Genomic DNA, 57,339 nt, shown 5'->3' with positions numbered 1-57,339 from the left:
TTCATCCCGGCCGGGACCGACTTCGCAGCGCACGTGGCTGAAGCCAGCAAGGACAAGCCCGCAGCGGCCATGCTCACCGAACGCATTGCCGAGGCGTACCCGTACGGTTTGCGGAGCGTCGCTGAGCAGCCCGGAGTGACGTTGGTCAGTGGCACTGCGGACCAGGACGCCTTGGCCGATGGTGCCGCTCCGGTGGTCTTCTCCACTACCGCTGCCAATGTCCTTGCGCGGCCCGAGGAACTCCTGGAGGAATGCTTCGGGCCCACCACGCTCTTGATCGAGTACGCCAGCCAGGATGAACTGTCCGAGGCCCTGGACAAGGTTCCCGGCAGCCTGACGGCAACCCTCCATGCCCAGCCAGGCGAGGACATCGAGGCGCTCGTGGAGCAGCTCAGCGGGCTGGCCGGGCGCGTACTGTTCGCCGGCTGGCCCACGGGCGTGGCAGTGAACTGGGCCCAGCAGCATGGTGGTCCCTACCCGGCCACCACGTCCCTGTTCACCTCCGTTGGGGCGACGGCGGTCCGCAGGTTCCAGCGTCCAGTGGCGTACCAGGACGCGCCGGAGAGCATCCTGCACCCGGCCCTGCACGAGTCCAACCCGCTGGGGATCCCGCGGCGCGTGGACGGCGTGCTGAACCTCAGCTAACCCAAGTAGGGGACAGCACATGCTCCACTGAACGTTCAATAGGACATGTGTTGTCCCCCAGTTGGGAGCCACGCGCGAAAGGGGCGGGTCACCTTGATGGTGACCCGCCCCTTTCTTGTTGCGTTGAGGGGTTATGGACGAAGGGTCAACGGACGACGGCGGCCGTCGACTTCCGCTGTGGGCCAGCGCTCGTCGAGGGTCAGGATCTCCAGCCCACCGTCAGTGAGCAGCACCGTGTCCTCGATCTTCACTGCGGGACCGGAGGGGTTCCACGTGAAGGGCTGGTTGACGACTATCCGGTCAGTGACTTCTGCGGTGACCCGGGGATCCCGTCCGGCATATCCTGCAGGGCCGCCCTGGTGGTGCAGCTTCCACTGGTCAGCGCCGAAGCCGTGCCGCTCGTACGCGGCCTGGATCCCGGCGAACACGTCGTTGAGGCGCGCTCCGGGAACCGTCGCACGGAAGATGTCCGCTTCCACAGCCGCAATGCGGGCCTCGGCGTCGAGCTCCTGCGGAGTGCCGGCGTCGAACGCCACCCAGCGGGTCACGTTGGCAACCAGGCCGTCACGGCGGGCGCACACCACGGCCATGGCGCGGCGGCCAATCGGCGAGTGCGTAGCCAACGGGTGTCGGAAGTCGCTGCGGCCCGCGCCGTTGCAGAGCAGGACCAGCGGTTCGGCCCCGACGGCGACGATCCGGGCAGCAAGATCGGAGACCAGCTCAAACTCGGTGGTATTGGGTGTTGCCTGCGACAGGACGTCGGTCATGGCCGTTGCGGCGTCGGTCGAGAGCCGGGCGTAGCGGGCGGCCTCGGCAGGAAGAAGCTGCTGCCGCGCGGCACGGAGCTCGGTGGCCACAGCGGCCTCGGGCAGGGGATCGCCATCGGCGGCGAGTCCTGCGGCCGTGGCATGCAGCGGGCCGTGCCAGGGAACCGTGTGAAGGTTGACGCCCTGGGGCAATTCCTCGGCGGCAATCCGTCCGGCCTCGTTGTTGAAAGTGACCAGGTGGTCCCCGTCCCGGTCCACCAGCAGGGCAGCGATGGGATCCCCGGCGAGGCTGATGTGCACGCGGCTCCCGTCCAGGTACCAGGTGAGCGCCGTATGCGTTGTCAGGAGCAGCGAATCGCGGCCCGCGGCATCGAGAATATCCAGGACGCGCCGGCGCTTGACGGCGCGATCGGCTGCGTTGCCGGGTGCGGTCCGTGGCGCGGTGCCGGTCACGGTTGTGGACTGAGCTGGAGCGGTCATGCCGATTCCCCCAAGGTTGAGATGAGTTGTTGAATGTCGTTGGTGGCCAGGAAACCGTCGGCGATGAGGACCGTGACGGTGCGGTGGACAGGATGGCCGGGTTCTGCCCGGACCGGGGTGTCCCACGCGAGGGAAAGCCCTACGCCCGGGTACCCCGAATGCCTCAGGAACCACGGGTCCGGTGCCTGCGGAGAGGCGAGGAACACCAACGTTGCGGGGTGGCCCAATCCGCCGGTGCCGTGCCCGCCGTGTGACGTGCCGGCGTCGAACGTTCCAGACCATGCCAGCCACGGCGCGACGCTCCCATGGACCGCATCCTCGCCGCGGGCATCCGCGGTCCAGATGGTGGCATCGCCCACTTTCGGCAGGCGCCAGAAGAAGCCGCCGTAGCCGCCCTGCGGCCGGCCGTTCGATCCGGGGCTGCCCAGCATCACGGAGCCACCGGTGTCCGGCTCAAGGCTGAAGTCCAGCGTCAACGCCCATGCGGACTGCCCGACGGCGGCCCAGCTCCATTGGCGTTGTTCGCGGAGTATCCGTGTTCCGTCGGGACCGATCCAGCCCAACTGCTCAGACCTCTTACCCTCGGCGTGGGCCGCGGATTCAGTGACGATGTGCCCGTGGTCGTTGCGCCACACGTAGGCTCCCGCGTCCCGGGTGTAGGTGCGGCCACCCCAGAAGTTGATGCCGTCCACGTCCTGCAATGCCACTCCGGCCCCCAGATGCCACACGTGGTCTTCGGGCACGTGGTCCGTCACGACGGTTCCGGCCAGGGTCCGGACGGGGTGCAGATAGGGCCGGGGAGACGACGTTGGCCTGATACCGGTTCCATCCTGGATGGTGGCCACAACTGTGCCGCCGAGTTCCATCACGGGCTTGTTGGAACCAGAGGCCCAAGGTGCTCCGAGCTCGGCGAACGTGGCTTGCCCCAGGGCTGCCCGCTGGATCCACGTTCCGATGCCCTCCACCACGGCGTGTGCCTCCTTGCCCTCTCCCGCCCAGGTCACGAACGCCGGATCGATGGGGGCCGGATCCTCGGCAGTGCGGATCGCCTCGAGGACGGCCACGTAGGCTCCAGTGCCGCCGAGGGGGCTCAGGAGGTCCTCTTCGGACCGGGCCGCGAGCAGGTTCTCCAAGAGGTCGGTCCTGCCGTAGCTTTCCGATCGGGCTCCCTGCGGAGTGGTGATGTCCAGCCGGTCTTCTGTGTAGGAGAAGGCCACCTGCCCCAAGGTGCCGTAGACGGTGACCACCGGGGCCGACTGCACGGGGGCGCACAGTGTCAGTGCACAGGTCAGCACAGGGCCGTGGGCGGTAGCTACCCGGACAACAGAGGTGTCGTCGCTTTCGGTGTCGTTGGCCCGGTATAGGTCTGTGTCCACCTGCCGGACATCCGCCGCCGTCGCAGCTCCGGCAAGGCGCAGTCCTGTTGCGACGGCATGGGCCAAGGCGTTCGTGGCCACACCGTCCACTACATCGGTTCCGTTGATGCTTCGCTTCCCTGCCCATCGGGAGCGGGTGAAGTAGCCCTTGGTGCGCAGCCACTGCCCGGTGGCGCTGATCCCGCGAAGTTCGCCGAGTTCGCCGGAGGCCAGCAGCCCCTGGATGGCGTCAATGGCATGCGATCCCAGGCTCTGGAAGCCCACTTGCACCAGCTTTCCGGCCTTCTGCGCAGCTGCCATCACGTCTTTGTACTGCGCCATGGAGGCTACGGGTGGCTTTTCCAGGTACACGTTGGCGCCGGCCGCGAGTGCCGCGAGGGCCAAGGGTGCGTGGGTCTGGATGGGCGTGGAGATGATGACCACGTCCGGGGCCTGCCCCGCGGCCAGGAGTTCGTCGAGGGAGGCGAACACGGCAACATCGTCAGGAAGTTGGCCGTCCCCGGGTGGCAGGGGATCTGCGACAGCCACCAGGCGGAGCCTCCCCTCGGTTCCGAGGCGCCGAAGGTTGTCCAGATGCCGTTCGCCGAAGCCGTGCACGCCCACCAGTGCGACGCGGGGCACGGGCACGGGCGGTGTTGGGCTGGTGATGGTTGCGGGCTGGGTCATGGGGTGGTCCTCGCTGAAGCTTGGGTGGGTGGTTCTGCCTGGAACTGGGTGGCGAGGAAGGCGGCAGCCTCTTCCTGCATGGCCGGCGTAAAGACATGGGGTTCGGCCCAGAAGCTGCCCGTGTACCGGCCCGGTGCCATGGCGCGCCTGAGGTGGGAATCGGCGTCGCGCATTCCGGCTTCGGGAAAGAGTTCGTCGCGAAGCCCGTATTGCACCAAGACGGATTCCACACTGGAACGCGCCACGACATCCGGCCATTCGCCCAATCCGGAGAGCCCGGGGGAATGAAGGAGCCACGAGTGTGCGTCCAGGTACGCGGGAAGCAGCGAATCGAAGGTGGTCATCATGCACGTCACCACGCAACTGCGGATTTTCGGGCTCAGGCCGGCGAGGACCATGGCCCGGCCGCCGCCACCGGAAAACCCGACGCAACCAAGCCGTCCGGTGTCTACGCCGGGGAGCGTGGCCAGGATGTCCAGGGCTACGAGGTCATCGTGGGCAACCGTCCCGGCCACAGTGGAACCGATCAGCGTGGCGGCCTTTGCCACCGTTTCTTCGTGGGCAGCTGCCGCGGCGTTGTACCGTTCCGCGTCGGAAGGTACGACGCCGGCCTCCCGCCAGAGTGCCTCCTGCCCGGCCAGCGCGTGGGCGGTCCGGTAGGCCAACGGGTCCAGGGTGAACCGTCGGCTGCCCCACATGAAAGCGTCGTGGGCCAGGACCGCGAACCCTTGCCGGGCCAGCCACGTTGCCCAGGGCCTGCCGCCGTAGAGCCGTGACCGCAAGCCGGCCGGCAGGGGGCCGAGGCTGTTCGCGGAGGAGGTGCCGGCGTCGTGCCTTGACCGTTCCGGTACGCCGGGAGGCATTCCCACCAGTCGCTCGGCGCCGTGCGACTTGATGCCGCCGTGGCAGTGCAAGGCAAGGATTCCGGGGAGTGGTCCCGTGGCATGGGAGGGCTTGACCAGCCAGGCCGATGTCCGGGGACCGAAGCCGGTTTGCCACGTCAACTTGGACGTAACCACATTGTTGTCTTCCACTTCCCAATCCACCGAGTACCCGGGATTCGGCGCGAGGGCAGGAACGCCGAGTGTTTCGGCGAGCAGCTTCGCCGCGGGGGAGTCGGGCACGTGGGGATTGTTGGCTGCCTGGTCCGGCCAGTCCTCGTAGCCGGCAATCGCACTGGGGCGTGCCTGTCTCCCGGCCAGTACAGCGGTGTCCATGGCTTTATTCGGGAACAAGTGAGTCCTGCTTTGCTGGAGCGGATGGGTGTGCGGAACCGCACGCCGGACTGCTTCAGCGGGCGGGAAATCCTGGGAAGCGCATTCATCAGAAAACGCTTTCTCAAAAATTAGCAAAAGGCTGTACATGGGTCAAGAAAACGTTTACTTTGGTACGGAGCCGCTGAACGCCGGGATCGGAATCCTGGAAAACCAGGGGGCTGCGCCGGAGCCCCCGGCGGACCCGGAGGCAGCATTTCCCAGCACGAATTCCGTGGAAGGCCACGATGACCAAAGGAGACCACATGGCCGCACAGCACCACCCCGCAACGCCGCAGGGCGTCCGGGGTCACGCAGGGAGGACGCAATGAGCGCTATTGGCGAACTCTCCACGATGACCCGCCGCAAGGGCCCCATGACCAAGGAGGAGAAGAAGGCCAACGGCCGCGACAACAAGGCCGCGTACGTCTTCCTCCTGCCGTGGTTGATCGGCCTGGTGGTCATCACCGTGGGACCCATGTTGATGTCCCTCTACCTGTCCTTCACCGACTACAACCTCCTGCAGCCGCCGGAATGGGTTGGCCTGGACAACTTTGTCCGGATGTTCAGCGACGCCCGCCTGCACAACTCACTGCGCGTGACGTTCACGTACGTCCTGGTGGGCGTGCCCCTGCAGCTGGCCGTGGCGCTCCTCATTGCACTGGTCCTGGACAAGGGCCTTCGCGGGCTCCCGTTCTACCGTTCCATCTTCTACTTGCCCTCGCTGCTCGGTGGCTCGGTTGCCGTTGCCATCTTGTGGAAGCAGATCTTCGGCACCACGGGCCTGGTCAACCAGGTGTTGGCCATGATCGGCATCGAGGGCCCGGGCTGGATCTCGGATCCGAACACCGCACTGGGCTCCATCATCCTGCTGCACGTGTGGACCTTCGGCAGCCCCATGATCATCTTCCTGGCCGGCCTGCGCCAGATTCCGAACATGTACTACGAGGCCGCCGAAGTTGACGGCGCCACCACCTTGCAGAAGTTCTGGCGGATCACCATCCCCATGCTGAGCCCCATCATCTTCTTCAACCTGGTGCTCCAGATCATCGGCTCGTTCCAGTCGTTCACGCAGGCGTTCATCGTCTCGGGCGGCAACGGCGGTCCGTCGGACTCCACCATGTTCTTCACGCTGTACCTGTACCAGAAGGGCTTCGGCCAGTTCGACATGGGTTACGCCTCAGCGATGGCCTGGTTCCTGCTGGTCATCATCGGTGCCTTCACGGCCATCAACTTCATCGCTTCAAAGTATTGGGTGTTCTACGATGACTAAAACTCAGACCATGCCCGCCACTTCCGGCTCCACGTCACAGCAACCGGGCAAGACCCCCCGCCGCCGCGAATCCCGGGGAACGCTGGCCTTCAGCCGCAGCGCCCGCATCAAGGGACTGATCAAGCACGCCATCCTGATCCTGGTAGGCGGGGTCATGATCTACCCGCTCCTGTGGATGGTGGTCTCCTCCCTGCGCCCGAACGACCTCATCTTCCGCGAACCCGGCCTGTGGCTGCAGAACCTGGAAATGAGCAACTACACCGATGGCTGGTCCGCGCTGACCCACCCGTTCGGGCATTACATGATCAACTCCGCGATCGTGGTCCTTGGCTCGATCCTGGGCAACCTGATCTCCTGCTCCATGGCCGCCTACGCCTTCGCGAGGCTCCAGTTCACGGGCAAGAAGCTGTTCTTCGGCATCATGCTGCTGACCATCATGCTGCCTTTCCACGTGGTGATCGTGCCGCAGTACATCCTGTTCTCGCAGATCGGCTGGGTGAACACCTTCTGGCCGTTGATCGTGCCCAAGCTTCTGGCCACGGATGCGTTCTTCGTGTTCCTCATGGTCCAGTTCATCCGCGGCATTCCCAAGGAGCTTGACGAGGCCGCCCGCATCGACGGCGCAGGCCACCCGAGGATCTTCCTGCGGGTCATCCTGCCATTGATGGTTCCGGCCCTCGCCACCACCACCATCTTCACGTTCATCTGGACCTGGAACGACTTCTTCGGAGCCCTGATCTACCTCACGGACCCGGACATGTTCACCGTCCCGGTCGCGCTGCGGGCCTTTGTCGACTCACAATCGGCCACCAGCTGGGGATCCCTGTTCGCCATGTCCATCGTGTCCCTGTTCCCGGTGTTCTTGGTGTTCCTGTTCGGCCAGCGGTTCCTCATCAAGGGCATCGCCACCACCGGCATCAAATAAACCTGAAGGCGCCCCGCCGAGGGGAAGGGGCCGGTGGAAGCCGGCCCCTTCCCGTCAGTAAACCCAGTTCAGAAATGATACTTGTCACACAAGATAGTGACTTGTATCATAATTCCAATGAGAAAACGCTTTCTCACACTTCCAAGGATCAAAGAAGATCGGAGACTACAGTGCCGGTATTTCCCAAGGGTGAAGCAGTCGCCCACGCAGCCGCGTCGGAGGCGCGCTCGTCGGAACCCAAGGCCAAGCGGTCCAAGCGCAAGCTTCGCGCTTCGGCCATTATTGCAGCAACCGCGGCAGCCGTCCTGGCCTTGAGTGCCTGTGGTGGAGGCTCAGAAGCCAAGAGTGCTGATGGCAAGGTTGAGCTCCGCTTCTCCTGGTGGGGCGGCGACAAGCGGGCACAACTGACGCAGGAAGCCATCAAGGCCTTCGAAGCCGAGAACCCGAACATCACCATCAAGGCCGAATACGGCGACTGGTCCGGGTACTGGGACAAACTGGCCACCCAGGTGGCCGCCAACGATGCTCCGGACATCATCCAGATGGACGAAAAGTACATCACCGAGTACTCCAGCCGCGGTGCCCTCCTGGACCTCTCCAAGTACCAGATCGATACCTCCAAGTTGGACGAAGCTGCGCTGAATGCAGGCAAGGGTCCCAAGGGCCTCACCGGCATAGCCGCGGGCATCAACGCAGCCACCATCCTGGCCAACCCCGCAGTCTTCAAGGCCGCCGGTGTTGCCCTCCCGGACGACAAGACCTGGACCTGGGACGACTTCGAGCGGATTTCCGCCGAAGTCACGGCCAAGTCCCCGAAGGGCACCTATGGTGCCGCCGCCTATGGAACGGATGAGGCATCCCTGGGCGTTTGGCTCCGCCAGAACGGCAAGTCGCTGTACACCGATGATGGCAAGCTCGGTTTCGAGCCCTCGGACATCGCCGGCTACTGGGACTTCCTGAAGGAACTGAGCGAGAAGAAGGCTGTCCCGTCGGCCTCGGAAATCGTTGAAGCAGAAGCCGCGCCCCTTGACCAGAGCGGCCTGGCTACCGGCAAGAACGGCCTGGCCTTCTGGTGGTCCAACCAGCTGCCCGCGCTGGAAAAGGCCGCGGGTGGTGAGCTGCAGATCCTGCGCTTCCCGTCCAAGACCGGCAAGGCGTCGGACACCCAGCTTTGGTACAAGGCCTCCCAGTTCTGGTCTGCCTCTTCGCGGACCAAGCACCCTGAAGAGACCGCCAAGTTCATCAACTTCCTGACCAACAACGTCAAGGCCGGCGAGATCCTGCTTGCTGACCGCGGCGTCTACCCCAACTCGGATGTCCGCGAAGCAATCCAGTCCAAGTTGGCTCCGGCGGATACCAAGGTGGTCAACTTCATCAGCGACATCCAGGGCGAACTGGGCAAGGCTCCGGCAGCCCCGCCGAAGGGTGCTGGTGCCATCCAGGAAATCGTCAAGCGCTACAGCTCCGAGGTCCTGTTCAACAGGCTCTCCACCGAAGAAGCAGGCAAGAAGGCCGTGGACGAAATGAAGTCCGCGATCGGCGCCTAGCCTTTCAGCAACGAACAGCGCCCCGGGTTGGTCAACGTGATCAACCCGGGGCGCTTTTCCGTGCGCAGGCACCCAACTGGGTCGCAGTTCAGGTCGTTCCCAGCGCTGGGAACGACCTGAACTGCGACTTAGTTGGGTGGGTCTTCCGCAATCACGGCCACGGCTCCGGCGGCCACCACGCCACTGAAGCGGGCGCCGCTGAGCAGCTCCTCGCCGTCGGACTTCACCGTTACGTCCTCCCTGCCGTGGTTGATGGCGAACAGGAAACTGCGGCCGTCAGCCGCCCGGCGGCGTGAAAGTTCGACGCCCGCACCTGCCTCGGCCGCGGACGTCACCTTGGCTTCGTCCAGGAGTCGTGCGGTCAGTGCGTCGATACCGTCGGCGTCCGGAAGCGTGGCGAGATACCAGGCAGAGCCGGCTCCCGTGGCTCTGCGCGTCAATGCGGGGACGCCGTCAAGCGGATAGTGGGTGAAGGTGGCAACGACCTCGGTGGAATCGGCTGCCCGAACGTGTTCGCTCCACACTGAACCCACTGAGCCGTCGCTCAAGGTGGTGGACGTGCCGGGGAAGAGCGGGTGGAATTCCTCGGTCCGGATGCCCAGCAGCTCGCGGAAGGCGCCGGGGTAGCCGCCAAGCCGCACGTGGTCGCGTTCGTCGACGATGCCGCTGAAGTAGCTCACCAGCACAGTGGCGCCGTCGTGTGCAGCGGCCGCTATCGAGGCAGCCGCCTCATCCGTCACGGCGTAGAGCGTGCAGACCAGGATGAGGTCGTAGCCGGCCAGGTCCACGGTGGGATGGACAAAGTCCGCCGTTACGCCGCGCAGGTAAAGCGAGCGGTGGAAGGCCCGCATGGTGTCCAGGTACTTGACACCCTGGCTGGGGTGGGAGTCCAGTTCAGCGGCCCACCAGGCCTCGTAGTCGAACACGATGGCCACTCTGGATTCGACGCGGGATCCCTTGACGGGCTCCAGCTTGCGGAGTGCTTCACCAAGATCCACCACGTTGCGCCACACGTGCGTGTCCCGGCCGCCATGCGGAACCATGGCCGAGTGGAATTTCTCGGATCCAGCCTTGCTCTGGCGCCACTGGAAGAACATGACGGCGTCGGCCCCGCGGGCCACGTGGGCCAGGGAATTCCGGAGCATTTCGCCGGGCATCTTGGGCTGGTTGTAGGGCTGCCAGTTGACGGCCGACGTCGAGTGTTCCATGAGGATCCACGGCTCTCCGCCTGCAACGCCGCGGGTCAGGTCGGCGCTGAAGGCGAGCTCGATCTCGCGCTCGGGGTCCGCTGCCACCAAGTAGTGGTCGTTCGCGATGACGTCCATGTCCTTGGACCAGTCGAAGTAGTCCAGGGTTTTCGTTGCGCTGGAGACCATGAAATTGGTGGTCGCCGGTACGCCAGGGGTCACTTCCCGGAGCACGGCGAGCAGTTCCCGGTAGTAGTCCATGAACGACCACGAGTTGAAGCGGGCGAAGTCCAGTTGCTGCCCGGGATTCAAGGTGGTGGGAGCTGCTCCGGGCGGGATGATCTCGTCGAAGGACGCGTAGTGCTGGGACCAGAAAGCCGTGCCCCAGGCATCATTGAGGGCTTCGATGGTCCCGTACCGGCGTTCGAGCCACCGGCGGAAGGCGGCCGCGTCCTCTTCGCCATGGAATTCGCCCACGTGGCAGCCGAGCTCGTTGTCCACGTGCCACAAGGCCAGGGCGGGGTGGTCCTTATAGCGTTCGGCGATGACGCGGGTCATGGTGGTGGCGTACCTGCGGTACACCGATGACGACGGCGAGTAGTGCCGTCGGGAGCCGCGATCCAGGCGGACGCCTTCCGCAGTGACGGGCAGGATTTCCGGATACTTGCGGGCCAGCCAGGCTGGTGGGGAAGCGGTGGCGGTGGCCAGGGCCACCTTGATGCCCGCTCCGTGGAGGTTGTCCAGCACGTCATCGAGCCAGCCGAAATCGTAGTTTCCTTCGCTGGGTTCCAGCAGGCCCCAGGAGAAGATCGCGACGCTCAGGAAGTTGACGCCGGCCTCCTTCATGAGATCGATGTCCTCAAGCCGGATGTCTTCGGGCCATTGTTCGGGGTTGTAGTCGCCGCCGTAGGCGATGCCGTGGACGCTGTTCCAAACGGATGGACCGCGTGGGGATTCAGGGGAGGACAAGGGGGCTCCTTTGTCTGGTTGGACGTTCTGGATGGCTGGTGGTGCAGGACGTGGTATGGCCGGAAGCTGCGAAAGCGCGTTCTTGGAAAACGCTTGCCCAGATTCCCGAATGGGGATATTGTATCGATTCAGAACGAGTGTAAGCGAGATCACTGCCACGTTGTAATGATCAAAAAAATGGGGCTTGCACCAACTGAGCAAGGAGGCTCTCATGATCAACAGAAGGAATTTCCTCACCACGGTGGCCCTGGGCACGGCATCTGCTGCGTTCCTGTCCGCTTGTGGGCAGACTTCGTCCTCCGGGCAGACAGGCTCAGCCCAGAACCCCGTCACCATTACCTACACCTGGTGGGGCAACGACGACCGTGCCGAGCGCACCCGCAAGGCCATTGCCCTCTTCGAGTCCAAGAACCCGGACGTGAAGGTGAACGGCAACTTCACCGACTTCACCGGCTACTGGCAGAAGCGGGCCACCGAGGCTGCCGGTGGCGGTCTTCCGGACGTCATGCAGTGGGACCTTTCCTACCTGCGGGACTACGGCCAGCGCAACCAGCTCCTGGACCTGGGCACCGTGAAGATCAACACCGACGCCTTCGATAAATCCCTCCTTCCTTCCGGGCAGATCAGGGGCAAGCAGTTCGGCATCCCCACCAGCACCAATGCCTTCGCCGTCTACTACGACCCCGCCAAGCTCAAGACCCTGGGCATTGCCGAGCCGGGTGCCGGCTGGAACTACAAGGAATTCAATGCATTCCTCACCGAGGTTGGCACGAAGGGCAACGGCACGTTGTTCGGCGGCACCGACTACACGGGTGTCTGGTGGATGTTCAACATCTGGCTGCGCCAGAACAACATCAAGGCCTTCACCGATGAGGGCAAGCTCGGCTTCTCCAAGGACGACCTGAAGAAGTGGTGGAACCAGGCCGGCAGCCTCCGCGGCACCGGTGCAATCGTGGGCGAGGACAAGGTAACGCAGCTGCTCCCCAAGTCCCCGTTCGGTTCCAACGTCACTGCCACCGAGGCCACCTGGGACAACTTCATGGCCGGCTACCTGGCGGACAGTGGCGCCAAGGAGCTCAAGTTGGTTCCTGTTCCCTCCGACGATCCGGACAACCTGGGCCTGTTCCTCAAGCCCTCCATGCTCATGGTGGCCAGCGCCAAGACCAAGTACAAGGACGCAGCGGCCCGCTTCATCGACTTCATGGTCAACGATCCCGAAGTTGGCCAGATCTTCAAGACCTCCCGCGGTGTTCCCGCCTCCAAGACCCAACGCGACGGCACCACCTTCGAGGGCACGGACAAGCTGGTGGTGGACTACGAGAAGTCGATCGAGAAGTACCTCAAAGACGCTCCCGAGCCGCCCATCGTGGGCTTCGGCACGCTTGAAGCATCCTTCAAGCGCATCAGCTCGGAACTGAACTACGGCAAGCAGACCGTGGACAGCGCAGCGGATGCGTGGTTCAAGGAAGCCGAAGACCTCATCAAGCAGAACGCCTGATCCAGGCCTGAACTGACGGAAGAATCCCGTGACTCAAAGCCCAACCCTGAGCCGGCGTTCCCAGGCGTCCGCTTCCCCGCAGCCGCGCAAGCCGCGGCGGCGGGGTGCGGATGCCCGCGCCGGCTACACGTTCCTGCTGCCATGGCTGCTGGGATTCATCGCCCTGACCGTTGGTCCGATGATTTCCTCGCTGTACCTCTCCTTCACCAACTACAACCTCTTTGAAGCTCCCAAGTGGATCGGCTTGGACAACTACACCACCTTGTTCCAGGACGAGCGGTTCCTGCAGTCGGTGGGTGTGACCCTGAGCTACGTGGTCTTCGGTACGCCGCTGAAGCTCGCCGCCGCCTTGGCAGTGGCCATGTTGCTGAACAGCAAGCGGAAAGGCCAGGGCTTCTACCGCTCAGCGTTCTACGCTCCTTCCCTCATTGGCGCGAGTGTTTCGATCGCCATCGTCTGGAAGGCCATGTTCGGCGACTCCGGTCCCGTGGACCAGGGCCTGTCCTTCTTCGGGATCAACCTCGGCGGCTGGGTGGGCAACCCGTCCATGACCATGCCCATGATGATCCTGCTGACGGTGTGGCAGTTCGGCGCCCCGATGGTGATCTTCCTGGCCGGCCTGAAGCAGATCCCCGTGGATCTCTATGAGGCCGCCTCCATGGACGGTGCGGGACCGGTGCGGAAGTTCTTCAACATCACCTGGCCCATGCTTTCCCCGGTGATCTTCTTCAACCTGCTCATGGAAACCATCCACGCGTTCCAGATCTTCGCCTCGGCCTACATCATCTCCAACGGTGAAGGCGGCCCGGCGGGCTCCACCCTCTTCTACACCCTCTACCTGTACCTCCGCGGTTTCAGCGATTTCCGGATGGGCTACGCCTCGGCGATGGCCTGGCTCCTGGTGATCGTGGTCGGCGTCATCACGCTGATCTTCTTCAAGACCTCCAAGTCCTGGGTCCACTACAGCGGTGATTCGAAATGACAACCATGGCAACTCCCACGCAGTCCGCACCAGCGCCGGCAGAGACCCCGGCCTATAACCCGAAGGCCGAGTCCGGCGCGGCCAGGAAGGCCAAGAGCGTCATCTTCCACATCGTCGCCCTGGTCCTGGTGGGGATCGTCCTCTACCCGGCGTTGTGGATGATTGCTTCGTCCTTCAAGCCGAACTCGGAGATCGGCGGCGGCAATACCTCGCTGTGGTCGGCCAACTTCAGCTTCGACAACTTTGTCACTGCCATGGACGGCATTGGCGGGGTCAGCACGCTGACGTTCTTCACCAACTCCCTGATCCTCGCCATCGGTGCCGTGGTGGGCACCATTCTCTCGGCCAGCGTTTCCGCATATGCCTTTGCGCGGATCAACTTCCCGGGCCGTGGCCTGTTCTTCGGCATGATGATCGCCACCCTGTTGCTGCCGTTCCACGTGGTGATCATTCCGCAGTACATCATTTTCCAGCAGCTGGGCCTGGTGGACACGTATGTGCCGTTGCTGATCGGCAAGTTCCTTGCGGCCGATGCGTTCTTCGTGTTCCTCATGGTCCAGTTCATGCGCGGACTGCCGGCCGAGCTGGATGAGGCGGCCCGCATTGACGGTGCCGGGCACGTGCGCATCTTCGGTTCCATCATGCTCCCGCTCATGAAGCCGGCCCTGATCTCCACATCCATCTTCTCCTTCATCTGGAGCTGGAACGACTTCCTGGGCCCGCTGCTGTACCTGAACACCCCGGAAAAGTACCCGCTTCCCCTGGCCCTGCGACTCTTCGTGGACCAGACCCAGAGCTCGGACTACGGCGCCATGATCGCCATGTCCGTGCTGGCCCTCCTCCCCGTGCTGGTGTTCTTCCTGATCTTCCAGCGCTACATCGTGGAGGGCGTTTCCACCCAGGGCCTCAAGGGCTAGGAGGACAGGCAATGAGCGTCATGGACACCACGGGAAAGCCCTCGAACAAGCCCGGAATTCCGGTCAACCGCTTCGCCCTCTTCGCCGAGACGATGCTGGCAGGCGTCATTGTGCTCCTGTTGTCCCTGCCGCTGGTGACGGCGCCGGCGGCCTATGCTGCCGGCGTCGTCCATCTCGAAAGGCACCTCAGCGGCAGGGACGATTCACTCAAGACCCTGTGGAGCACCTTCCGCCGGGCACTGCCCGGCAGTTGGAAGTACGGCATCACGACGGCGGTGGCCGGCGTGGTGATTGTCCTGAACCTGTTGCTCGCGCTGGTGGAGCAACTGCCGGGGCGGACGGTCATCCTGCCCGCCACCCTGGTGTTGGCGGCCGCGGGCGCCGTCCTGCTGCTGCGCACCGCGGGAAACTGGAGTGGCCCCGTGGACTGGGACGCTGCGACCCCTCCTGCCGACGCGGGTGGTGGTGAGGGGTGGGCCGCAGCCTACTCCACCGCCAAGGAAGACTCCGTCCGCGACTGGAGCGGCTCGCTCCTTTTGCTGGCTGCCCTGGGCATGTCGGTGGTCTTCGTGTGGATGCTCCAGGCGTTGTTCGTCATTGTTCCCGGCGCGCTCATCCTTGCCACGGCTGCCATCAAAATCCGCTCCTACAGAAACCGCTAGCCCGCACCCCTCGCACAGATAAGAGCTGACCGCCCCCGTGCCTTCGCGCCCGTTTCCCCAGCGTCCGCAAACCCAACAGTCCGCGCAACCGAAACCCCTCAACCCCGAAACCTGGCATTATCCCCTCAGGCACCATAACTACCGGATCTTCGTGGCCCTCACGCTGGCAAGCAGCGGGGGAGTGTGGATGCAGCGCCTGGCCCAGGACTGGTTGGTGTTGCAACTGACGGCGAGCCCGGCCGCCGTCGGCCTGGCTGTCGCCCTCCAATTCCTCCCGATGCTGGTGGTGGGTCCCCTCAGCGGCGTGCTGGTGGACCTTTTTCCCAAGCGCCGGATCCTCCTGGTGTGCCAGTCCGTCGCGGCGGTGCTTGCTGCGGGCTTGGCGGTGTGGAATGCCACCGGTGGACGTGATGTTTGGGTTGTTTATGCCAGTTGCATTGCCCTGGGCGTCACCAGTGCCATCGACGGCCCTGCCCGGCAGGTGTTCGTCAACGAGGTAGTGGGTGACCGCGGATTGCCGGCGGCCATCGGCCTGAACAGCGCCATTGGCCAGCTTGGGGCGATGGTGGGTCCGGCGCTCGCCGGCGTTGTCATCGCCCAGGCGGGACCGGCTGCCGCGTTTGCCGGCAACGCCGTGGTGGGAATCGCTGTGCTGCTGATGATCGTGGCCATCCGTCCCAACGAACTCCACCATGCTCCGGAGCACGCCAAGCCTGGTGGCGGGCGTGGCCAGGTCCTCGCTGGCTTCCGGTTTGTCCGCGCGCGTCCGCCGCTCCTGCTCACCATGCTCCTGGCGGGCCTGCTGGGTGCCTTCGGCATGAACGGTCCGGTGGTCCTCGCTGCGTTCGCTGACAGGGTGTGGCACAGCGGACCCGCGGGTTTCGGCCTGTTCAACACCGTCAGCGCCCTGGGTGCACTGGCTGGCGCGCTGCTTGCTGCGAGGATCAAGCGCTTCGGGAGGAAGGGCATCGTAGCCAGTGCCGGGCTCTTCGGCCTGAGCCAATTGGTCGCCGCGCTGATGCCCACGGAGGAATGGTTCGTGGTGTTGCTGGTGGTGGTGGGATTCATGACCCTCCTGTTCCTCACCAGCGCCGCGACGGCAGTGCAACTGGAAGCCGGAGCGCATGTCCGCGGGCGCGTGTTGGCCCTGTATCTTCCGCTCCTCCTGGGTGGCCACGCCTTGGGTGGCCTGCTCGCCGGTTGGCTGACGGAAGATTTCGGTGTGCGGACGGGACTGGTGGTCACGGGGGCCTTGGGAATGATGTCAGCGGCCGTGATTGGTGTGCTGCTCTACGTCTTTTCACGACGGCGGGCCCGCAGCGCTTGATCGCTTTGTGAACACCCTGACGGCCGAAACTCACAAAAAATACCTTGACTTGTGATGTAACGCACACCTACGCTGAGAAAGCGTTTTCTCTGACGCGCCTCTGCAAGACTCACCTGCGTTCAAGACAAGGACTCCAGATGTCGATTCGTGCACGAAAATCCTTCTCCGGCCTTTCCGTCAAGGTCGCAGCCGCCGCGGCAGCGATCGCCATAACAATGACCGGTTGTGGCGGCTCACCCCAGGCGGCATCCGACGGGACCGTGACCCTCCGCTTCAGTTGGTGGGGCTCCGACGTCCGCCACAAAATGACCCAGAAACTCATTGATGCGTTCCAGGCCGAAAACCCGAACATCAAAATCAAAGGCGAGTATGGAGACTGGTCCGGCTATTGGGACAAGCTCGCTACGCAGGTTGCCTCCCAGGATGCTCCGGACATCATCCAGATGGACGCTGCCTACCTCGGCGAATATGCCGGTCGCGGGGCCTTGCTGGAGTTGAAGGACGTTGACCAATCCAAGTTCGACCAGGCCGTGGCGGACGCAGGCAAGGTGGACGGCAAGCAGTACGCCATCACCGCCGGCGTGAATGCCCAAGTGGTCCTGGCCAATCCGGCGCTGGTCTCGGCCAGCGGCGTGGCCCTCCCGGACGACAAGACCTGGACCTGGGATGAGTACAGCAAGACGGCCGCCGACATCACCTCGAAGAGCAAGGACGGGGTCTATGGTTCCGGTGCCGTCACCGGCGATGCGCCGATGAACCTGTGGTTCCGCCAACACGGCAAGAAGCTCTTCTCCCCGGATGGCACCTTCGGTTTCGACGAGAACGACTTGAAGGGCTGGTACGAGTACCAAGCCAAGCTCCGGGATTCCAAAGCCGTCCCTCCAGCCTCGGTGATGACCGAGGATGTTACGGCGTCCGTGGACCAGCAGGGCCTGGCCACCAACCGCTTCGCCCTGGCATGGTACTGGTCCAACCAGCTTTCTGCCCTGAGCAAGGCGTCCGGCCAGGCATTGGAGATCCACCGTCCGCCGAGCACGGACGGCTCAGCCGCGGATGCCCAGCAGTACTACAAGTCATCGCAGTTCTGGTCCGCGAGTTCCCGCACCAAGCACCCGGCCGAAGTGCAGAAGTTCATCAACTTCCTCTCCAACAGCGTAGAAGCGGGCGAAATTGCCTTGGCTGATCGTGGCATCCCCGGCAACTCCGAAGTCCGGGCCGCAGTGACTCCCAAGCTCACGCCGGAAGACGCCGCCACCGCCAAGTTCATCGACGAGATATCCTCCGAACTGGGCGACGCCGTTCCCGTGCCGCCCGCCGGTTCAAGCTCGGTGATGGAAGTGCTGGGCCGCTACGGCATGGAGGTCCACTTTAACCGCCTCTCGCCTGAAGAAGCAGCCAAGAAGGCCTACCCGGAGGCGAAGAGCCAGCTGCGCAGCTGAACTCCTCCGCGAGATGGCATTTGATGGCAGTCCCCGCCGTGAACATTGTCATTAAGTGCCATCTCGCGGAACGATTACCTCAACCTTCACACCAGCAGGCGCCGAATAATCCAGCTCCAAGCCGTCGGGGGTGCGGCGCCACGACACCCGGACCGGTCCGCGCTCCGTAGGGATGGTGCCCTCGGCCCATTCCAGCCGGCATACCGGAGGTTGGATCACGACGGCGGCTGCCCCCGCCGCGGTGATGCGGACACCGAGGAGGTACTCAAAGATCTCCCGCACCACCGATGCCGACCACGCATGCGACTGGCTGTAGTCTGTGCCCTCCACGAGATCCCACGCCTCCCACGTGAAAGAGGCTCCGGCCTCCAGTTGCCTCGCCCACCCCGGCTGCGTGGCATCCGTGAGGAGGTCCAGGACAGCGTCCACCCGTCCCTCCGCCAGCAGCGCACGGAACAAGCGATGAACAGTCATGGGACCCTGCCGCATGCCCATTCCAGCCAGCCGTTCGGCGTCTTTGGCAGAGTGCTCGGCAGGGGTAAGGCCCAATGACAAGGGAAATGACGTGGCGTGTTGGGAAGCGTTCAGGCTTGGCCTGCCGTCGGCGTGCAGGCCGTCCACCATGACCCCGTCCACCCGAAGGGCGTCATTGAACCGAGCCCCAAGCGCGGCTGCCGCGGCAGCGAACCTGGCCGAGTCCCCGGACCGTCCAGCGGAGGCGCACAAGCGGCTGACGACGTCGAGCACTGACCAGGCCTGCGCATTTACCGTTGTTCGCGCGGCGCAGTCCATGTCATAACCGAAGCGTCCCGGCGCCGGCCAGTCGACGATCCCGTGCAGGTACGGTCCGGACCCTCCGCCAACGTTCGTGACCAGGCCGGCGGTCGGACCGTCGTCGGGGATGTGCCGGAGTACGTACTCTGCGGTGTCGATGAGGCAGGGGAGCAGTTCGTCCACCAGCGCCTTATCGCCGCTGTGGCGGTGGTAGTCCTCCACCCACTCGGGCATCATGAGAGAGAAATCCGGGATATCGCGCTTGCCATCGCCGTTCGGGTAGACCGCGTTGTAGCGCCCTCGCTCCTCCGGGGAGCCCCAATAACGGCCCGCCGACGCCGCGAACTCCCGCAGGGCCTTGGCAGTGAAGTGGCGCTCGCCGAACAGGGCCATAGTGGCGTAGGAAATGTTCGCAGCGTCGGCCAGGAACTGTCCCTTCTCCCGGGTAGGAGTGTCCACGAACTGCTCCTGCACGCCGTAGAGCGCCGAGTCCTTCAGTAAGGCGAACACTTGGTTCAGGACCGGATCCGAACTGCTGAAGGTTGCCTCGTCCGGGTGCCCGGCATGGATAACGACGGCGGCCACCTGCTCAAGGTCCGAGGCGTCCAGGCCGGGGAACTCCAGGTAGCGGAACCCCAGATGGACGGCAGCCTCGTAGCGCTGGGGGCCTTCAGTTTGGGTGTAGGGAAAAGCCATGTCCGTGTTTTGGCTGGCCGTCTTTCCGTGGTCCACCCGGCCGTCCTCCAGCAGCGTGTAGCCTGCCCGCATCATGATGGTCCGGCCACGTACACCGCTCCCGAATTCCACCACTGGACGTCCCGGCAGGACTCTGCCGAAGTCCGCCACGGGCGTGCCGTCAGCCGCCGTGCGGATCCCGACGGCGGACACCTGGTTCCGGACAACCGTCGCGTAGTTGGGGTGCAGCACCGGAAAGTCCGGGACAGGGTGCTGCCCCAGCGACAGCGCGGGGGACCAGTCCTCCGGTGCGGGCCAGGACGTGGCGTCGTGATGCTCGATCGGATCGCCTTCGTCGTTGCGGTACCCCGCTTGCCCGTAAGGGCCTTCGGCGAGCAGCCACTCGGGGCCTGTTCCAAACACCTCCCGGGTGCCGTCGTCGTACTCAACGCTCACTTGGGCCAGCAACCCCGGGCGGCCGGCAGCCCGTCCCTGGCCGGGTCCGTACCAGTGGGCCAGCGCCTCTATGATGGCCGAGTCAGTGTCCTGCAGCGCGTCGGTGACATCAACGGCGTCGTAGAACTGCTCACCGGGATAGCCGAAACTGGTGGTTTCCAGGCAGGGCACACCGTTGATCGAGAATCGCGCATGATGGCAGGCCGCAGCGTAAAGGCGGGCCCGGACCACCCTGCCGGACAGTCGCCGGGTGGTCTTGGCCAGCGTCCACTCGTCCGGTTGCCGGTGGGGCGTACTTGTTTGCCAGGTGTCCAGTGCGTCCGGTGACGTGAAGTCTGCCTCCAGCACGGTGGTGCCCGCAGCATGCACCGTCAGTGAACGGTACTCTGCCTGGCTGCGGGGTCCTTGGTGGAAGGCGATGCCGGTTCCTTGACCGGCATGGCGGGGTGCGCGCGCGGCCAGCACCTGCTTTCCGTCAATGACGACCACGATCCCCTCGCCGTCGTCGGTCACGGTGAGGTCCTGCCAGCCGTCGGCGGGAGTCGTTCCCGCCCGCGACGCTGCTGCGGCTTCGAAACCCTGGGTCTCGGCCACCGGTTCCGTGGAAGGCGCGGCGGCGGCTCCGATCTCCCAGCCCGGTGCCTGCCTGAGCAGTGCAGCGCCTTGGGGCTTGAGCTCAAGGAGCAGGCCGTTCCCCGCGCTATCGCTGCGGAGGAGGATCCCCGCCGTACCCAATCGGAGGCGGAACCGCGCCTCGACGGTGGCCGGTCCCTCGGCTTGGACGGGCCACGGAGCGTGCGGACTGCCTGCTACGCGCAGGAAGCCGTCCATGAGTTGCATCGGGGCGCGGCCACCGGGAGCGCGGTGGATCCAGTGGGCAGACCAGCCTTCTCCGGTGGCGCCGAGGCCCGTGCTGAAGGCGGCCGGGGGAGAGGCGGCACCCGTGACGCCCCCGGCATCCGTTAACTGCACGGTCCAGGTGTAGTCGGAGTCCGGAGCCAGGTCCTGCCCTGTGTAGGGGATGTGGTGTTGTTGTCCGGACAGGACCTGACCGGAATCCCAGACCGTGCTGCCCCGGTTGTCCATGACCTTGATGCGGTAGCCGGTTTGGACTGCGTCCGGTGACGCTGCCGCCAGCCGCCAGGCAAACGTCGGCGTGGCTGGGGCGGTGAGGCAGCGGGTGAGGCCCTGGACTGTGGGGCGGGTGGCCGTGAGTACTTGGGCCGAAAACGCGTTCACCGTGTTGCCACCAGGGCCTGTATTTCTGCAGTTTCCAAGGATCCGTCGCTGATCCACACAGGGATGGTCCGGCTCAGCGTTTGGCCTGCTTTGAGTTCCACGGGTGAGTCCCAGGCAAGGGCCGAGCCTACGGCCGGGTACCCGTCCTGCCGTACGAACCACGGATCAGCCGACTCTTGTGGCGCCCCGAAAACCAAGGTGACAGGTCCGCCGTCGAACGCTCCAGCCCACGCCAGCCACGGCGAAACGGATCCGTGCACGGCCACTTCGCCCTCGGCTGTGGAGGAAAAGACGCGCGGCTGGCCGTTGACGGGAAGCCGCCAAAAGAATCCACCGTAGCCACTGCCGGCGGCACCATGGGAGCCCGGGCTTCCCAACGTGGCATCAACGACGGCGGTCAGCTCGGTCCGGATGTCCAGCCGCCACGTGCGGTGGTCAACGACGGAACGCTCGTAGGTGCGCTTCTCGGTGAGGAGGGTGGTGCCGTCCGTGCCAATCCACTCAAGATCAAGGACCGCGTTGTCCTGGTGGCGAACGCTGCGTCGGACTTCGATCCGACCGTGGTCCTCGAGGTCCACGTACCGTCCTGCCGTCCGCCGGTAGCTGCGGCCGCCCCAGAAGTTGGTGCCGTTGACGTCCTGCAGGGCGAAGCCCGCTCCCAGGTGCCAGGCGTGGTCCAGCGGCAGGTGGTCGGTCACCACGATGCCGGACTGCGTGGTGACGGGGTGCAGGTAGGGGCGTGGAGACAGGCCGCTGTCCAGGGCGGTCCCGGTCCGCAGCGTAGTGACTGCATTCTTTGCTGTCTGGAACAGGGGTTCGGTGCCGGCTTGGTCACGGGTGGCCCAGGGGAGACCCAGTTCTGAGAACGTGGCATTTGCGATTGCGGCGCGTTCCAGGATCCCCTCGATGCCCGGGATCACTGCATGCGCTTGCTCGCCCGTTCCTACCCACTCAATATGCGATGCGGGAATGGCCGTGGGTGCCTCAGCCGTGCGGATGGCTTCGAGGACCCGCATGAAGGCGCCGCTGTGGTCCAACGGACTCAGCAAGGGCGTTCCCTTGGACAGGTGCTGGAGCAGGTTTTCCGTGAGGTCGTCGCGGCCGAAGGTGTGGGTGGTCGCACCGGCGCCCGTCGTCACGGTGACACGATCCTCGGTGTAGTGGAAAACGGCCGTCCCTTCACTGCCGTGCAGCGTGATGTACGGTTCAACGGACTCGGTGGCACAGAGCGTGAGGGCGCAGGTGATGGTCAGACCGTTCGAGGTGCGGAGCCGGATCACGGACGTATCGTCCGACTCGATCTCGTTGGCGCGGTAGAGGTCCGTGTCCACCGAAGCCAAGTCTTCGGCCTCACGGGCGCCGGCGATCCGGAGCGCAGTGGCGATCGCGTGGGCCAGCGGGTTGGTGGCCACGCCGTCCACCACGTCAACACCGTCAATGCTGCGCTTCCCGGCCCAGCGCGAGCGCTTGTAATAGGCGCGGTCCCTTACCCAACGGCCCGTCGCGGAAATGCTCTTGAGCCTGCCAATAGCCGGAAGCTCGGGCGAAGCTTCGCCCCGTGCCAGGCACGCCAGCGCTGCGAGGGCATGCGATCCAAGGCTTTGGAATCCGATCTGGACGCTGCGTCCGTAGTCGCGGGCGGCCTGCTGCAGGCTGATGAAGTCCTTCATGGACGCAACGGGCGGCTTCTCCAGGTAGAGATCTGCCGAGGATGCCAGCACCGACAATGCCAGCGGAGCGTGGGTCTGGATGGGCGTAGCCACTATGATGACGTCCGGGCTGTGGTTGCCGGCGAGCAGCGAATCGAGGTCCGAGTGCACGGCGGTGGTCTCCGGGAGCGCCCCGGGAGCCGGCGGATTCGGATCAGCCACGGCCACCAGTTCCACCAGTCCCTGCGCCGAAAGCCTGTTCAGGTTGCCCAGGTGGTGGAGGCCGAACCCATGGACGCCAACCAAGGCAATCCTGGCCGGGGCCGTCGTCAACACTGGTGCGGCCTTCGACCCTGGTGCGGCCTGCGACCCTGGTGCGGCGGTCGACCCTGGTGCGGCGGCGCTCAGTTTGGTGGATGGGGTGTCCATGGGGCTCCTCTGGTGCATGCTGCGATCTGGGGCGGCAACGAGGGCGCTGACGCCTTCGTCACAGTATTTCCGTTAGTGGGATGTTCGGCCAAGGGGTGGGCACACATTTGGCGGCAAGCGCTTTCCCGAATGTGCTCAAGCCAGTGTAACGCGGACTTCACGCAAATGTAACGATTCAATGCAACCTCTTGACTCCTTCGCCGACCGCAGCCTAAGTTGCTGGGAAAGCGTTTACTTCAGAAGTTGGCCCATCCCCGGCCTACCCCAACTGACTGGCACTTGTGGTTGCTCTGAGCCCTAAAACAACAACAACTGCGAGTTACTTGGGCCTGTTCTGCAACGATGGAGAAAGGGGGAGTCCCATGGCGTCAGGTGCGTTTGGCTTTCGGGCCTACACGTTCTTCGACACACTCCTGTGGATCGCCTGCCTCAACGTCCTCTGGATCGCCTTCACCCTTCTGGGTGGCGTGGTTCTGGGAATCGGGCCAAGTACGGCGGCAGCCCACATCCTGGTCCGAGACAAGGTCCGCGGCAATTCAGTGCCACTGTTCCGTCGCTTCGCGCGGGAGTACTTCAAGAACTTCGCCAAGGGGAACGCGCTCGGCCTGCCGGTGTTGCTGGTGGCGGCGGCGCTCGTCCTGAACTGGGGCTACTTCTCCGGCGGCCGGGATCTCGGCTCGCAACTTGCCTCCATCGCGGTCCTTCTGGCCATGCTGTTGGCCGCGGGTGCGGTCTGCCACCTCTTCCCGATGTATGCCCGCTACGAGTTGCCGTTGCCGCAGTACTTCCTTATGGCTTCCCGTTTCACCATGCGCCACCTTGCCGGGACTGCCATCCTCCTGTTCGTGACCGCCGCCGCAGTCTTTGCCTGCCGTGCGGTGCCCGGATTGCTGCCCTTCTTCGGAATCGGCGCCTGGCTGTACGTCACGGGTTGGCTCTGCGACCGCTTCTTTACCGCCAATGACGATTCCGTGGCGGCTGCCGGCAGTGAAGCGCCCAGCGTGGCGGCGGATAACCCTGCCAAGGAGGCCAGCCTTGCGTGACGCCAGCTCCCCTAAGAACCATGTCCTGCACCGTTCCCTCGACATCCAGGGGCACTCCGGCATTTCGATGGACCCCCTTGGCGCGGGCATGAATGAAACGTATCAAGACGAACATGGGCACCACCTGTGGACCATCAAGAGGTTCCATGGCGAGGCCCCAACAGACCCGACGGACACCAACCCCGAAGAAGTGGAAAAGGAACATCATGAACCGTAGAAAACCAACGCTCGCAGCCGCCGTCGTTGTTTCCGCAGCGCTGGCCCTTACAGCGTGTGGCGGAGGCGAAGCGCCTGCAGCCGACCTGAAAAGTGTCAGCATCATGGCGCCGTTCCTCGAAGCCCAGCCACCGTCGGCCGATGGCGCGGTGCAGAAGAAGCTCGAGGAATTGACCGGCAAGGACGTCAACATCACGTGGACGCCAAACTCCTCGTATGAAGACAAGATGAACATCACCCTGGCGTCGTCGGAGATCCCGCAGGTGCTGGTGGTACAAAGCAAGTCGCCGGGCTTCGTGAAGAACGCCGAAGCCGGAGCGTTCTGGGACCTCACGGACAAGCTCAAGGATTACCCGAACCTCAAGACCACCTTCCCGGAAGTCGAGCAGAACGCCAGCGTCAACGGCAAGGTGTATGGCGTGTTCCGTGCCCGCAACCCGATCCGTGCGGCCGTCATGTTCCGCCAGGACTGGCTGGACAAGCTGGGCCTCAAGGCACCTGAGACCGTGGAAGACCTCTACAAGGTGGCCAAGGCCTTCACCGAGCAGGATCCTGACGGCAACGGCCAGAACGACACCTACGGCATCACCATCCCCAAGTGGGGCGCTCTGGGCACCAACAGCCCCTACGACATGATCGAAACGTGGTTCGGGGCGGGCAACCGCTGGACCGAACGTGACGGCAAGCTGGTTCCGAGCTTCGAAACGGACGAGTTCCTGGAAGCTGACCGCTTCATCAAGAAGATGGTGGACGAGAAGCTCATCAACCCGGACTTCGCCACCTTTGACGGCACCAAGTGGAACGAGCCGTTCTTCAACGGCAAGGGCGGCATCATTGTGGACGTCGACTCCCGGGTCAGCGTGCTGATCAACCTCTTCAAGCAGGCAAACCCCAATGATTTCCAGAACAAGGTGGGCTTCGTTGGCAGCCTCAAAGGTCCGGACGGGGAGCTGCACGCCCACCCCACCGACGGCTATTCCGGCTTCCTGGCCATCCCCAAGTCGAGCGTCCGCACCGAAGGCGAGCTGAAAAACGTCCTGCAGTTTCTGGACAAGATGAACAGCAAGGAAGTCGCCGTGCTGCTGAACAACGGCATCGAAGGCGTCAACTTCGCCGTCGAGGGCAACCTGGCCGCGACCATCAAGCCTGAAACGCCCGAAGGCAAGGTGGTCAACACTGACATCAAGAGCTACGCGCAGCTGGGCACCAACGTCACGGGCAACAACTTCTACGCCATCAAGCAGCCTTCCGAGTACGAACAGAAGGTGTTCGATGACCGCGTGAAGGTCATGGCCGAGGACGTCAAGAGCGCCGTGTACAACCCGGCCGCTGCCTTCGTTTCGCCCACTTACGTTGCCAAGGGTGCGCAGTTGGACAACATCGTGGCCGATGCCCGGATCAAGTACCTCGCCGGCCAGATCGACGAGCAGGGCCTGAAGGACGCCATCAAGCTGTGGAACACCAGCGGCGGTGACAAGGTCAAGGAAGAAATCAACAAGCTCTGGCAGGACAACAAGAAGTGACAGCGCCCGTCGTTGAGACCAAAGCTCCGGGGCAGGCGGCCACACAGCCGCCCGCCCCGGCGCGGCGGCGTGGCTTCGCTGTCCACTTTGCGCACTACAAGTGGCTCTACCTGCTCCTGCTGCCGGGAGTGCTGTATTTCGCGATCTTCCGCTACGGGCCCATGTACGGGGTCTCGATCGCGTTCAAGGATTACGTTCCGTTCCTGGGAGTCAACGGCAGCCCGTGGGTGGGGTTCACCAACTTCACGGATTTCTTTGCCAATCCGGACTTCCCCAGGCTTCTGGCCAATACCCTGATCCTGGCCTTCCTGAACCTCGGCATCGCGTTCCCGCTGACCATCGTTCTGGCTTTGCTGCTCAACGAAGTCCGGCTTTCGATCCTCAAACGCACCGTCCAGACCCTCGTGTACATTCCGCACTTCCTGTCCTGGACCATCGTGGCCTCGCTGAGCTTCCTGCTCTTCGCCTTGGACATCGGCCCGTTGTTCCAGTTCGTCAATGGCCTTTTCGGGACCAACGTGGATATCCTCTCCGACCCCAACTGGTTCCGCCCCCTGATCGTGCTTCAGGAAATCTGGAAGAACACGGGTTGGGGAACCATCATCTTCCTTGCTGCATTGGCCACCGTTGACCAGGACCAGTACGAAGCCGCCGTCATCGACGGTGCCGGCAGGTTCCGCCGGGTCTGGCACATCACGCTGCCCGGAATCCGGTCCACGATCATCGTGATGCTCATCCTGGCGATCGGCCAGATGCTGAACACGGGCTTCGAGCAGATCTACCTCATGACCAACGCACTCAACCGCAGCGTGGCCGACGTCTTCGATACCTACGTTTACTTCGTGGGCATCACCCAAGGCGCGTACAGCTACAGCACCGCCGTCGGGCTCTTCAAATCCCTGGTGGGCATCGTGCTGATCTTCGGCACCAACTGGCTGTCCAAGCGGTTCAACCAGAGCGGACTGTTCTAATGAAGATTCACAACACCCGCGGCGGCCGGGTCTTCGATGCTGCCAACTATGTGTTCCTTAGCTTGATCGGGATCATCACCCTGCTGCCGTTCGTGTATGTCATGGCAGGCTCGTTCGCGACGGAAGCCGAAATCACGCGGCGTGCGTTCTTCGTGTGGCCCGAGCAGTTCACGCTCGGTTCCTACGAATACATCTTTTCCACACCCGCGTTCACCAAGGCCCTGCTCACCACTGTCCTGGTGACACTGGTGGGCACGCTGATCCAACTGCTGCTCACGGTGACCATGGCATACCCCTTGGCCAAGCGCGGGCTGCGGGGCCGGAAACTGATCCTTTCCCTGGTGGTTTTCGCCATGGTGTTCTCGGGCGGCATGATCCCCACCTTCCTGCTGGTGAAGGACCTCGGCCTGCTGAACACGTATTGGGCCCTCATCCTTCCGGCAGCGATCAACCCCTTCAGCCTGATCATCATCAAGAACTTCTTCCAGGAGCTCCCGGCGGAGCTGGAGGAATCGGCCAAGATGGACGGGGCCACGGAGATCGGCATTCTTTGGCGCATCCTCCTGCCGCTGTCCAAGCCGGTGCTGGCAACCTTCGCCCTGTTCTACGCCGTGGGTATCTGGAACGACTTCATGTCACCCCTGCTCTACCTCAGCGACAACAACATGTGGACCCTGCAGATGTACCTGCGCCAGGTGACCGCGGCCTCGGACCTGCTGGGCACGGGCAACGTGGATCCCACGTACATCCCGCCCGAACAAGGCGTGAAGTTCGCGGTGATCGTCGTGGCCACCCTGCCCATCCTCATCTTCTACCCCTTCCTCCAGAAGCACTTCGCCAAGGGCATGCTGATCGGCTCGGTCAAGGGCTAAGACTCAACCAAAGGAAACCATGAAGATCCTCCTCGCCGGCGACTCCACTGTTGCCGCGTGCCCCAGCTTCGAGTATCCGATGAGCGGCTGGGGTGCCCACCTTGCGCCCGAAACCTACTGGTGGGCGGCCGTGCACAATTACGCCAAGGGCGGCGCCACCACCGAATCGTTCCGGGAAGAAGGCCTGTGGCACCAATTGCTGCACCAGGCCGTCCAGGGAGATCTGGTACTGATCCAGTTTGGGCACAACGACCAGAAGCGTGCCCACCTCGCCGCCCGTACCGGCTACGCGGAGAATCTCCGGCGCATGGTTGCCGAAGTCCGCTCCAAAGGCGCCGTCCCGATGTTGTGCACATCGGTGGAACGCCGGCACTTTGAATCCGGAGTGCTGCAGGAGACGCTCGGCGAGTTCCCCGCCGTCGTGCGTGAACTCGGCGGCGAGCTGGGGCTGGAGGTGATCGACCTCAACGCCTGGACCCGCGCCCTGTACCAGGAGTTGGGGGAGGAGGGCTCCAAGGAGCTGTTCTTCCATTTCGCGCCGGGAGAGCACGCACACTGGGCCGGCGGGTTGGAGGACAACACCCACTTCCACCAGAAGGGCGCCCGCATGATCGCCGCCCACGTGGCCGGGCAGTTGGAGTCGCTGGGCTATGGCTTGGCTTCTTCGGTCCGTTCGGGGGCTTCGGCTTGAACGTGTTGTACCGGAACCCCTTGCGGGGGCCGGAAGATGTGGCGGACTGGGTCGCTGAGGGACCGGTGGCGGCAGGAACGTACGACGGCGGCGGGCCGGGGGCGGCATCGGCGGTGGCCAGCGGTGCCGCTGAAGCAGCGGGCGCTGGCGTTGCAGCAGGGGGCAGCGCGTTGCTGCTCTCCGGCACGGTGGACGCGGACGAATTCGGCGACCACGCCCATTGGACACTGTGGTGCCCCCAGGAATTGCCGGACCGCGTCCGGATCAGCTGGGACTTCCTGCCGGTCGAGGAACCGGGCCTTGCCATGGTGTTTTTCTCCGCCCGGGGACATGGTGGCGAAGACCTGTTCTCCCCAAGGTTGTTACCGCGCACCGGCTACTACCCGCAGTACCACTCTGGAGACCTCGATGCGCTTCATGTCTCCTATTTCCGCCACAAGTACGCCTCCGAGCGGGCATTCCGGACGTGCAACCTGCGAAAGAGCGCCGGGTTCGAACTCGTTGCACAGGGGGCCGACCCACTCCCGCCCGCCGAGGACGCGGACGGGTTCTACCGGGTGGCCGTAACCAAGGACGGGCCCCGGGTGGCCTTCTCCATCAACGGGCTCTCGTTGTTCGACTGGGTTGATCCGTCCGCCGGGCACTTGTCGGGCGGGTACTTTGGAATCCGGCAGATGGCGCCCCTGGTGGCGGCTTACCGCAACTTGCTGGTTGAAGCTCTGTGACAGCCACCACCCTGCCATGACGTAGGATGTCCTCACCTTCCGCAATTCTTACCCTCTCCCTGGAACGGACCATGCCACTCTTTGACCTTCCCCTCGACCAACTCCGCGACTACACGTCCGGCGCCTTGCCGCCTGCCGACCTGGACAGCTTCTGGGACCGGACAATCTCTGAAGCCCGGCTGTTTCCGTTGGACGCCGTCTTTGAGCCCGTTGACAACTACCTCAGCGTCATTGACACCTTCGACGTCACGTTCTCCGGCTTCGGCGGAGACCGGATCAAGGGCTGGTTGCACGTCCCGGCGCACCGCGACGCCGGGGAGCGCCTTCCCGTGGTGGTCGAATACATCGGCTACTCCGGCGGCCGCGGACTGGTCAACCAGAACACCCGCTGGGCCCAGGCCGGCTACGCACACTTCATCATGGACACCCGGGGCCAGGGTTATGGCGGCGTTTCCGGAGACACCCCGGACCCGCACCCCTCTGCCGGTGGGGTGAACTATGCCGGCCTCATGACCCGCGGCTCCGGCCACCAGGATGAGTACTATTTCCGGCGCGTCTACACCGACGCCTTCCGGGCGGTTGAAGCGGCACAGCAGCATCCCGCCGTCGACCCTTCCACAGTGATCCTCACGGGCGTCAGCCAGGGCGGCGGCATTACGGTCGCCACTGCGGGGCTCACAGCCGGAAGGCTCGACGGCGTCATCGCCGCGCTGCCGGATGTCCCCTTCTTGCAGGACTTCCCACGTGCGATCGATATTGCGCCGCGGGGGCCATACCCGGAGATTGCCTCGTTCCTTGGGCGGCACCGCGACCGCTACGAATCCACGCTGGCGGTGCTGAACTATTTCGACGGCGTCCACCTGGGCCGTGCTGCCACCGTCCCGGCGCTGTTCTCTGCCGCGCAGATGGACGATATCTGCCCGCCGTCCACGGTGTTCGCCAGCTACAACAACTACGGCCTGGCCGGCGGATCCCCGGAGAAGGACATAGAGGTATACCGCTTCAACAACCACGAAGGCGGGCAGGAACACCACTGGATTAAGCAATTGCAGTTCCTGCGCAAACTCTTGTCATCATAACGGACACGATTTGCCGGGTTTGATCCCGCGCGGTTATGGTGTGGCTATGACTAACCGTTGGTATGCGTATTTTTCGTTGGCTCTGGAGGGGCCCGCGTCTAACTGACACGCATCCAACTTTCCTTCAGAGCCAACAGGGCAGAGATCATTCTCTGCCCTTCGCCATATCCGGCGGGTTCTGAAAAGGGGCCCGCTCCGCATCCCGGACAGGACCCAGAAAAATGACCAGCATCGCCCCGGAAACTTTGACCGCGGACAGTTCGCAGCCCGCCACCTCGAACCTTCGCGTCGCCCGCTTCGAGCCGCTTCCGGCACCGCAGGACCTCATCGCAGAGCTGCCGCTGGACGCCCGCTCAGCTGCCGTCGTCGACCGTGGCCGTGACGAAGTCCGCGCCATCATGGACGGCGTGGACGATCGCCTCCTGGTCATTGTGGGGCCATGCTCAATCCACGATCCCAAGGCCGGCCTCGAATACGCCCGCCGCTTGGTGAGCCAGGCCGAGAAGCACAAGGAAGACCTGCTGATCGTCATGCGCACGTACTTCGAGAAGCCGCGCACCACGGTTGGCTGGAAGGGCCTGATCAATGATCCGCACCTGGACGGCAGCCACGACATCGCCGCCGGCCTGCGGGCAGCCAGGGGCTTCCTGAAGCAGGTCACATCCTTGGGCTTGCCCACGGCCACCGAATTCCTTGAGCCCATCAGCCCGCAATACATGGCCGACCTCGTCTCCTGGGGCGCCATCGGCGCACGCACCACCGAAAGCCAGATCCACCGCCAGCTCGCCTCGGGGCTTTCGATGCCCATCGGTTTCAAGAACGGCACCGACGGCGACCTCCAGGTGGCCATCGACGCGTGCGGCGCCTCTGCTGCCGAGCAGGCCTTCCTCGGAATCGACGACGACGGCCGGGCAGCTTTGGTGGCGACGGCCGGAAATCCTGATACCCACGTGATCCTCCGGGGCGGACGCAAGGGGCCGAACTACTCCGAGGCCGACGTTGCAGCTGCTTCATCCAAGCTCGCGGGCAAGGGGCTGAACCCGCGGTTGATTGTCGACGCCAGCCACGCCAACAGCGGCAAGAGCCACCACCGCCAGGCCGAGGTTGCGCTGGAAATCGGCGCGCAGCTTGAGGCTGGTGCCTCTTCCCCCATTGCCGGGGTGATGCTGGAGAGCTTCCTTGTTGGTGGCGCGCAGAACCTTGACGTTGCCAAGCAGTTGGCGGGGGAGCAGGAGCTCGTCTACGGCCAAAGCGTCACGGATGCCTGCATGGAATGGGACGTTACGGCTTCCGTGCTGGAGCAGCTCGCAGCCTCGGCCAGGAAGCGCCGCCTGGCAACGGCGGAGTAAGCGTCCATTGGGGCCGCAGCAACGACGGTGGCCGTCAGGAATTGCTGACGGCCACCGCTCCCCTAGGGGATGTTGTGCCAGAACAGGCGGACAACATCAATCGCCAAGCGAATGATGTTGACTACCAGATTCATGGCGCCCCATGGCTCCTCCCGTTTCCGTTTGGATGACATGCCGGCACCCCCTCCCAGTGGGTGGGATGCGGCGCGCACACAGGCGGAGCAACCGACGTTGCGCCCGACGCGCGCAGGGCCATACACTCAAAGTGTGGCGTTTGAGGGTATGGCCTCTTACCGCATCAATGAGCGCACCGCGCTGAACAAGGACCCGATTGCCGTCGGGTCCATTGTTTTTAACGGCGCACGGGCGGCTGCCCGATGGCATCAAGCGTAGCGGTGGCCGCCTTCTACTTTGAGGTCCGGATTTCGGCCTGTGCATAAGGCCCCAGCAAGCGGGAAGTGTAGTCCCACTTTTCCAAACTGCTTTCACATTGGCCCCATCAGCCTCTAGAGTATCTAGCACATGGTTGTTTGATGGCTCAGCATCGGCACACCGCTCTACTGGGGGTGTCCTACTGTCTGAGAGCAAAGGAATATGGGAAATGTCCGCAGAGACTAACTTCTCGAACGCGCGTTTCATGACGGTGGCTGAAGTAGCCGACGTCTTGCGTGTTTCCAAAATGACTGTGTATCGACTGGTTCACTCAGGGGAAATGCCCGCCGTCAGGTTCGGCCGATCCTTCCGGGTTCCGGAAGAGGCCGTTGCCCAGTACCTCAAAGGTGCTGTTGTGGACGGGCAATCGGAGACCGCCTGAGTCCTGCCAAAGTCCGCTGGTTGGTCGATGGTCATTGGGTGCCCCTGTGAAGCGGTACCCTGTTAAGGAACGTTTTACGTCATTGTAAGAATCTGTCAGTTGTACCGTCTGCTGCTTTGTCCGCGGATCCGTTCCAACAGACAGGACCTTCATCTAGTTTGTAAGGAACTTTCGTGGGTTCAGTTATCAAGAAGCGCCGCAAGCGTATGGCCAAGAAGAAGCACCGCAAGCTGCTTCGCAAGACTCGCCACCAGCGCCGCAATAAGAAGTAGAGATACTTCATCAAGCGTGAATGCCCGTTGCCTGCAAAGGCGGCGGGCATTTCTGCACCCCCGGACGCTCTCTCACCGAATCCCCCCAAATTCCAAACCGTCGCTCACCGAACGCCCGTTTGGGGCGGACGCTCTCTCACCGAACGCCTGTTTGGGGCGGACGCTCTCTCACCGTCCGGACGCGAAACCGGATTCGACCGACGGATCCGTCCACCCGGTTCGGAGTGCCTTCTTGATTCCGACTATTGCCTTGGTGAAGCCGTCCGCCAGATCGTCCTTCCCGAAGACAAGCACTGTCCATCCCGCCGCTTCAAAGGCTCTATCCCGGCGTCGATCGCTAAAGATCTGCTCCTCCGAAAGGTGATGTCCGCCGTCGTACTGAATGGCCACGCGCCGTTCCCGAAAACCAAGGTCCGCAGACGGCGAGAATGGATCGTTCAGGCGAAGTCGCACCTGCAAGTCCGGCTCCGCGATGCCAGCATCGAGCATTGCCAGTCGAAGCAGGGACTCAGTAGCGGAGTCGGCTCCGACGCGCATCAGATCCAGGGCTTCACGGGCGCGCACCACTCCTTGAAGATTCTTATGCCGTGCTATCAGCGCGCGAAGGTCATTGATTGATGCAAATGGGGTGTCCCGGCCTTCGAACTCGGGCCGGGGAACGCGAATGAGCTGATCGCCGACGCAAACGAGTTCCCTCAGGGGCAATTGGCGTGCCAAGTCCAGCCAAGTTCGGGGCCTGGTGCTCATCCACATGCCGTGTTCGAACTCGATTTCAGAGTCGTCGACAACTACCGTGTGTCCGATAACACCTCGCCGACGAACTGACGGTAGTTTCCGGGGCTTGCTGAGGTGTAACTCATTCGAATCGGCCAGCCATGGCGGCAAGTAAAGGCCTTGGAGCCGCGCCGCTGTTATGTGCGAAATCCAGGCGCCCGGACTCGCGGACGACAGGGACCGAGCCGCGGAGGCTAAATCGAACTCCCAGTCCGAAGGCCTGAAGATTCCCTGACTGACCCCCTCGATCGAACTCCGTTTCCAAAGCTGCCGCTTCCCTACGCCGAACGCCTTGGCTTGGTTGAGGGTAAATGGCGCCGAAGCCAGTGCCTGAGGAAAGGTCGAGGGTTTTTGCATACGGGCATTCTTGCCCAGAAGGCACCCTGCCTGCAGAAGTTATCCACAGGCCGCCGGGCGTTGGCCTCCCGTGGTGAGAGAGGGTGCGGCCGGTGGGGTGGTTCGGTGAGAGAGCGTCGGTGGGGAGGGGGTGTTTGGTGAGAGAGCGTCGGTCGGGAGGGGGTGTTTGGTGAGAGAGGGTTTTAGCGGGGGCTGCGGAAGCGGCTGAATCCGCGCCACAGGCCGTAGATGGCGCCGCCCACGGTTGCTGCCTTCAGTCCGAGGGTGGCTGCGCGGCGGCCCGAACGGAAGTCGTACACCGGCCAGTTGTTCTCGCGGGCGTGCCGGCGCAGGCGGGCATCCGGGTTGATGACCACGGGGTGGCCAACCAAAGTGAGCAAAGGGATGTCGTTGGCGGAGTCGCTGTAAGCCCAGCAGTGGTCCAGGTCCAGGCCCTCACGGTCCGCAACGAGCTGGACGGCCACAGCCTTCGCCGGGCCGTGCAGGATGTCGCCCACGAGCCTGCCCGTGTAGGTGCCGTTCTCGATCTCGCCGACGGTTCCCAGCGCGCCAGTCAAACCAAGCCGCGTGGAGATGACGGTAGCCACTTCGATGGGAGTGGCTGTGACGAGCCAGACTTTGCGGCCAACCCGCAAGTGCTGTTCGGCCAGTGCCTTGGTGCCGGGCCAGATCCGCGACTCGATCATCTCGTCGTAGACCTCTTCGCCCAGCGCTTTGATGTCGTCCACCGAAATGCCCGCAGCCAAGGTCAGCGCTGAGTCACGGACCGCATGGACATCTTCCATGTTCTCGCCACGCATCACGAACTTGAACTGCTTCCACGCGAAGCCCGCGGCCTGCGACAGCGTGAAGGCCTTGCGTTCGTACATTTTGCGGGCCACGTGGAAGAGGCTGGCGCCCTTCATCAGGGTGTTGTCGACGTCGAAGAAAGCAGCCTCGCCGGTGTGCTGCGGCACTTTGGCATCTGCGAGCACAGCGGCGTCCTTCTCGTCGGGCATGCCTTGAGTCTAGTCAATTGCAGGTGCCTCGCGCTTCGCGCGTCATGGTCGGCCGCCGCGTGGGTGCTGCCGCCGCAGCCGGTAACGTTGAGTCATGCCTATTCCCGACGTCGTCCTCCTCACCAAAGCCGACTGCCACCTATGCACCGCGGCGCGTGCCGCCGTCGAACGCGTTACCTCGGGCCTCGGCGTGCAGTGGAGCGAAACCTCGATCGACGGCGACGCCGCGCTCCGCGAGCGGTACGCCGAGGAGATTCCGGTGCTGTTGGTGGACGGTGTACAGCGCGACTTCTGGACCATCGATGAGCAGCGACTCACCCGTCTTTTGAAGAAAGCGCTGGAGGGCTAAGGGGCGCTGCCCACGCAAGGAAATGGCTTTTTGTTGAGCCCGGTCAAGAGCCATAGAGTGGAACAACAAGCGACGCAATGGAGAATACCGTGACTGCGCTGGAACCGTCACCGGAAGCAACAACCGGGGACAACGAACCTGCCGCCAAGCAGATCCCGCCCGCGGCTGTGGCCCGGATGACCCTCTATTTGCGTGCGCTCAACTCCCTCCTAGCCGAAGGCGTGGAACGCGTTTCCTCGGATGCGCTGGCTGAGGCCTCGGGCGTCAGCTCATCGACGCTCCGGAAGGACCTTTCCTACGTCGGCTCGTACGGAACCCGCGGAGTAGGGTACGAGGTCCAGTACTTGAGCCGGCACATCGCCGCTGCCCTCGGGCTGACACACGACTGGAAAGTGGCAATCGTCGGCGCCGGTAACCTCGGCAAGGCGCTGGCCCGGTACGGCGGCTTCGAATCCCGGGGCTTCGACGTGGTGGCCATTTTCGATGCCGACCCCATGGTGATCGGCAACGAGGTTGGCTGGCTCAGGGTCAGCGACTCCGCAGAACTTGAACGGGTCCTGGAGCGCACCCACACCAACATGGTGGTTTTGGCCCTCCCGGCGACGGTGGCCCAGGAAGTATGTGATCGCGTGATCGGGGCCGGAATCCGCAGCATCCTCAGCTTCGCCCCCGTGCTCCTCCAGGTACCCCCGCATGTCAACCTCCGCAAGGTGGACATGGCCACGGAACTACAGATCCTTGCCTACCACGCACAACGGGCGCAGACACCGGGCCAGGCCGTTTAGCCTTCGCCGGGTCCGCGCCCGTTGACGTTCTGTTTGGGTTTAGCGGCCGTACGGGTTGCCGAACGGCTGCTGCTTGCGGAAGTACGGTGCCGACGCCGGCAGGTACAGCATGACGATTGCCGCGACTCCCAGCAGGATCACCAGCAGCTGCAGGATGCCGTACGTGGCGCCGAACTGGAACAGGCCGGTCAGGCCAAGGACCGAGATGGCGGCGAAGACGGTACCGAGGATACGGGCCCAGTTCTTGCCCTTGCGGACAGGGAATGCCACCAGCGCATAAAGGCCGAGGGACACGATGGCGCCGATGATGGCACCAACGGTGATGACGCCCCTCATTCCTTCGAGGGAGCCCTCAGGGAACTCGGTGCCTTGGGCTGCTGCCTGCTGGACCATGGAGTTGATGAAGGCGTCCGAACCCGTAGTTGCCAGGAGCAGCGAGCTGATGGCCGAGAGGATTCCGGCGGCCACGATCATCCAGAAAGCGATGTTGACCATCTGGGGGACCGTGCTGGGGCCCGGCTGCTGGCTGGGCCAGTTGGTGTCCTGGCCGTACTGGGGTGCGGCCTGGCCGTAAGGCGATCCGGGCTGCTGGCCGTAGGGAGAGGGCTGTTGGCCGTACTGGGGAGCCTGCTGGCCGTATTGCGGCGCGGACTGCTGCCCGTACTGGGGAGCGTTCGGAGCCTGCTGGCCGTATTGCGGCGCGGACGGCTGGCCGTACTGCGGAGCATTGGGTTCGGACTGCTGTCCGTACTGTGGTGCCGAAGGCTGGGATCCCTGCTGCTCCGGAGTGGAGTCGCCCGGGTTTGACGGCGGGTAGGGAGGGTTGCTCATGGCATTCCTTTGCTTGGTCGACGGCTGATACTGCTGGGGTCAACAAGAACAAAGTGCCCCCACCATGGTTCTGAATCCACCGTACCCCCAGCCTCCCGGTGGTACGGAGGATCACACGCAGGAATTTCCCGCGTGTGGAGAAATCATCACGCAGGCGTACATGGCCGTACTCCTGCATGATGAAGGCCGCGGCCTCCGTTGGGAAGTCCGCGGCCTTCATCACCGCTGGTCTTAGTGCACGGCGTCTTAGTGCACGACGGCGGTACCCGGGTTCCGCGTCAGGCGGTGCCCTTGACTGCCTTGAACCAGAGCTGCGAGTTCGGGAGCCACATAAGGACGACGGCGACGGCGCTGACCAGGAAGCTGAACAGGTTGCCGCCGAGGCCCGAGCCGGCTGAACCCATGTTTGCCGCACCGAAAATGGCCAGTAGCAGGGAAACGCCGGCAATGATGGTCAGGGCCAGTCGGGCCCATTCCTTGCCCTCTTTCATCTTCATTGCCAGGACCACCTGGGCGGCCGCCACTGCAAGGGAGATGATCAGGAGGACCATGCCGATTGCCGCAATTCCCGGAGCGAAAGCGAACGCAGCGATCAGGGCGAAGAACCCAATCAGCCCGAACAGCAGGCCGAGCAGTCCCGAAATCACCCAGATGAAGTAGGACACCTTCAGTTCCGTAGGCAGCCCCTGGACTTTGAAGATGCCCGAGAAGCCGCCCTGGGGGAGGACATCGTTGAAGTTGCGCGGTCCGTCGGTGGGCATTTCGAAGTGGAAACCACCCTGCTGGCCCTGTCCAGGCTGGCCGGGACCCGGCTGCTGGTATCCCGGCTGCTGGTATGGGGGCTGCTGGTTTTGGCCTGGCTGCTGGTACTGGCCGGGCTGCTGGTATTGGCCCGGCTGCGACGGCGGCTGGTAGCCCTGGGATGGTTGGTAGCCCTGCGGAGGCTGGTAACCCGCAGGAGGAACGTTGCCGGGCTGCTGTGGCTCGGAGCCGGGCTGCTGAGGCTGTGGTGCTTCGTCTGGGTTACTCATGGCATCACTGTAGACCGCGGGTTGAAGGTTGCATAGGAAATTTGGGGCCAACTCGCAGCCAAATACCGGGTCGGTGCCGAACAATGGACGGGTGATTTCCGAGCATGCGAAATGGCGCCCCCGCACACCGAAGATGGGCGGGGGCGCCGTCGGGCAGGGTCCAGCGAAAAGGCTAGGCGGCAGCCGGTGCGATGAAGGCGAGTTCAAGGTTGATGACAACCTTGTCGCTGACCAGGACGCCGCCGGCTTCCAGGACGGCGTTCCAGGTAAGGCCGAACTCCTTGCGGCTGATGGTGGTTTCACCGGAGACGCCTGCGCGCGTGTTGCCGAACGGGTCCACTGCCACGCCGTTGAACTCGGTTTCGATGGCAACTTCCTTGGTGACGCCCTTGATGGTGAGATCGCCCACCAGGTCGAAGCTGTCGCCGTTGGCCTTGACGTGACGGGAGACGAACGTGATCTCCGGGAACTTCTCCACGTCGAAGAAGTCCTCGCCCTTGACGTGGCCGTCGCGGTTGACGTCGCCCGAGTCGAAGCTGGCGGTCTGGATGGAAGCGGTCACCTTGGAATCGGTCAGGGTCTCGCCAACTTCCAGCGTGGCTTCGGCTTCCTTGAACTGGCCGCGGACCTTGCTGATGCCAGCGTGGCGCACAGTAAAGGCGATCTCGCTGTGGGAGTTGTCCAGGGTCCAGGTGCCGGTGGAGACGTTGGCGGGAAGGGTCATCATGGTGTTGCTCCTAGGTGTAGGGATGGATCGTTGGGCTTACCCGGTTGAACTGATCGAGCTGTTTACTTGAAGCGTCAACCGAGCTTCGTGTCTAGTATAAACATGCATATGCATCTTTTATTCCAACTCCCCGGAACATTTTGGGAAAACTTTGAGTTCTACTAGCGGTAGAAGATTTCAGATCGCCCCGCATCTTTGAGAAACTGGTAAACATGCCCCAAGCAACTGTCCATCTGCTTCGCCATGGCGAGGTCCATAACCCCGATGGCGTCCTGTATGGTCGGCTGCCTGAATTCCACCTCTCCGAGCGCGGCCGGGAGATGGCCCGCATGCTGGCCGAGCACTTTGTGGTGCGCGCAGACCAAGGCGCCAGGATTGTCCATTTGGTGGCCTCGCCGCTGACGCGTGCCCAGGAAACCGCCATGCCCACGTCCGAGGCTTTGGGGCTGCCCATCACCACGGATCCGCGGATCATCGAAGCGGAAAACCACTTTGAAGGCCTGCACCCCACGCGGAGCGAGTTCCTGAAGCCCAAGCACTGGTACTACTTCCGCAATCCGCTACGGCCCTCCTGGGGCGAGCCCTACAAGGAGCAGGCAGCGCGCGTCATCGCCGCTGTGCAGGATGCCCGGCTCAAGGCTATCGAACTCGGCGGCGACGGAGCAGAAGCCATCATGGTCAGCCACCAGTTGCCCATCTGGGCCACCCGGCTATCAGCCGAAGGCCGCCGGCTGGCCCACGATCCGCGAAAGCGCGAGTGCACCCTGGCCTCGCTTACCTCCCTGGTTTTCGACGACGACGGCAAGGTAGCCCGCGTGGACTACAGCGAGCCGGCCGCTGTTCTCCTGCCCGGTGCCGCCAGCACCCCGGGAGCGTGAAAGGGAACCGTGGATAAGAAGAACATCTCGCGCCGCGGCGCGCTCTCGGCCGGTGGGGTCCTGCTTGCCGGGCTCACCATGGGACTATCGGCCTGCGCCCAGCCGGACTCCCTGGCAGACCAGGCCCGCAAAGGCGACAACAAGAATTACGTTGCAGGCGACGGATCGGTCACCGAGTTCGCGAAAGCGGACCGTAGCGCCCCCGTGGCCCTCAAGGGCACCCTTTTCAACGGAACAGCAGTGACCCCGGATGACCTCAAGGGCAAAGTCACCGTGTTGAACTTCTGGTTTGCTGCCTGTGCCCCTTGCCGTGTGGAAGCTCCTCAGTTGGAAGCCCTCCACCAGGAATTCAAGGACCAGGGCGTGCAGTTCTTCGGCGTCAACCTTCGTGATGAGAAGGCAACCGCCGAAGCTTTCGACAAGACCTTCAACCTGACGTACCCGAGCTTCAATGACAAGGATGGGGCAGTCCTCCTGTCGGTGTCCGGCATTGTTCCTCCGAACGCCGTTCCCACCACGCTGGTCCTCGACAAGGAAGGCAAGGTTGCCTCCCGCGTGCTCGGCGAGATTGAAAAGAGCACCCTCAAGGCCCTCATCACGTCCGCAGTGGCCGAGTAGTACGCATGAACAGTCCCTTTGCCGAGACCATCCTCAACGGATCATTGCTCCTGGCTGTGCCAGTGGCCTTGTTGGCGGGGCTCGTTTCCTTCCTCTCTCCGTGCGTCCTCCCGTTGGTGCCCGGTTATCTTGGCTACGTCACGGGGTTGAGCGGGGTTGACCTGCAGAAGCAGCGACGGGGCCGCATGCTGGTGGGCATTGGCCTGTTCGTGCTGGGTTTCTCGGTGATTTTCGTTTTGCTGGGCGGTGCCTTCGGCCAGTTGGGCACGCTGCTTACGGGACCGCAGAACGCCTGGATCACGCAGTTGCTGGGCGTCCTGGTGATCATCATGGGCATCGTCTTCATGGGCGGGTTCGCGTGGTTCCAACGCGACGCCAAGATCCACGCCAAACCGCCCGCCGGCCTGTGGGGCGCTCCGCTGCTGGGGCTGACGTTCGGGCTGGGCTGGGCGCCGTGCATTGGGCCGACGTACTCCGCAGTGCAATTGCTGAGCATGTCCGGGGGATCCTCGGCTGCGAAGGGCGCGCTGTTGGCGTTCGTGTACAGCCTGGGACTGGGGGTGCCCTTCCTGCTGATTGCCCTGGCCGTCCGCCGCGGCATGGGCGTGATGTCCTTCTTCCGTACGCACCGCCTGGCGATCCAGCGGGTAGGTGGCGGCATTTTGATTCTGCTCGGCATCCTGATGGCCACCGGCGTGTGGGGCCACTGGGTAACCGGGTTGCAGTACTGGTTCCAAACCGATGTGAAGTTGCCGATCTGATGAGCGAGTCCGTGAAATCCAAGAAGAACGCTGCCGAGGGCACTGACGCAGGCAACCCCGGCGAGGACAAGCTGAAAAAGGCCAAGTCCGATGCCGCGTTGCCCACCCTGGGCATCCTGGGCATGCTCCGGTGGGCCTGGACGCAGCTCACCAGCATGCGGACCGCGCTGTTCCTCCTGCTCCTGCTGGCCATTGCGGCAGTGCCGGGCTCGCTGTTTCCGCAGCGTCCTGCCAACCCGGTCACCGTCACGGACTGGATCAAGAACAACCCCACGTTCGGGCCTTTCCTTGATGCCCTCCAGATGTTCGACGTGTACTCGTCGGCCTGGTTCTCGGCCATCTACATCCTGCTTTTCATCTCGCTGATTGGCTGCGTCACTCCGCGTGCCATTGCGCATTACAAGGCGATGAAGTCCCAGCCGCCGCGCACGCCCAAGCGTTTGTCCCGGCTGCCGGAGTACGGCACCCTGGCGCTGCCCGCCGACGCCGGGATCCCGGCGTCGAAGGCCATCACCGATGCCGCCGGGCTGCTCAGGAAGCGCGGCTACCGCGTGGAGGTGCGGGACGCCGACGGCGCGCTGCCGAGCGTGGGTGCCGAGCGCGGCTTCATGAAGGAAGTCGGAAACCTGGTGTTCCACACCTCGCTGATCGGCGTGCTGGTCTCCGTGGCCATCGGCGGTCTGTTCGGCTACAGCGGCCAGCGGATCCTGGTGGAGGGCGAAACGTTCGTCAACACCTTGGTGGGTTACGACCAGTTCTCGCCGGGAACCAACTTCCAGAGTGCCTGGCTGCAGCCGTATTCAGTCCGTTTGGACAAGTTCCAGGCGACCTTCGACAGGGAGTCGCCCAACAAGACCGGCCAGCCGATCGACTACACGGCCGAGGTGACCACCAAGGAGAACCCTGATGCCCCCGAGCAGAAGGAAGTGCTGAAGGTCAACGACCCCATTTCCCTGGGCGGGACCAGCCTGTACCTCACGGGCAACGGCTATGCACCTGTGGTCACGGTCCGCGACGGTGACGGCAACATCGCCTTCCAAGGACCCGTAACCGCGAAGGTCCAGGGCGCCAACTACTACTCATCGGTGGTCATCAAGGTTCCGGACGGCAAGCCGGACCAGCTCGGCTTCAACGGCTTCTTCCTGCCTACGGCATTCGAGACGGATCAAGGGATTTCCTTCAGCGCCGACCCGGCCCTGGCCAACCCGCAGCTGAACCTGGACTCCTACTTTGGAGACCTGGGCCTGGACAACGGCACGCCCCAGAACGTTTTTGAACTGGACGTGAGCGATCTGACGCAGCTGAACGGCCGGAAGCTCGAGGCCGGTGGAATCGTCCTGGCGTTGGGCCAGACGGCCACACTGCCCGAGGGCAAGGGAAGCATCACTTTTGACAGCGTCAAGAAGTACGTGGGTGTTGACATCCACCACAACCCCGGCCAGTTGTACGCCCTGATCTTCGGCCTGCTGGCCGTGGGCGGCCTGGTCTTGTCCCTGTACGTGGGACGCCGCCGGGTCTGGGTCCGCACCGGAACCCACCAGGACGGCCGGACCATGGTTGAATACGGCCTGCTGGCACGCGGCGAGGACCACCGCCTTGCCGGGGAGGCTGCCGCGTTGCGCGAACTCTTCGCCCGGGAATGGCGGGTGGCCGACACCACCACCGAATCTTCCCACTCCGTCTCTTCCCCAACCCCGAAGGACCAGTAATGCCCGCTATCAACGAAACCCTGGGCCAGTACAGCGAGCTGTTCATGCTGCTGGCCGCCGGCACGTACACCGTGGCGTTCATTGCGTTTGCGTGGGACCTGGCGAAGAGCAGTAAAACGCTCCGGGCCGTCGACCTGAAGGCGGCCGCCAGCGCTACCGCCGGGAAGGTGGCCGTCGCCGCCGGACGGGTCGGCCTGGGTGCTTCGGACACCGCCGGGCCCGCAGACCGTGGCGAGCGTCCGACGTCGGGCACTACCGTTTCGGAAGCCACGGCGGCAGGCGACATGAAGTACGGCGGCGAACGCCGTGCACCCGCGCGCGTTGCCGTGGCCTTGACCATCCTCGGCGTGCTGATCCATGCCGCAGGCGTGGTGACGCGTGCACTCGGCGCGGGCCGCGTGCCGTGGGGCAACATGTACGAGTTCCTCACAACCGGAGCGTTCGTGGCCGTGGCCGTGTTCCTGATCGCACTGGTCCGGCGCGACCTGCGCTTCCTTGGTACGTTCGTGGTGGGCCTGGCCATCATCATGCTGGTTGCCGCTTCGGTGGCGTTCTGGACTCCCGTGGGCCACCTGGTGCCGGCGTTGCAGAGCTACTGGCTGATCATCCACGTCTCCATTGCCGTTTTGTCCTCGGCACTCTTTACCTTGACGTTCGCCATGTCGGCTCTGCAGCTGCTGCAGTCCTACAGGCAGAAGAACCTCGCCGCGGGCCGTCCGGACAACCTGGCTTTCATGCGGGTGGTCCCCAACGCCCTGAGCCTTGAGAACCTCTCCTACCGCATCAACACGGTGGCTTTCGTGGGTTGGACGTTCACGCTCATGTTTGGAGCCATCTGGGCCGAAAAGGCGTGGGGACGCTTCTGGGGCTGGGACCCCAAGGAGGTCTGGACGTTCGTGATCTGGGTTGTCTACGCCGGCTACCTGCACGCGCGCGCCACCCGCGGATGGACCGGAACCCGTGCGGCCTGGTTGTCGATTGTGGGCTACGCCTGCGTGATCATCAACTTCACACTGGTGAACACCGTCTTCAACGGTTTGCACTCCTACTCCGGGCTGTAGGCCTTCCGGGGGCCTGAACTGGGCTTTCTCCATCGAGTCGACTATCACTTGGAGAGAGCCCGGCAGGAACCCAAAATTAAGCTGTTGCCTGTCAAAGGCAAGTGTTACCTTATGTGGACCCCGCTTGTGATGAAGACCGCATGCGCCATGCCATGTTCTTTTTCGAGGTAACCATGAGCTATGTTCTCGCCATTGACGTCGGGACAAGTTTTACCGCGGCAGCCGTGCTCAGGCCCGGCCAGGGCTCCACGAGTGCGCCGGAAGTGCTCCCCCTTGGACTCCACGGAAGTGCCGTGCCCTCCGTCCTCTACTACGCGGAGGACGGCCGGGTTCTTGTGGGCGAAGCGGCCGAGCGCCGCGGACTGGACGATCCCCGGCGCATGGTCCGGGAGTTCAAACGGCGGATCGGCGACTCCGTTCCCCTGGCAGTGGGCGACGATTGGCTGGCGCCAGAGGATGTTTTCGCCGCCCTGGCCCAGTGGGTAGTAGCCAAGGCCGAAGAACGCGAGGGTGGTCCAGCTTCCTCGATTGTCATGACGCACCCGGCTTCCTGGGGCCAGCACCGGACTTCCGTGGTTCTGGCGGCGCTCAACCTGGCGGGCCTGGGGGACATCCGCCTCATCAGCGAGCCGGAGGCCGCGGCCCTCCATTACGCCTCGCAAACCCGGGTGGAGGACGGCAGCACCATCGCGGTGTACGACCTCGGCGGGGGCACCTTCGATACCGCGATTCTCCGCAAGGCCGGAGCCAATCGGTTTGAACTGATCGGCCATCCGGACGGCATTGAAACCTTGGGCGGCGCCGATTTCGACGCCGCTGTTTTGCGTCACGTGGTGGCCCATCTGGGAGATGCCGTCCAGGCCCTGGACGCGGACCATCCGGCAACCCTTTCGGCGTTGTCCCGGCTCAAGAGGGAATGCCGCGAAGCCAAGGAAGCGCTCTCCCTGGACAGCGAAACCAGCATTTCCGTTGCGCTTCCGGGCAGGCAGCAGGCCATCCGCCTGGTCCGTTCCGAGTTCGAGGCGATGATCGAGCCGCAGGTCCAGGACACCTTGGACGCCCTCGGGCGGAGCCTGGAGGCCGTCCATGTGGACCCCGAGGACCTGACGGCCGTTCTCTTGATCGGTGGATCGTCGCGTATTCCGTTGGTGGCCGAGTTGGTTTCGGCGGAACTTGAACGGCCCGTGGCGGTTGATGCCGATCCGAAGTCGTCGATTTGCCTGGGCGCGGCGATCTCGGCGAGCTCGGCGCTGGCGGCCAGCCCTGCCGTTTCCAGCGGCTCCGCGGCACCGACAGCTGATGGTCGGACAGCGGACAGTGAGGCCGCCGCCGTCGAGGCCGGTTTGACCGCCCTGGCTGGTCACCGCACCCGGGGCATGAGCCCGGTGGCGCGTCCCGGCGTCGGGCATGGACGAACGGCACTGTCCGCGCTCAAGCAGGCGGCAGCGGGTACGTCGAAAGCAGGCCGGCACGCGCCGCGCTCCCGGATGAGGATGACGGCCGCCGCTGCCGCTGCCGCTACCGTGCTGACGATCGTTACCGCCACGGCGGCCCAGACTCCCGAGGGAGCGGGGTTGTTGTCCGTGTTCGCGGCCCAGGGATCCGACGTGATGCGCGACGGCGGCACGAAGTCAGGCGGGGGACAGGCCGGTGCCGCCTCGGGAGCGAAAGCCGGGGAAGCGCCCGCCGCAGGCCAGACGGGGAAGGGCCTGGACGCTTCCGCGAGGACAGGCACGGCCCGGACCTCCACCGGGTCCGGGCAGAAGGGGGCTACCAAGGGCGCCCCGGCGGCCGGCAGCGGAGCGGCCCCAGCGGCCGGAAACGCCGCGGCCCCCGCCACTGGAAATGGCACGACCGCTCCGGCACAGGGCACGCCGGGGGCCACCACACCCGGGACACCCACGTCCGCACCAGCTCCAGGAACCGTCACGCCGACGCCGACCCCCACCGGGGGCGCTGCGAGCGGGCCGGCTCCGGAGCCCACCCCCACCCCGACCCAACCACCTGTGACCACTCCGGCCGACCCGCCACCCACCACCGTGCCGGACCCCGTCACTCCCACACCCGAGCCGACAACCCAAGCACCACCACCTCCGCCGCCCGTCACACAGGATCCGGTACCTTCGGACCCCGTCACGGAACAGGCTCCCCCGCCACCTCCAACCGAGACGAGCCCGGGCGAGACTCCTGCTCCCACCGCGGTGGCTTAGGCGATGACGGGACAGGACCCCGCTGAGGCACCCCCGGGGCACGGGTATGGGCTCGAAGGCACAACGGCGGCCGTCCGGGAATTGCTCCTGGCGTTGGCGGTCGGGTTTAGCTTGCCGGCTCCCTTGCCCGCTTCCCTGAAAGGGCGCGAAGACCTGGAAGAGCTCAGGGAGACTGCCACGGCAGCGGGGCTCTTGCTTCCGGACGGTTCCCTGGTGGGGACGGCGCGCCATGCCCTCCTGAACGGCACCCCGGAGGCCAGCATCCACGCGCTGCAGCGGGAGCTGGTGGACACCTACCGTGCTGCTGGCCGGCCGTTGGGCGGGTTGGCCCGGGAGCTTGCCCGGGCTGGGCTGCGCCACCCCCAGGTGGCAGCGGAACTCGAAGAAGCGGCCGAGGAAGCGCTCGAGTCCGATCCCGGTTTGGCCGCCACGCTGTTCGCGGAGTCCTTGCTGTCCGGAGCCAAGGAACTGCCCACGGCAGCGCGGCGTGCACAGGCAGCCGCGGCTACGGGAGACCTTGACGCCGCAGGCCGCTTGGTGGACCGGTTACTGGCCCTGCCCGAACCGCCGGAGCTTGCTTTGGGCGTGGACGTGGCTGCCGCCGTGTGGGCCGAGCGGGGAATGCTGTCCCGCAGTGCCGATACATACCGTTGGCTGGGGCCTGAACGGATTGGCGCCTCGGCGCCGCTGGCCGGATTGGCAATGATCGGCTCCGGGGACGTTGCTGGCGCGCACGGCGTCCTGACAGAGGGCCGCTCATTGGGGTCGCCCACGCTTTTGGCTGTGGCGTTGTCCCTCATGGGGGACGGCCTGCGCCGAACACTGGAATCCTCGCCGGAGCTGGGACTCTCTGAGCTGATCCGGGCTTCGGACATGATGAACGCTGCAGGAGTGGTTGCTCCGATGCCCGAGATCCCGGCCGTCCTGGCCGCACTGTGCGCCCTGCACAGCGGCGAGCCGGCGGTAGCGGACACCGTGGTGCGGGCCGCCCTGGCCGCATCCCAGGGTGGCGACACCGCCAGGCCGCGGTTATTCCTGCTGCAGGCGTGGTGCGCCATGCAACAGGACAACCCGGACGACGCCAGGTTGGCCATCAACGAGGCCGTCAAAGCCAATCCCTGGGACCTCGCGCCGAGGGACCGGTTCCTTCGTGCAGCCCTTGAGCTTGGCCTCGCGCGGCGAAGCGGCGAAGTCCATCAACTGGTCCTGGCCTGGGAGCACGCCCGCGAAGCCATGATGCACGTTTCCGTGGACCTCTACAGCCTGCTGCCGTGGGGCGAAGTACTCATCACCGCTGCCCGTCTGCGCGAAACGGGTCGCGTGGCCCACTACCTGCAGGGCGCCTGGGAGTTGCTGGACCGCCTGGAGAATCCGGTGCTGTGGTCAGTCCCGTTGCATTGGGCTGCAGTGCAGGCGGCGCTGCTGGGCGAGAACCCTGCTGAGTTGGCCCCGCACGCCGCGGCGCTGGTTCGCGCCTCCGGGCACAGCCATTACGCGGCCATGTTGGCAGCCGGCGGCAAAGCCTGGGTCTCGGTCCTCGCCGGGCGCTTCGTGGCGTCCGACGTCGAGACAGCGGCCCGCGGGCTGGCCGCCGTCGGGATGCCATGGGAAGGCGCCCGGCTGGCAGGCCACGCAGCCGCGCGGGCCGATGAGCGCCGGGACATGGTGAAGCTGCTGGCGTGTGCCCGGGACATCCACCCCCAGGGAAGCGTCGCGCAGCCGGAAACCCAGCAGGACCAAGCTGCGGGCATAGGGGCCCCCGAAAAGGCCGAGCCTTCCGGACTGAGCGCCCGCGAAAAGGAAGTTGCCAGGCTGGTGCTGGAGGGCAAAACCTACCGGGAAATCGGCGATGCCATCTACATTTCACCCCGCACGGCCGAACACCATGTGGCCCGCATGAGGCGCCGTCTGGGAGCGGAGAACCGCTCGGAACTCCTGGTCCGGCTGCGCTTGGCCTTGGGCGACGCGCACCCACCCCACGCATGACACCCCTCCGCCCCCTAACGTTCGGGCACCGGATCCCCTAACGCGGGCGCCGCCGGTAGGGGGACCGCCCCCGATGCCCCGGCCGTCCCCCGGGCCATAGTTTGTAGTCAAGCCCGGCAAAGGCGCCGGGCGTTCTCCACCCAACACAGAATGTGAGGGAGCGTTCCAATGCCAACACTTGCACAACAGCTCGTACAGTTCCTGATGAGCCTGTTCAACAACCCGGAAGCCGCAGAGGACTTTGTCCGCGACCCGGAAGCAGCCCTTTCCGCCGCCGGTCTGGGGCATGTTTCCTCGGCCGATGTGGATGCCGTCCGGCCCGTGGTCCTGGACTACGCTCCGATCAACGCGCGTTCGTCGTTCGACCGTGAATACAACACCGGCGGCAACCACGCCACCACGGGTGGGGGCGGGGCATCCGGACATCCCGCTCCGCAGCACAACGGTGGCGGTGGCCGGGATGATCACGACGACGATCACGGCCACGGTGGTGGCGGTGGCGGTGGTTGGGATGATCACGACGATGACCACGGCCACGGTGGTGGCGGTGGCGGCGGTGGTGACTGGGACGACCACGCCCACGCCGTGCAGCAGCTGGTCCACGTGGTGAACAACTACTCCTACACCACCAACATCGATGACCGTGACACGATCAACGACCAGTCCGTCAACCAGAACATCTGGGCCAACGGCGATGTCAACCAGATGTTCAACCAGGAGGCCGTGATTGCCTCCGGCGACGGCGCGATTGCTGCCGGCGACGATGTGAAGGACTCGGGCAACACCACCACCACAACAACAACCACCACCACGACGAACACCGACAACTCGGATGACCACTCGCTGAACATCGTTTCGCAGGGTGAGGGCGACGTTGAGGTGGGCAACACGGACATCGACGTCAGGGATTCGTTCAACGACAACTCGGACCACTCGGTGACCAAGGATTCGTACAACACGGACGATTCCTACAACACCGATGTTGATGTTGACGTGGACATCGAGGATTCCTTCAACGAGACCACCACCAACAACACCGACAACTCCGTGGACAACTCGACGAACGATTCGTACAACGACAACTCGGACAACTCCGACAACTCGACGAACGATTCGTACAACGACAACTCGGATAATTCGGACAACTCGGATAACTCGGTCAACGACAACTCGGACAACTCGACGAACGTCGCCGATTCCTTCAACGGCAACGGTTCGGGTAATACGGACAACTCGGTGAACGACTCGCTCAACGGGAACACGGACAACTCGGTCAACGACTCGATCGTCGTGGCGGACAACGAACTCGACGTGGACTACACCAATATCGAGGACAACACCGTCATTGCGGACAACGAGCTCGACGTCGAATACAACGACATTGACGATTCGCTGGTAGTGGCCAAGAACGACGTGGACATCGACTGACAAAGGAGTTGATTGCGGCGTAAGTACAGACCGCAAGCAAGCCCCAGCAGTGCCCGGCAGGCGGGAAAGCACCTGCCGGGCACTTCGCCGGTTCTGATGATGAAGGTTCTGAAGACGAAGGTTCGGGAGCAGAGGAGCAACTGTGGCGGGAACGGAACGCATGGCCGCCCTGGTGGAACAGGGCATGGAACTGGCGGGGGAGAGGAACGACCTTCGCCGGCGCCTGGAGCAAACCCGCGGACGGTTGCGTGATCCCAGCGTCCGGGTGATCGTGGTTGGTGAGTTCAAGCAAGGCAAGAGCAAACTCATCAACGCCCTGGTCAATGCTCCGGTATGCCCGGTGGATGACGACATCGCCACTTCCGTTCCCACGGTTGTCAAGTACGGTGATCCCGCATCCGCTGCAGTCCTGGTCCCCAAGGACAGTCCCGGACAGGGAGAAGCGCCGTCAGTGGAAAGTGCTCCCGGTGATCCGCACCTGGAGCGCCGCCCGGTGGACATCAACCAGCTGGCAGCCTACGTCTCGGAGGCCGGGAATCCCGGGAATACCAAGAACCTGGTTGCGGCGGAGGTGGCGTTGCCCCGGCAGCTCCTCGCCGGTGGATTGACGATCGTGGACTCGCCGGGCGTGGGCGGGCTGGGATCCTCGCATACCCTCACCACCTTGACGGCCCTTCCCTCGGCCCACGCGGTGGTGTTCGTTTCCGATGCCTCCCAGGAATACACCGAGCCGGAAATCAGGTTCCTTCGCCAAGCCATGCGGGTCAGCCCGAACGTCCTGTGCGTCCTCTCGAAGACCGACCTCTACCCGGCCTGGCGGCAGATCGCAGAGCTTGACCGCCAGCATCTCTCCGACGTCGCACCGGAGATGACGCTGCTGCCCGTTTCTTCCGAATTGCGTCTCCAGGCCGCACGGCTGCAGGACAGGGAGCTGAACGAGGAGTCCGGGTTTCCCGCTTTGATCGCGTACCTGCGGGACACCATCGAAGGGCGGGCGGCCGCGATCCGGCAGAAATCCGTACAGCACGACCTCCTGTCCGTCACCGAGCACCTGCGGCTCTCCCTGCAATCCGAGCTCGCAGCCTTGGAAAACCCGGACGGCACGCCCCGCATGATCGCTGACCTGGAAACCGCAAAGCAGGAAGCCGACGCCCTGCGTAAGCGTTCGGCCCGCTGGCAGACCACCCTTAACGATGGCATCGGGGATCTCATCGCGGACATGGAGTACGACCTCCGGGACCGGTTGAGGCGTATCCAACGGGAGGCCGAAAACGCCATCGACCAAGGCGACCCGGGACCAGCCTGGGAACAGTTCTCCCTCTGGCTGGAACAAAGCGCCGCAGCAGCCATCTCCGACACCTTCGTTTGGACCAGCGAACGCGCCCAATGGCTTGCCGGCCAGGTAGCTGAACACTTCTCCGAGGAAGAAGTGGCCCTCCCGCTGACGCAGGTGGCCGATACCGGTGGAGTGCTGGATCCTGTGGGCGAGATGCCCACCATGGAGGACGGGAGGATGGCGCCGCTCCAGAAGCTGTTGATCGGGATGCGCGGCTCCTACGGCGGCGTGCTGATGTTCGGCCTCCTGACAGGCATCTTTGGCATGGCCCTGATCAATCCCCTGTCCGTCGGCGCCGGGCTGTTGCTGGGCCGCAAGGCGTACCGGGAAGAGAAGGAAGCGCGCCTCAAACGCCGCCAGGCAGAGGCCAAAGCGCTGGTCCGCAAACAGGTTGACGACGTCGTGTTCCAAGTGGGGAAGCAACTCAAGGACAGGCTGCGCCTGGTCCAGCGGGCCACCAGGGACCATTTCACCGAGATCGCGGACGAGCACCACCGTTCCCTGACGGATTCCGTGGCGGCCGCCCAGAAAGCCGCTGCGACGTTCGCCGTGGAACGGGACCTGCGCATCAAGGACATCCGGCTCCAGCTCAAAAAGGTGGACGCATTGGCCCAGGCTGCGGCTGCGCTCCAGGACGGGGCCACACCCAGCGCCCAACCGTCCGTTGCAAGGGCGGGATGAACGCCATGGAGGACTCCGGCATCGCCGATGCTGCCGGGCTCCTGGCACAAGCCCGGCAGGTCTTCCATGGCGATTCCGGCGCACTGGCCGTGTTGGACGAGCTCGATGAAAGGGTCTCCGGACCACTGCGCATCGCCGTGGCAGGGATGGTCAAAGCTGGAAAGTCCACCCTCCTCAATGCGATCATCGGCGAGGAAATCGCCCCAACGGATGCAGGAGAGTGCACCAGGATTGTCACGTGGTACCGGCACGGAGCCACACCGCGCGTCACCCTGTTCCCGGTGAACGGTGAACCGCGTCCATTGCCGGTTACCCGGGAGGACGGCCGTTTGGTGTTTCCGCTCGGCGGCATCAGGGCCGAGGACGTGGAGCGCCTGGTGGTGGACTGGCCGGCAGCGAGCCTGAAGGACCTGACCCTGATCGACACCCCCGGAATCGCGTCCCTCTCCCAGGATGTTTCCGGCCGGTCAACGGCTTTCCTGTTGCCCGAAAACGCGCCCTCAGCCGCGGACGCCGTCATCTACCTCATGCGCCACATGCATGCCTCGGATGTGCGGTTCCTGGAATCGTTCAGGGACAACGTGGCCGGGCAATCAGGGACTGTCAACGCGCTCGCCGTGCTGTCCAGGGCGGATGAGATCGGCGCCGGAAGGATCGACTCCCTGATTTCCGCCGCAGTGATCGCCGACCGCTACAGCCGCGACGAGAACCTGAAACCACTGGCCCTGGGCGTAGTGCCGGTTGCGGGGCTGCTGGCGCAGAGTTCCCGGACCATGCGGCAAACCGACTATGAGGCGTTGGTTGCCTTGGCGGGCCTTGGAAAGTCCGCGTGGGAACGGATCATGCTGTCCGCGGACCGCTTTGTCCGGGCCACCGAACCCGCTGGAATCGCAGCGGAAACCAGGGTTTCGCTCGTTGAACGCTTCGGCCTCTTCGGCATCAGGCTGGGCGTTGCCCTGGTCCGGGGCGGGCTCGACGATCCCACGGCACTGGCCCACGAGCTTGCTCGGCGGAGTGGTTTGGGCCAACTGCTTCAAAGCATCGCCTCGTTGTTCCAAACCCGCGCCGAGGCCCTCAAGGCGCGCGCCGCCGTCGTGGGTTTGGAAGCTTTGCTGCGAAGCACGGCACCGGAAGATGCAGCCTCACTGGTGACGGCGTTGGAGCGGCTCCAAGCCGGAGCGCACGAGTTCAGGGAACTCAGGCTGCTGGCTGCCCTCCGGACCAGCGGCGTGGGGCTCGCCCCGGATGCCGCGGCCGAGGCCGAGCGCCTGGTGGGTGGATCCGGGACGTCAGCCGCGCTGAGGCTGGGCCTCCCTGACGATTCAGGCGAAGACAGTGTCAGCGACGCTGCCCGGGCGTGCCTGGACCGCTGGCGTGCGATCGCGGAGAACCCGCTGACCGAACCGGCTGCCTTGGGCGCATGCCGTGTGGTGATCCGCAGTTGCGAAGGGATGCTCGCGGCAATTCCGGCCGGACGCTGAACGCGCCCGCCTAGCCGCGTCCTGCGGCGCGGGGTGTCACCGGCTGTGCCTTCCGTCCACGCCTGAGCCACGCCGATACCGACGGCAGGAACAACAGGATGAGGCCAGCAGCGGCCAGGATGTATTGCGCTGCGAGCAGGACGGTCGCCAGCACACCGTCAGCGCCGGGAGCGATGACGAAATCGGCAATCACCACCGTCACCACAGCGTGGAGCAGGACCACGGGAGCCAAGGCCCATCGCGCCCAATCGCGGTGCCGGAAGACTACTGCCAGCAGGACCGCTTCCATGGCCGTCACCAGCGCGAGCATGCCCAGGCTGCCGAGGAACACGACGGCGGTGGCACCGTCGAGTGCCTTGGCGTCCCCGTCCGGGACCATGCCACCGATGACGCCCTTGAGGCGTTCGAAATGCGCGTTGCGGCCCAGGAAATCCGTCAGGATGACGCCGAAGCCCGCCAGGAAGCTGGCCAGCCACAGGGTCCGGGCCCAACGGGCAGGGCCGGGCGGGCGTACTGCCGCCACGATCGGTGGCGGTGCGGATACGGAAACGCCTGGGCGTGGCGGTGGTGCTGGGGTGTTCAGAGGTGGCCCGCTGAGAGGCGTCCCGGCTTGTGCTTGGAGAGATCGCGATTCATCAGCTTGTTGGGCCATGTTCCCTACTTCAGTTCGTCTGTGTCAGGGCTTTGTGAATCCTTGAGCTTGCGCTCCTTGGCCTCGAGTTCGGCTTTGAGCTTCTTGAGCCGCTCTTCTTCGGCCTGGTTCCGACGGCGGTTTTCCAGGTTGCGGAGGAACTCGGGGTCGTCATCCGGAGCCGTGGGGTAGCTGCGGACAGGCTTGGCTGAGGGCCTCCCATAAGGGCGGCCGAAAATGAACCAAAGAATGGCGCCCAGCACCGGGAGAACGATCATCACCACGATCCAGGCCGGCTTGGAAATGCCGCGCGTGCTTCGGCTGTCAGTGCGAATGACATCGATAAGGGCGTACACGAACACAACAAGGACGACGACGACGCCAACAACGCGGAGCATGCACCAAGTCTAGTCGCCGAAAGCCCTTCGCTGGATCCCCCACAAAGGCCGTGATCAGAGTGCAACCATCAAGGCGGCTAAACTTGGATGGTGGCTTTCCTGAAGTATTCCCTGATCCGTTTGGCGCTCTTCGTGCCGTTGTTCGTGCTTTTCTACTTTTTGGGGACGGGCGCCATCCTGGCCGTGGTCTGTGCCGGTGTGATCGCCTTCGCCATCAGCTACCTCTTTTTCCAGAAACAGCGGGATGCCGCAACAGGGGCCATGCGTGAGCGTTTCTCCGGCCGGGCCAAACCGCTGCGTTCCGCCGGTGAAGTGGACGACGCCGCTGCCGAAGACTCCCTGGTGGAACAAAACCCGGACGTTGCCATCAACAATGACAAGCGCCCGGGTTCTGCCTAAGGAACTTCCGGCTGGATTCAGATCCGCGTCAGGATCAGTCCGAGCGAGAACAGCAGGCTGTAGCCGAGGTTGATCAGGCCAGTCTGCTTCAGGACCGGGATGAGGCTCTTGCGCTTCTTCCCGTTGACCATGAGCCAGGCCGGCATCAGGCACGCCGGGATCAGCAGCAGTACGATCAGCATCCACGGCTTGGTGGGTGCCAGCACCACCACCAGCAGGATGGCGACGCCGAGCATCAGCACGTAGCTTTCCCGGGCGTGCCTGTCGCCCAAACGCACGGCCAGGGTCCGCTTCCCGGCAGCTGTGTCCGTGGGGATGTCCCGGACGTTGTTGGCCATGAGCAGCGCGCAGGCGATGAGCCCGGTGCCGATCGCGCCGATCACCGCCGCCAAGCTGACCTGCCCTGCCTGTGTGTACGTGGTTCCCAGCGTTGCCACGAGCCCGAAGAACACGAAGACGAACACGTCGCCCAGCCCGAGGTAGCCGTACGGGTTCTTGCCACCGGTGTACCCCCACGCCGCCAGGACGCAGCCGATACCTACCAGGATGAGCCACCACGTCTGGGTGATGATCACCAGGATGAGGCCGCAAATCATGGCCAGGCCGAACAGGCCGAACGCAGCCCACTTCACGTGTTCCGGCTTGGCCACGCCGGAGCCCACCAGGCGCAGCGGCCCCACGCGGTCCTCATCGGTGCCGCGGATGCCATCGGAGTAGTCGTTGGCGTAGTTGACGCCGATCTGGAGCAACAGGGCCACGAGTGCCGCCAGGATCGCGTTGGGCAGCCGGAAAGCATGGAGTTCGAAGGCCGCAGCCGAGCCGATCAGGACCGGCGCAATCGCTGCGGGCAGTGTGCGGAGCCGGGCTCCTTGAATCCATTGTGCAGCTGTCGCCACGTGCAGTACCTCGTGTGTTGGGGGTTGATCTTCAGTCAGGTTCGTTAAGGCAGAACCTGTCTATTGTCCCTGATGCAGGGCTTCGAGCTGTTCGATCATGGCCAGCCTGTCCGGCTTTCCGTTGGGGAGCATGGGCAGTTCGCTGACCGCAAGCACCGTTTTCGGGGCCAAAACACCCAGTGCGGCCTCGCGCTTCGCAGTGAATCCGCGGATGCCCTCGCGTGTTGGATCCGCCACGGCCACGACCGCGGCCACTGCCTGGCCCCACTCGCGCGACGGGACGCCGGCTACGAAAGCCGCCGTGACGCCGTCGAGCCCTTCCAGTTTCTCCTGGATGTACGCGGCGGAAGCCTTGACCCCGCCGGTGATGATGACGTCGTCGGCGCGGCCCAGGACGGTGAGCTTGCCCTCCGGCGACATCTCGCCCAGATCACCGGTGACGTACCAGCGGGTGCCGTCGTATTCGAAGAAGGCCTCGGGGCCGTCCTCCAGGTAGCCGGCTGCGACAGTCGCACCGCCCAGCAGAATGCGTCCCTCAAGTTCGCCCTCGCCAAGGCGGATTTCGACGCCCTCCAGCGGCTCGCCGTCGTACACGCACCCGCCGCACGTCTCGGCTGAGCCGTACGTGGTGACGACCTTGAGCCCTTCCGCGTGTGCCGCGGCGAGGAGTTCGGGCGATGCAGGCGCGCCACCCAACAGGATTGCGTTGAACCGGCGCAGGACCGCGAGGGTTTCGGGGGCGGGGGAGTCCAGGAGCCGCTGCAGCTGGGTGGGCACCAGGGAGGTGAAGCGGATCTTGTCCGTGAGTTCTTCCGCGGCGGCAGTGAACGCTTCCGGGGTGAAACCCTTCGACTGGTCCATCACCCACGGCCGGGTTCCGGCGTACAGGGACCGGACCAGTACCTGGACACCCGCAACATACTGCAGGGGGAGGGCCAGCAGCCACTGCCCCTCGCCCCGCAGGGCCACGGCCGTTCCCACCGACGACGCCGCCAGGGCATCAATGGTGAGGACGGTTGCCTTGGGAGTACCTGTGGAACCGGAGGTGCGAACCACCACTGCGGCGTCCTCCACACCGGTTTCCACGGGAACAGCGCTTGGCCGGCCCTCTGCGTCAGTGACGATTTCGACGGCGGGACCCTCGCCTTGCAGGGCGGCAGCCAGGGCCTTGAGGATGGGATCGATGTCCACGGCGGGTCCTAGAAGTAGTAGGGGAAGTTGGACCAGTCTGGGTCGCGTTTCTGGAGGAACGCTTCCTTGCCCTCCACGGCCTCGTCCGTCATATAGGCCAGGCGGGTCGCTTCGCCGGCGAAGACCTGCTGGCCGGCCAGTCCGTCGTCCGCGAGGTTGAAGGCGAACTTGAGCATGCGGATGGCCTGGGGAGATTGGCGGGCAATGTCCGCGGCGTATTCCAGCGCGACTTCTTCCAGGCGCCCGTGGTCCACGGCCTCGTTGACCGCGCCCATCCGGACCATGTCCTCGGCGGAGTATTCGCGGGCCAGGAAGAAGATCTCGCGGGCAGCCTTCTGCCCGATCTGGCGGGCCAGCAGCGCGGAGCCATAGCCGGCGTCGAAACTTCCCACCGTGGCGTCCGTCTGCTTGAACTTGCCGTGCTCACGGGAGGCGATGGTGAGGTCGCTGACCACGTGCAGCGAGTGGCCGCCACCTGCCGCCCAGCCGTTGACGACGGCGATGACCACCTTGGGCATGGTCCGCATGAGTCGCTGGACCTCCAGGATGTGGAGGCGGCCGGCCCGGGCAGGATCGATGGTTTCCTGGGTGTCCCCTTCTGCGTAACGGTAGCCGTCCCGGCCTCGGATGCGCTGGTCACCGCCGGAGCAGAAGGAATGCCCGCCGTCCTTCTCGGAGGGACCGTTGCCGGTGAGCAGCACGGTGGCCACATCCGGGGTCATGCGCGCGTGGTCCATGGCACGGTAGAGCTCATCCACGGTGCCCGGGCGGAAGGCGTTACGGACCTCGGGCCTGTTGAAGGCGATGCGGACCGTGGGGAGGTCTTTGACTCCGTCAGCCGTGCGCTCAACCTGCCGGTGGTACGTCATGTCCTTGAAGTCATCGAAGCCGGAAACGGTGCGCCAGCGCGTGGGGTCAAAGACGTCGGAAACCTTGGCAGGGAGTTGGTTGTTCACAGTCCGAGTCTAGTAATGGCCCCGGCCGCCCACCCAACTGCGTCGCAGTTGGGGTCGTTCCCAGCGCTGGGAACGACGTCATCTGCGACCCAGCGTGTGAGCGCCTTCGGCGCGCCGTGGGGCCGGGAAAGTATGCGGGGTGGCTCGCCAGGGCTCTGGCGGGCTCTGGCCTTCCGG

The 57,339-nt window shown here is 64.4% G+C and carries 50 protein-coding genes (1 of these 50 only partly in view); 34 read left to right on the top strand and 16 right to left on the bottom strand.

Going from position 1 to position 57,339, the window contains the following annotated elements:
• Positions 1-645: the 3' portion of an aldehyde dehydrogenase (NADP(+)) gene (locus ACH488_RS16365; RefSeq protein ID WP_397325616.1), read on the top strand. 807 nt of this gene lie to the left of the window's left edge; the window shows 645 of its 1,452 coding nt (coding positions 808-1,452); its start codon lies off the left edge, out of view; it ends in the stop codon at positions 643-645.
• Between the two features lie 131 nt (positions 646-776).
• Here the strand turns inward: ACH488_RS16365 and ACH488_RS16360 are convergent, their stop codons facing one another.
• The 3 genes from ACH488_RS16360 to ACH488_RS16350 are packed head-to-tail and all read right to left on the bottom strand — an operon-like array spanning position 777 to position 5,151.
• The gene (locus tag ACH488_RS16360; RefSeq protein WP_397325614.1) at positions 777-1,892 is read right to left on the bottom strand and encodes a M24 family metallopeptidase; all 1,116 of its coding nucleotides are present in this window, start codon (positions 1,890-1,892) and stop codon (positions 777-779) included.
• A complete protein-coding gene (locus ACH488_RS16355) occupies positions 1,889-3,934 on the bottom strand; it encodes a DUF6807 family protein (protein ID WP_397325613.1) in 2,046 nt (681 codons plus the stop codon). Before ACH488_RS16355 ends, ACH488_RS16360 begins: the two co-directional genes overlap by 4 nt.
• On the bottom strand, positions 3,931-5,151 hold the full coding sequence (locus ACH488_RS16350) for an acetylesterase (RefSeq protein WP_397325612.1): 1,221 nt from the start codon (positions 5,149-5,151) through the stop codon (positions 3,931-3,933). Before ACH488_RS16350 ends, ACH488_RS16355 begins: the two co-directional genes overlap by 4 nt.
• A gap of 364 nt (positions 5,152-5,515) precedes the next feature.
• Between ACH488_RS16350 and ACH488_RS16345 the strand changes: the two genes are divergently transcribed.
• The 3 genes from ACH488_RS16345 (at position 5,516) to ACH488_RS16335 (ending at position 8,932) form a co-directional block, all read left to right on the top strand.
• Positions 5,516-6,460: a carbohydrate ABC transporter permease gene (locus ACH488_RS16345; protein ID WP_397325611.1), complete on the top strand. Its 945-nt coding sequence runs from the start codon at positions 5,516-5,518 to the stop codon at positions 6,458-6,460.
• Positions 6,453-7,385: a carbohydrate ABC transporter permease gene (locus tag ACH488_RS16340; protein ID WP_397325610.1), complete on the top strand. Its 933-nt coding sequence runs from the start codon at positions 6,453-6,455 to the stop codon at positions 7,383-7,385. The genes ACH488_RS16345 and ACH488_RS16340 overlap by 8 nt, the downstream gene beginning before the upstream one ends.
• Before the next feature lie 170 nt (positions 7,386-7,555).
• Complete coding sequence (locus tag ACH488_RS16335; protein ID WP_397325609.1) at positions 7,556-8,932, top strand: ABC transporter substrate-binding protein; 1,377 nt, start codon at positions 7,556-7,558, stop codon at positions 8,930-8,932.
• A 128-nt stretch (positions 8,933-9,060) separates the two neighbouring features.
• Here the strand turns inward: ACH488_RS16335 and ACH488_RS16330 are convergent, their stop codons facing one another.
• Positions 9,061-11,088, bottom strand: a complete 2,028-nt coding sequence (locus ACH488_RS16330; protein ID WP_397325608.1) for a beta-galactosidase — start codon at positions 11,086-11,088, stop codon at positions 9,061-9,063.
• Between the two features lie 211 nt (positions 11,089-11,299).
• On the opposite strand from ACH488_RS16330, the gene ACH488_RS16325 reads away from it, so the two are divergent.
• The 6 genes from ACH488_RS16325 (at position 11,300) to ACH488_RS16300 (ending at position 17,913) form a co-directional block, all read left to right on the top strand.
• Positions 11,300-12,586 carry an ABC transporter substrate-binding protein gene (locus ACH488_RS16325; protein WP_397325607.1) on the top strand — a complete coding sequence of 429 codons (1,287 nt, stop codon included), beginning with the start codon at positions 11,300-11,302 and terminating at the stop codon, positions 12,584-12,586.
• Between the two features lie 28 nt (positions 12,587-12,614).
• Positions 12,615-13,568, top strand: coding sequence for a carbohydrate ABC transporter permease (locus ACH488_RS16320; protein ID WP_397325606.1), 954 nt, complete (start codon positions 12,615-12,617; stop codon positions 13,566-13,568).
• Positions 13,565-14,485, top strand: coding sequence for a carbohydrate ABC transporter permease (locus ACH488_RS16315; protein ID WP_397325605.1), 921 nt, complete (start codon positions 13,565-13,567; stop codon positions 14,483-14,485). Before ACH488_RS16320 ends, ACH488_RS16315 begins: the two co-directional genes overlap by 4 nt.
• 11 nt (positions 14,486-14,496) lie before the next feature.
• Positions 14,497-15,147 carry a Poxvirus protein I5 gene (locus ACH488_RS16310; protein ID WP_397325604.1) on the top strand — a complete coding sequence of 217 codons (651 nt, stop codon included), beginning with the start codon at positions 14,497-14,499 and terminating at the stop codon, positions 15,145-15,147.
• A 37-nt stretch (positions 15,148-15,184) separates the two neighbouring features.
• Entirely contained in the window at positions 15,185-16,474 is a 1,290-nt protein-coding gene (locus tag ACH488_RS16305) for an MFS transporter (protein ID WP_397325603.1), read from the top strand.
• A gap of 137 nt (positions 16,475-16,611) precedes the next feature.
• Positions 16,612-17,913, top strand: coding sequence for an ABC transporter substrate-binding protein (locus ACH488_RS16300; RefSeq protein ID WP_397325602.1), 1,302 nt, complete (start codon positions 16,612-16,614; stop codon positions 17,911-17,913).
• Between the two features lie 51 nt (positions 17,914-17,964).
• On the opposite strand, the gene ACH488_RS16295 is transcribed toward ACH488_RS16300, so the two are convergent.
• Together ACH488_RS16295 and ACH488_RS16290 are read right to left on the bottom strand one after the other, a co-directional pair.
• Entirely contained in the window at positions 17,965-21,057 is a 3,093-nt protein-coding gene (locus tag ACH488_RS16295; protein WP_397325601.1) for a family 78 glycoside hydrolase catalytic domain, read from the bottom strand.
• A complete protein-coding gene (locus ACH488_RS16290) occupies positions 21,054-23,135 on the bottom strand; it encodes a DUF6807 family protein (RefSeq protein ID WP_397325600.1) in 2,082 nt (693 codons plus the stop codon). The genes ACH488_RS16295 and ACH488_RS16290 overlap by 4 nt, the downstream gene beginning before the upstream one ends.
• Before the next feature lie 362 nt (positions 23,136-23,497).
• Between ACH488_RS16290 and ACH488_RS16285 the strand changes: the two genes are divergently transcribed.
• The 11 genes from ACH488_RS16285 to ACH488_RS16235 all read left to right on the top strand — a co-directional run bounded on the left by ACH488_RS16285 (position 23,498) and on the right by ACH488_RS16235 (position 32,690).
• On the top strand, positions 23,498-24,178 hold the full coding sequence (locus tag ACH488_RS16285) for a YesL family protein (RefSeq protein WP_397325599.1): 681 nt from the start codon (positions 23,498-23,500) through the stop codon (positions 24,176-24,178).
• Entirely contained in the window at positions 24,171-24,395 is a 225-nt protein-coding gene (locus tag ACH488_RS16280) for a hypothetical protein (protein WP_397325598.1), read from the top strand. The genes ACH488_RS16285 and ACH488_RS16280 overlap by 8 nt, the downstream gene beginning before the upstream one ends.
• Positions 24,385-25,917: an extracellular solute-binding protein gene (locus tag ACH488_RS16275; RefSeq protein WP_397325597.1), complete on the top strand. Its 1,533-nt coding sequence runs from the start codon at positions 24,385-24,387 to the stop codon at positions 25,915-25,917. Before ACH488_RS16280 ends, ACH488_RS16275 begins: the two co-directional genes overlap by 11 nt.
• Positions 25,914-26,888 (top strand): ABC transporter permease, encoded by a 975-nt coding sequence (locus ACH488_RS16270; RefSeq protein WP_397325596.1) that lies wholly within the window; start codon positions 25,914-25,916, stop codon positions 26,886-26,888. Before ACH488_RS16275 ends, ACH488_RS16270 begins: the two co-directional genes overlap by 4 nt.
• Positions 26,888-27,760 (top strand): carbohydrate ABC transporter permease, encoded by an 873-nt coding sequence (locus ACH488_RS16265; protein WP_397325595.1) that lies wholly within the window; start codon positions 26,888-26,890, stop codon positions 27,758-27,760. The genes ACH488_RS16270 and ACH488_RS16265 overlap by 1 nt, the downstream gene beginning before the upstream one ends.
• Before the next feature lie 19 nt (positions 27,761-27,779).
• On the top strand, positions 27,780-28,451 hold the full coding sequence (locus tag ACH488_RS16260; protein ID WP_397325594.1) for a rhamnogalacturonan acetylesterase: 672 nt from the start codon (positions 27,780-27,782) through the stop codon (positions 28,449-28,451).
• Between the two features lie 2 nt (positions 28,452-28,453).
• Positions 28,454-29,176 (top strand): DUF1961 family protein, encoded by a 723-nt coding sequence (locus ACH488_RS16255; protein ID WP_397325659.1) that lies wholly within the window; start codon positions 28,454-28,456, stop codon positions 29,174-29,176.
• A gap of 71 nt (positions 29,177-29,247) precedes the next feature.
• Complete coding sequence (locus tag ACH488_RS16250; protein ID WP_397325593.1) at positions 29,248-30,255, top strand: acetylxylan esterase; 1,008 nt, start codon at positions 29,248-29,250, stop codon at positions 30,253-30,255.
• A 221-nt stretch (positions 30,256-30,476) separates the two neighbouring features.
• On the top strand, positions 30,477-31,604 hold the full coding sequence (locus ACH488_RS16245) for a 3-deoxy-7-phosphoheptulonate synthase (RefSeq protein ID WP_397325592.1): 1,128 nt from the start codon (positions 30,477-30,479) through the stop codon (positions 31,602-31,604).
• Positions 31,605-32,205: 601 nt separating this feature from the next.
• Complete coding sequence (locus tag ACH488_RS16240; RefSeq protein ID WP_017199160.1) at positions 32,206-32,418, top strand: helix-turn-helix domain-containing protein; 213 nt, start codon at positions 32,206-32,208, stop codon at positions 32,416-32,418.
• 173 nt (positions 32,419-32,591) lie between these two features.
• A complete protein-coding gene (locus tag ACH488_RS16235) occupies positions 32,592-32,690 on the top strand; it encodes a 30S ribosomal protein bS22 (protein ID WP_003792170.1) in 99 nt (32 codons plus the stop codon).
• 168 nt (positions 32,691-32,858) lie between these two features.
• On the opposite strand, the gene ACH488_RS16230 is transcribed toward ACH488_RS16235, so the two are convergent.
• Together ACH488_RS16230 and ACH488_RS16225 are read right to left on the bottom strand one after the other, a co-directional pair.
• Positions 32,859-33,821, bottom strand: a complete 963-nt coding sequence (locus tag ACH488_RS16230; RefSeq protein WP_397325591.1) for an endonuclease domain-containing protein — start codon at positions 33,819-33,821, stop codon at positions 32,859-32,861.
• Between the two features lie 182 nt (positions 33,822-34,003).
• Positions 34,004-34,819, bottom strand: coding sequence for an HAD family hydrolase (locus tag ACH488_RS16225; protein ID WP_397325590.1), 816 nt, complete (start codon positions 34,817-34,819; stop codon positions 34,004-34,006).
• 94 nt (positions 34,820-34,913) lie between these two features.
• On the opposite strand from ACH488_RS16225, the gene ACH488_RS16220 reads away from it, so the two are divergent.
• Both ACH488_RS16220 and ACH488_RS16215 read left to right on the top strand, forming a co-directional pair.
• Positions 34,914-35,168, top strand: a complete 255-nt coding sequence (locus ACH488_RS16220; RefSeq protein ID WP_397325589.1) for a glutaredoxin family protein — start codon at positions 34,914-34,916, stop codon at positions 35,166-35,168.
• A 77-nt stretch (positions 35,169-35,245) separates the two neighbouring features.
• Positions 35,246-35,953, top strand: coding sequence for a redox-sensing transcriptional repressor Rex (locus ACH488_RS16215; RefSeq protein WP_397325588.1), 708 nt, complete (start codon positions 35,246-35,248; stop codon positions 35,951-35,953).
• 39 nt (positions 35,954-35,992) lie between these two features.
• Here the strand turns inward: ACH488_RS16215 and ACH488_RS16210 are convergent, their stop codons facing one another.
• The 3 genes from ACH488_RS16210 to ACH488_RS16200 form a co-directional block, all read right to left on the bottom strand.
• Complete coding sequence (locus tag ACH488_RS16210; RefSeq protein WP_397325662.1) at positions 35,993-36,784, bottom strand: hypothetical protein; 792 nt, start codon at positions 36,782-36,784, stop codon at positions 35,993-35,995.
• Positions 36,785-37,062: 278 nt separating this feature from the next.
• On the bottom strand, positions 37,063-37,815 hold the full coding sequence (locus ACH488_RS16205) for a hypothetical protein (RefSeq protein WP_397325587.1): 753 nt from the start codon (positions 37,813-37,815) through the stop codon (positions 37,063-37,065).
• Between the two features lie 172 nt (positions 37,816-37,987).
• Entirely contained in the window at positions 37,988-38,539 is a 552-nt protein-coding gene (locus ACH488_RS16200; protein ID WP_397325658.1) for a YceI family protein, read from the bottom strand.
• Positions 38,540-38,754: 215 nt separating this feature from the next.
• Between ACH488_RS16200 and ACH488_RS16195 the strand changes: the two genes are divergently transcribed.
• The 10 genes from ACH488_RS16195 (at position 38,755) to ACH488_RS16150 (ending at position 52,691) form a co-directional block, all read left to right on the top strand.
• Positions 38,755-39,420 carry a histidine phosphatase family protein gene (locus tag ACH488_RS16195; protein ID WP_397325586.1) on the top strand — a complete coding sequence of 222 codons (666 nt, stop codon included), beginning with the start codon at positions 38,755-38,757 and terminating at the stop codon, positions 39,418-39,420.
• Positions 39,421-39,498: 78 nt separating this feature from the next.
• Positions 39,499-40,038 (top strand): TlpA family protein disulfide reductase, encoded by a 540-nt coding sequence (locus tag ACH488_RS16190; RefSeq protein ID WP_397325657.1) that lies wholly within the window; start codon positions 39,499-39,501, stop codon positions 40,036-40,038.
• 5 nt (positions 40,039-40,043) lie between these two features.
• Positions 40,044-40,799: a cytochrome c biogenesis CcdA family protein gene (locus tag ACH488_RS16185; RefSeq protein WP_397325585.1), complete on the top strand. Its 756-nt coding sequence runs from the start codon at positions 40,044-40,046 to the stop codon at positions 40,797-40,799.
• Positions 40,799-42,508: a cytochrome c biogenesis protein ResB gene (locus tag ACH488_RS16180; RefSeq protein ID WP_397325584.1), complete on the top strand. Its 1,710-nt coding sequence runs from the start codon at positions 40,799-40,801 to the stop codon at positions 42,506-42,508. The genes ACH488_RS16185 and ACH488_RS16180 overlap by 1 nt, the downstream gene beginning before the upstream one ends.
• Positions 42,508-43,569 (top strand): c-type cytochrome biogenesis protein CcsB, encoded by a 1,062-nt coding sequence (gene ccsB / locus ACH488_RS16175; protein WP_397325583.1) that lies wholly within the window; start codon positions 42,508-42,510, stop codon positions 43,567-43,569. The genes ACH488_RS16180 and ccsB overlap by 1 nt, the downstream gene beginning before the upstream one ends.
• A 140-nt stretch (positions 43,570-43,709) precedes the next feature.
• Positions 43,710-45,779 (top strand): Hsp70 family protein, encoded by a 2,070-nt coding sequence (locus ACH488_RS16170; protein ID WP_397325582.1) that lies wholly within the window; start codon positions 43,710-43,712, stop codon positions 45,777-45,779.
• A gap of 3 nt (positions 45,780-45,782) precedes the next feature.
• Positions 45,783-47,765 (top strand): LuxR C-terminal-related transcriptional regulator, encoded by a 1,983-nt coding sequence (locus tag ACH488_RS16165; protein ID WP_397325581.1) that lies wholly within the window; start codon positions 45,783-45,785, stop codon positions 47,763-47,765.
• Between the two features lie 168 nt (positions 47,766-47,933).
• Positions 47,934-49,193, top strand: coding sequence for an IniB N-terminal domain-containing protein (locus tag ACH488_RS16160; protein WP_397325580.1), 1,260 nt, complete (start codon positions 47,934-47,936; stop codon positions 49,191-49,193).
• A 160-nt stretch (positions 49,194-49,353) separates the two neighbouring features.
• Entirely contained in the window at positions 49,354-51,210 is a 1,857-nt protein-coding gene (locus ACH488_RS16155; RefSeq protein WP_397325656.1) for a dynamin family protein, read from the top strand.
• A 5-nt stretch (positions 51,211-51,215) separates the two neighbouring features.
• Positions 51,216-52,691 carry a dynamin family protein gene (locus ACH488_RS16150; RefSeq protein WP_397325655.1) on the top strand — a complete coding sequence of 492 codons (1,476 nt, stop codon included), beginning with the start codon at positions 51,216-51,218 and terminating at the stop codon, positions 52,689-52,691.
• 10 nt (positions 52,692-52,701) lie between these two features.
• Here ACH488_RS16150 and ACH488_RS16145 read toward each other — a convergent pair whose 3' ends face one another.
• Both ACH488_RS16145 and ACH488_RS16140 read right to left on the bottom strand, forming a co-directional pair.
• Positions 52,702-53,214, bottom strand: a complete 513-nt coding sequence (locus ACH488_RS16145) for a hypothetical protein (RefSeq protein WP_397325579.1) — start codon at positions 53,212-53,214, stop codon at positions 52,702-52,704.
• Positions 53,215-53,348: 134 nt separating this feature from the next.
• Positions 53,349-53,720 carry a PLD nuclease N-terminal domain-containing protein gene (locus ACH488_RS16140; protein WP_397325578.1) on the bottom strand — a complete coding sequence of 124 codons (372 nt, stop codon included), beginning with the start codon at positions 53,718-53,720 and terminating at the stop codon, positions 53,349-53,351.
• A gap of 87 nt (positions 53,721-53,807) precedes the next feature.
• Here ACH488_RS16140 and ACH488_RS16135 point away from each other — a divergent pair, with 87 nt between their 5' ends.
• Complete coding sequence (locus ACH488_RS16135; protein ID WP_397325577.1) at positions 53,808-54,119, top strand: DUF4229 domain-containing protein; 312 nt, start codon at positions 53,808-53,810, stop codon at positions 54,117-54,119.
• Positions 54,120-54,136: 17 nt separating this feature from the next.
• On the opposite strand, the gene ACH488_RS16130 is transcribed toward ACH488_RS16135, so the two are convergent.
• Genes ACH488_RS16130 through ACH488_RS16120 form a run of 3 tightly spaced genes read right to left on the bottom strand, consistent with a single transcriptional unit; the run spans position 54,137 to position 57,162 of the window.
• Complete coding sequence (locus ACH488_RS16130; RefSeq protein WP_397325576.1) at positions 54,137-55,015, bottom strand: 1,4-dihydroxy-2-naphthoate polyprenyltransferase; 879 nt, start codon at positions 55,013-55,015, stop codon at positions 54,137-54,139.
• Between the two features lie 60 nt (positions 55,016-55,075).
• A complete protein-coding gene (locus ACH488_RS16125; protein WP_397325575.1) occupies positions 55,076-56,206 on the bottom strand; it encodes an AMP-binding protein in 1,131 nt (376 codons plus the stop codon).
• An 8-nt stretch (positions 56,207-56,214) separates the two neighbouring features.
• Positions 56,215-57,162, bottom strand: coding sequence for a 1,4-dihydroxy-2-naphthoyl-CoA synthase (locus ACH488_RS16120; RefSeq protein WP_397325574.1), 948 nt, complete (start codon positions 57,160-57,162; stop codon positions 56,215-56,217).
• Between the last annotated feature and the right edge of the window lie 177 nt (positions 57,163-57,339).

This window comes from Paenarthrobacter sp. NPDC018779, from assembly GCF_044391085.1.
In the GTDB taxonomy this organism is placed as follows: domain Bacteria; phylum Actinomycetota; class Actinomycetes; order Actinomycetales; family Micrococcaceae; genus Arthrobacter.
This window is presented reverse-complemented; position numbering and strand designations above follow the sequence as displayed.

Excerpts from the sequence above, each read along its gene's own strand:
- ACH488_RS16265 (WP_397325595.1), top strand. The coding sequence starts at position 26,888 with ATGAAGATTCACAACACCCGCGGCGGCCGGGTCTTCGATGCTGCCAAC.
- ACH488_RS16140 (WP_397325578.1), bottom strand. The coding sequence starts at position 53,720 with ATGCTCCGCGTTGTTGGCGTCGTCGTCGTCCTTGTTGTGTTCGTGTAC.
- ACH488_RS16215 (WP_397325588.1), top strand. The coding sequence starts at position 35,246 with ATGGAGAATACCGTGACTGCGCTGGAACCGTCACCGGAAGCAACAACC.
- ACH488_RS16160 (WP_397325580.1), top strand. The coding sequence starts at position 47,934 with ATGCCAACACTTGCACAACAGCTCGTACAGTTCCTGATGAGCCTGTTC.
- ACH488_RS16170 (WP_397325582.1), top strand. The coding sequence starts at position 43,710 with ATGCGCCATGCCATGTTCTTTTTCGAGGTAACCATGAGCTATGTTCTC.
- ACH488_RS16260 (WP_397325594.1), top strand. The coding sequence starts at position 27,780 with ATGAAGATCCTCCTCGCCGGCGACTCCACTGTTGCCGCGTGCCCCAGC.
- ccsB (WP_397325583.1), top strand. The coding sequence starts at position 42,508 with ATGCCCGCTATCAACGAAACCCTGGGCCAGTACAGCGAGCTGTTCATG.
- ACH488_RS16165 (WP_397325581.1), top strand. The coding sequence starts at position 45,783 with ATGACGGGACAGGACCCCGCTGAGGCACCCCCGGGGCACGGGTATGGG.
- ACH488_RS16360 (WP_397325614.1), bottom strand. The coding sequence starts at position 1,892 with ATGACCGCTCCAGCTCAGTCCACAACCGTGACCGGCACCGCGCCACGG.
- ACH488_RS16290 (WP_397325600.1), bottom strand. The coding sequence starts at position 23,135 with ATGGACACCCCATCCACCAAACTGAGCGCCGCCGCACCAGGGTCGACC.
- ACH488_RS16230 (WP_397325591.1), bottom strand. The coding sequence starts at position 33,821 with ATGCAAAAACCCTCGACCTTTCCTCAGGCACTGGCTTCGGCGCCATTT.
- ACH488_RS16180 (WP_397325584.1), top strand. The coding sequence starts at position 40,799 with ATGAGCGAGTCCGTGAAATCCAAGAAGAACGCTGCCGAGGGCACTGAC.
- ACH488_RS16185 (WP_397325585.1), top strand. The coding sequence starts at position 40,044 with ATGAACAGTCCCTTTGCCGAGACCATCCTCAACGGATCATTGCTCCTG.
- ACH488_RS16190 (WP_397325657.1), top strand. The coding sequence starts at position 39,499 with ATGGGACTATCGGCCTGCGCCCAGCCGGACTCCCTGGCAGACCAGGCC.
- ACH488_RS16210 (WP_397325662.1), bottom strand. The coding sequence starts at position 36,784 with ATGAGCAACCCTCCCTACCCGCCGTCAAACCCGGGCGACTCCACTCCG.
- ACH488_RS16205 (WP_397325587.1), bottom strand. The coding sequence starts at position 37,815 with ATGAGTAACCCAGACGAAGCACCACAGCCTCAGCAGCCCGGCTCCGAG.
- ACH488_RS16340 (WP_397325610.1), top strand. The coding sequence starts at position 6,453 with ATGACTAAAACTCAGACCATGCCCGCCACTTCCGGCTCCACGTCACAG.
- ACH488_RS16200 (WP_397325658.1), bottom strand. The coding sequence starts at position 38,539 with ATGACCCTTCCCGCCAACGTCTCCACCGGCACCTGGACCCTGGACAAC.
- ACH488_RS16245 (WP_397325592.1), top strand. The coding sequence starts at position 30,477 with ATGACCAGCATCGCCCCGGAAACTTTGACCGCGGACAGTTCGCAGCCC.
- ACH488_RS16310 (WP_397325604.1), top strand. The coding sequence starts at position 14,497 with ATGAGCGTCATGGACACCACGGGAAAGCCCTCGAACAAGCCCGGAATT.
- ACH488_RS16275 (WP_397325597.1), top strand. The coding sequence starts at position 24,385 with ATGAACCGTAGAAAACCAACGCTCGCAGCCGCCGTCGTTGTTTCCGCA.
- ACH488_RS16195 (WP_397325586.1), top strand. The coding sequence starts at position 38,755 with ATGCCCCAAGCAACTGTCCATCTGCTTCGCCATGGCGAGGTCCATAAC.
- ACH488_RS16240 (WP_017199160.1), top strand. The coding sequence starts at position 32,206 with ATGTCCGCAGAGACTAACTTCTCGAACGCGCGTTTCATGACGGTGGCT.
- ACH488_RS16300 (WP_397325602.1), top strand. The coding sequence starts at position 16,612 with ATGTCGATTCGTGCACGAAAATCCTTCTCCGGCCTTTCCGTCAAGGTC.
- ACH488_RS16220 (WP_397325589.1), top strand. The coding sequence starts at position 34,914 with ATGCCTATTCCCGACGTCGTCCTCCTCACCAAAGCCGACTGCCACCTA.
- ACH488_RS16345 (WP_397325611.1), top strand. The coding sequence starts at position 5,516 with ATGAGCGCTATTGGCGAACTCTCCACGATGACCCGCCGCAAGGGCCCC.
- ACH488_RS16135 (WP_397325577.1), top strand. The coding sequence starts at position 53,808 with ATGGTGGCTTTCCTGAAGTATTCCCTGATCCGTTTGGCGCTCTTCGTG.
- ACH488_RS16250 (WP_397325593.1), top strand. The coding sequence starts at position 29,248 with ATGCCACTCTTTGACCTTCCCCTCGACCAACTCCGCGACTACACGTCC.
- ACH488_RS16315 (WP_397325605.1), top strand. The coding sequence starts at position 13,565 with ATGACAACCATGGCAACTCCCACGCAGTCCGCACCAGCGCCGGCAGAG.
- ACH488_RS16155 (WP_397325656.1), top strand. The coding sequence starts at position 49,354 with ATGGCCGCCCTGGTGGAACAGGGCATGGAACTGGCGGGGGAGAGGAAC.
- ACH488_RS16350 (WP_397325612.1), bottom strand. The coding sequence starts at position 5,151 with ATGGACACCGCTGTACTGGCCGGGAGACAGGCACGCCCCAGTGCGATT.
- ACH488_RS16325 (WP_397325607.1), top strand. The coding sequence starts at position 11,300 with ATGATCAACAGAAGGAATTTCCTCACCACGGTGGCCCTGGGCACGGCA.
- ACH488_RS16225 (WP_397325590.1), bottom strand. The coding sequence starts at position 34,819 with ATGCCCGACGAGAAGGACGCCGCTGTGCTCGCAGATGCCAAAGTGCCG.
- ACH488_RS16285 (WP_397325599.1), top strand. The coding sequence starts at position 23,498 with ATGGCGTCAGGTGCGTTTGGCTTTCGGGCCTACACGTTCTTCGACACA.
- ACH488_RS16150 (WP_397325655.1), top strand. The coding sequence starts at position 51,216 with ATGGAGGACTCCGGCATCGCCGATGCTGCCGGGCTCCTGGCACAAGCC.
- ACH488_RS16355 (WP_397325613.1), bottom strand. The coding sequence starts at position 3,934 with ATGACCCAGCCCGCAACCATCACCAGCCCAACACCGCCCGTGCCCGTG.